The following is a 56,008-nucleotide window of genomic DNA, read 5'->3' on the forward strand; positions in this document are numbered from 1 at the left end:
CAGCAGCAGCCCGAAAACCTGGGGCTTGGTAGCCGCGTGCATCCGCGAGAGCAGGTCCGGAAACCGGAGCAGCCCGATAGCGGCGGCCAAGGACATCAGTGCCCCGAGGACCAGGCAGAGTCCGGCGACAATTTCCAGCACAAGATCAGTGTTCATGGGTCCGCCTGTCGATCACGAAACGCGCCACCGTGACTGAACCGATGAACCCGACCAACGAAATGATGATCACCAAGGTCAGATTGGCCTGATGCTTCCTGACGGCCATGTCCGCTATCAAGCCCGCGCAGACGATGGCCAGCAAAACATCGATAGCGATCACCCGGTCCAGGATGGAGGGGCCTTTGACAATCCGGGAGATTGCGACGGCGGCGGAGAAGGCCAGGACGACGGTGACGATCACCAGGACAACTTCCATGAATGGGCTGTTCAACTGGTTCCTCCGTTCCGTCGGTTTGCTGCCTCCGCTTTGACCATCGCGACTTCCTCTTTACTGCCGATCGCCCGGATCAGCCCGGCTTCGATCCTGCGGACCTGTTCGCGGAACCGGTCCGCCTTGTCCGGGTCCGGAATGTCCAGGACGTGCAGGTACAGCGTCGAAGTGGACCGGTCCACGTCCACCACGAGGCTTCCGGGAATCAGCGAGATTGTATGGCCGGTGGCGGTGACCAGCAGGTCCGAATGGCTGCGCAACTTCACGGCCAACACTCCGTTCTTGGTCCTTGGTCCCCGGGTGAGGGCGATCCAGAAGACCTCGAAACTAGCCTTCGCCACGTTCAGCAGGAACGCCGCCACGAACACGGCTGCCGCCCAAAGATTCAGGCGTCCGGCCAGTTCTACCGGCGGCAGATAAAAGATATTGACGACGGCGAGGGCGATGAGTAGTCCGAAAATCAGGTTGCCGGCGCTGAAGTCCTGCCAGAGGGCTCCCCAAAGGATGACCAGCCAGACCAGCAGCGGAACTTCGACGAGCAGCGGGATCCGGGAACGGGTCATTGCTCAACCCCCTGTACCGCGCCGGTACCAAGGACGGCCTCGATATAGGGGGTGCGCTCGAGCATCGCCCGGGCCCCCTGGTCGCTCAGCTGGAACAGCGGGCCGGCAAAGACGGTCAGTGCCACGCCGAGTGCCACCAGGCCCATGGTGGCTCCGACCATGCTCTTCGGCAGCAGGTGGATGGTCCCCCTGCCGGAGAACCGGCCGGTGGGCTTGTCCGTCACGTACTTGGAAGTGCGCAGGGTGGAACCATCCGGTTTGCTGGCCAGCAGCACCGGATCCGGGTGCTCGGCGTCCTCCGGAGTACGCCAGAAGGCCCTGTTCCAGACGCGGGCCATGGCCATCAGGGTCAGCAGGGAGGTGACGACGCTGCCGATAACCAGCGTGTACGACACCGGAGTGGCAAGATCGACGCCGCCTTGCAGCAGGCCGAGCTTGCCGAGGAAACCGGAGAAGGGCGGGATGCCTGCCAGGTTCATGGCCGGCACAAAGTACAGGATCGCCAGCAGCGGCGAGAGTTTCGCCATTCCGCCCAGCCGGTCCATGTTGGAGGTGCCGCCGCGGCGTTCGATCAGACCCGCCACCAGGAACAGGCTGGTCTGGACGGTAATGTGGTGCGCCACGTAGTACATCGTCGATCCCAGTCCGACCACGGAACTCATCGCCAGGCCGAAAACCATGTAGCCGATGTGGCTGACCAGCGTGAACGAGAGCATACGTTTGATGTCAATCTGGGCCAGCGCCCCAAGGATGCCGACCACCATGGTCAGCAACGCGATGATCATCAGGAAGGTGTTGATGCGGTCCCCGGGGAAGAGCAGCGTCTCGGTCCGGATCAGCGCGTAGACACCAACCTTGGTCAGCAGGCCGGCAAACACTGCGGTCACCGGAGCGGGCGCGGTGGGATACGAGTCGGGCAGCCAGAAGGACAGCGGGAACACCGCGGCCTTGATGCCGAACGCCACTACCAGCATCAGGTGCAGAATCATCTGCGTGGAATCATCCAGCTCGGCCAGCTTCACGGCCAGATCGGCCATGTTGATGGTGCCGGTCGCCGCATAGATCATCGCAATGGATAGCAGGAACAGCATCGAGGAAATAACGCTGACCACCACGTATGTCACGCCGGCCCGGACACGTGGCCCGGTTCCGCCCATGGTCATCAGGACATAGCTGGCGGTCAGCAGAATCTCGAAACCTACGTAGAGGTTGAACAGGTCCCCGGTGAGGAAAGCGTTGGACACTCCTGCCACGAGGATCAGGTAGGTGGGATGGAAAATCGAGATGGGACCGTCTTCGTCCCCATCGGCCATGCCTTGGCCGGACGCGTAGACCAGCACCGCCAGACTCACGGCCGAGGAGATCACCAGCATCAGGGATGAAAGCTCGTCCACCACCAGGGAAATTCCGAACGGCGGAACCCAGCCACCAAGGAACACGGCCTGCACGCCCTGGGTCCAGGCCGACCACAGCATGAGCAGTTCGACGGACAGTGTCAGGGCGAGCGTGGTGATGGCCACCGTCCGCTGCGCAACCGGCCGACGGATCAGGATGAAGGCAAAAGCAGCGCCCAGGAAAGGAAGGACAACGGCCAGCGGGGCCAGGCTTGCGGCGTTCATTCTTGTCCCCGAACTCTGGTCTTCGGTGCTGCCGGCCGTTCATCGGCGTCTTCGGGCGTGACGAATTCCGTGGTCTCTACCGGGATAGCGGTATCGTCCTCGGCGTCAAAGCTGGGCTGGTTGGCCACGCGGCGGTCTTCGATATCGTCCTGGACTTCGTCCTGGCGTCCCAGCACCCACGAACGGTAGATGATGCCGAGCATGAACGCGGTCACCGCGAAGGAAATCACAATGGAGGTCAGGATCAGGGCCTGCGGCAGTGGGTCATTGTATTCCCCGGCAGGAATATCCGCGTCATACAGCGGCGCGAGGCCAGCGGCCCCGCCGGTGGCCAGCAACAGGATGTTGGCGCCGTTGGCCAGCATCATCAGGCCGAGCATGACCCGGGTCAGGCTTCGTTCGAGAATCAGATAGACGCCCACCGCCACGAGAACTCCCATGACTACGAGCAGCGTGATGTTCACCGTCATCGGGCTACTCCTTCCTCGATGGCGTCCGGCGCCGGCTGCGGCACACCCTCATCCGGCTTCGGCGCCTTCTCCTGGCTGCGCTCATCTACTTCCGCACCGAAACTGCGCAGAACGTCGAGCACCAGGCCCACCACCACCAGATAAACGCCGATGTCGAAGAACGTTGACGTGACGAATTTATGGTCGCCGAATACCGGCAAGCTGAAATTGATGATGGCGCTTTGGAATACCTCGCCGCCGAAGAACAGCGGCGCCATGGCAGTCAAGGAAGCAATCCCCAGGCCGGCACCGAGCAGGAAGCCGGCGCTGACAGGGGTGGCTTCGGCGAGTTCCACGCGTCCGCCCGCCAGGTACCTGATCGCCAAGGCGATGCCTGCCAGCAGTCCGCCGGCGAAGCCGCCGCCGGGCAGGTTGTGTCCGGCCAGCAGCAGGTAGATCGAGAAGATCACCAATGAGTGGAACAGGAGTCTGGTGATGACCTCGAAGATGATGGAACGCCGTTCAGGGGCGAGGGTCCGTCCGGCAACCAGCCAGGCATCCCTGGCCGAGGTTGCGAAGCGCCGGGCAGTGACCAGCGCGGCGGCATCCCGGCCGGTGTGCTCGGGCAGTTCGGTGAGGCGGTCCACCGACCCGGAGGCGACGTTCGAGGCGCGCATGCGCTTGTCTCCGCGGCTGCGGACGAAGATCAGGCTGGCCACGCCCGTGGCGGCGACGGCCAGTACGGAGATTTCGCCGTAAGTGTCCCACGCACGGATATCCACCAAGGTGACGTTGACAATGTTGGCTCCGCCGCCGCCGTCGTACGCCAGCTGCGGGAATTCCAACGAGACCGGCAGCTGGGTGCGCGCTGCCATGGACGTCATGGCAATGACCACCATGGCCAGGCCGAAGGCCGCACCGATCGCAGCCCGCAGCCATTTGAAACTGCTGGGGGTGCGCAGCCAGAGCCGTGCCGGCAGGGAGCGCAGTGCCAGCACAATCGCGACCAGCACAATGGTCTCCACGAGCATCTGGGTCAACGCCAGGTCCGGCGCGCCCTGCAGCGCAAAGATCAGCGCGATGCCGTAACCGGTGACAGAGACCATCAGCACGGCCATGAACCTCTTGTTGGCCCTGATGGCAAGAATGGCCGCCACGATGATGCCCAGCCCCGCGAGCAGTTGCGCGGGAGAGTCGAAAGCGATCCAGCTGTCGGGCCAGGGCGTGTCCATCAGGAACACGGCGCTCAGCGGAGTGACGATCGAGACGCTGAGAATGACCACGAGGTAGAAAATCAGCGAGCCGCGCTGCGTGCGGCCCGTGACCCAGACGGCCACCTCATCCAGCACGCCGATGACGCCGCGGTAGGCGCGTTCACCAGTAAGCCCGCCGGAGAAGCGGTCCTGGAACGCGGTGACCCGGGTCCGGAACAGGAACAGCAGCGTGCCGACGGCCAGCGTCAGCACCGTCAGTCCGAGCGCCGGGGTCACGCCGTGCCACAGAGCCAAGTGCCCGTCGGGCTGGCCGTCCGAGGGGAACAGTGAAACATAGGGGGCGATAATCGAGTCCAGCGGGGCGGGCCAGAGGCCGAACGCCACAGTGGCTGCCGTCAGCAGCATCGGCGATGCGATAAACGCCCCGGGAATGCGTTTGAACGCGGTCTTCTTGACGTTGGGCTTGTAGGCAAACCCGCCCCAGACAAACCGTGCACTGTAGGCAAAGGTCAACATGGAACCGACGACGACGCCGGCCAGCAGGACCGCTCCGGTCCAGCCGCCTTCGGAAGCGTGGTGGACGAAGGTCTCGTAGACCGACTCTTTCGCCACGAAGCCCAGCAGCGGCGGTACCCCTGCCATGGAGGCGGCACCGATTAGCGACACGGTAAATAGGACCGGCGCCGCCCGGTAGATTCCCGAAAGCTTCCGGATGTCGCGGGTGCCGGACTGGTGGTCGATGATACCGACCACCAGGAAAAGTGTCGCCTTGAAGAAGCCGTGTGCCAGCAGCAGTCCCAGGCCTGCCAGCGCACCGTCGCGGCTGCCCAACCCCACCACCATGGTGAGGAAGCCCAATTGGCTGACCGTGCCGTAGGCCAGGATGAGCTTCAGGTCGAACTGTTTGAGTGCCAGCCACCCGCCGACCAGCATGGTCGCCAGGCCCAGGACCATCACGGTCCCCTCCCAGTACCGGGTATCCGAGAAACCCGGCGCGAACCGTGCCACCAGGTAAATGCCGGCCTTGACCATGGCCGCGGCATGGAGATAGGCGCTGACCGGCGTGGGCGCGGCCATGGCGGCAGGCAGCCAGAAATGGAACGGGACCAGGGCCGACTTGCTGATAGCGCCGACCAAGATCAGCAGGATGGCCACGTCGATCAACATGCCGTGCTGGATCAGTTCCGGGGCCGCGGCCATGATTTCCGAAATGCGGTAAGTACCCGCCGTCTGCCCGACCATGATCAGGCCGACGAGCATGGTCAGGCCGCCGAACGTCGTCACGATCAGGGCCTGCAGGGCCGAACGCCGCGCCGCCAGACGGTGCCGCGCGTACCCGATCAGCAGGTAGGACAGGACGGTGGTTAGTTCCCAGAAGACGTAGAGCATGAGCAGGTCATCAGTGATGACCAGGCCGAACATGGCTCCGGCAAAGGCAAGCAGCTGCGCTCCGAACGGTCCGATGTTGGGATCATCGGCCTTGAAGTAGCGTGCGCAGTAAAAGAGGACCAGGGCGCCGACCCCGAGAATAAGGATCGCCAGCACAGCGGACAAGGTATCCATCCGGAAGGCCAGCTCCAGCCTCAGCTCCGGAATCCACGGGATAATTACCGACGGCGGCGCATTGGGTCCGCCGGAGAGTGCAGTTTGGTCCGATCCTGTGTACCGGTCGAAAGTGGCCAGGAGCCAGATGAAGCAACCGGCTGGAACGGCGGCCAGGATGTAGAAGGTTGAACGACCGAGTTTCCTGAAGATCCAAGGCGCGATGAAGGCCACCACGAAGAGCAGGGTGAGCACAACAAGCACTATATTCTCCGGGGCTTCCTTCTGGGATTGGCGGTAAAAAGGCGCAAAAGCCTGATTCCATTCTACCGGTGGCATACGTCCGGTCCTGACGTTGCCCGTCACAATCGTCCTTACCCGCGCCCCTCCGATCGGCGTTTTACCGCGGATTCATCCACTGGTCAGCGGCTTAAGCTGTTCACGAAGGGCGAAGAAGCTAGCATTCGGTTATGAGCCACTCGTCAGGAAATCCGGCACCATCCACGAATGCCGGCTCTCCCTCGGAAGAGAGAATCAACAAGAAGCACGTGCTCGCATGGGCCTCCTGGGACTGGGGCTCGGCCGCCATCAACGCGATCATGACGACCTTCGTCTTCACGGTCTATCTGGTGAGCGACCCTTTCGGCGGCGAAGTCTATGCCTCGCAGATCCTCGGTTACGGCCTGGCTGTGTCCGGAGTTGCCATCGCCCTCCTGGCCCCGATCACCGGCCAGCGCTCGGACTCGGGCGGACGGCGGAGGTACTGGCTGGGCGTCAACACCATGGCCGTCGTCGCACTGACGGCGCTGTGCTTCTTTGTCTACCCCTCCCCCGGGTTCCTCTTCGTCGGCGTCGCGCTGATCGCGCTGGCCAACATTTTCTTCGAGTTCGCCAACGTCAACTACTACGCGATGCTCGGCCAGATCTCCACGCCGTCCACAGTCGGCAAGGTCAGTGGCTTCGGCTGGGCCATGGGCTATGTCGGCGGCATCGTTGCCCTGGCGCTGGTGCTCATCGGGTTCGTCCTCCCCGAGACCGGCTGGTTCGGAGCCACCGCCGAAAACGGGCTGAACATCCGGTTGGTCGCGGTGTTCTCAGCCGTCTGGTTCCTGATCTTTGCGCTGCCGGTACTTTTCACCGTGCCGGAAATTCCCCGCCAGCCGAAGACCGCCCGGCTGGGCTTCTTCGCCTCCTACGGGCTATTGTTCCGCCGGATCAAGGCCATCTACCGGACCAGTCCGCACACCATCTTCTTCCTGCTGGCCAGCGCGATCTTCCGGGACGGGTTGGCAGCCGTCTTCACCTTCGGCGGCGTGATCGCCGCCGGCACCTTCGGCTTCACCCTGACCGAAGTCATCTTCTTCGCCATCGCGGGGAACGTCGTCGCGGCCCTTGGCGCAGTGGCCGGCGGAATCCTCGATGACCGGATCGGGCCGAAGAAGATTATCGTCGGTTCCCTGATCGGGCTGATTGTCGCCGGCGCTGCTGTCCTTGTGCTCGGAGCCAACACGTACACCATCTTCGGCGCAACCCTGACCGGTGACACCACTTTCTGGATCTTCGGGCTGATGCTGTGCCTCTTCGTCGGCCCCGCCCAGTCCTCCAGCCGCGCCTACCTGGCGAGGCTGGCCCCCAGGGGCGAGGAGGGAGAGTTCTTCGGCCTCTACGCCACCACCGGCCGGGCCGTCAGTTTCCTGGCCCCCACGCTCTTTGGCCTGAGCATTACCATTTTCGGCGCGCAGCGCTTTGGCATCCTGGGCATCCTCATCGTGCTGCTGGCCGGCCTGCTGGCACTGCTGCCGGTCAAGGAGCCGCGCGAGGTTCCGACGGCCCAAACGCCGTCGGCCTGACTAGCGCTCGATCGTGGTGCGGTGGAAGTTGAGGTAACTGCGCGAAGCCGTCGGGCCCCGCTGGCCCTGGTACCGGTTGCCGTACTGGCCGGATCCATAGGCGTGTTCGGCCGGCGAGGTCAGGCGGAAGAAGCACAGCTGGCCGATCTTCGAGCCCGGCCAGAGCTTGATCGGCAGGGTGGCCATGTTGGACAGCTCCAGCGTCACGTGGCCGGAGAAACCAGGATCGATGAAGCCCGCCGTGGAGTGCGTGAGCAGACCCAGCCGGCCCAGCGAAGACTTGCCTTCCAGCCGGGCGGCGATGTCCTCCGGCAGGGTCACCGTTTCGTAAGTGGAACCCAGCACGAACTCGCCGGGGTGCAGGATGAACGGCTCATCGGGGTCCACCTCAACGAGGCGGGTCAGTTCGGGCTGCTCCAGCTGCGGGTCGATGTGGGCATATTTGTGGTTGTCGAACAGCCGGAAGAACCGGTCAATCCGCACGTCCACGCTGGAGGGCTGGATCATTTCGGGCAGAAACGGGTCCAGGACAATTCGCTCGGCATCGAGTTCGGCTCGGATATCGCGGTCTGAGATCAGCACCATCTAAAAATAACGCATGGCTTGCGGGAGTCTTCAATTCCGACGGCGGATCTACCGGCCGCCACTCTGTTGCCCAAGGCGCCGCAGTGGAAACATAGAGGGTACGGCCGCGCTGGCCGCCAGTTCGTTAACAGGGGAATCATGGAAACCGGAAGCACTTCGCAACGCCCACGGCCCGCACTGCTGGTGGTTATGGCTACCGCCGTGGCGCTGCTTTTCACGCTCGTAACCGCCGCTCCCGCCTCAGCCGCCGAACCTGTCCGGGACCCGGCCAACATCAAGGTTCTGGTCAACAAAGCCCATCCGTCGAGCCCGCTCACCTACACTCCAAAACTGGCGCGGTGGAAGAGCACGGGCTACCGGATGCGTCCGGATGTCAGCACCAAACTCTCCAGCCTTTTTGCCGGCGCCGACAGCGCAGGCCATGCGATCGCCGTCGTCAGTGCCTACCGTTCCTATGCGGAACAGCGTGACCTCTACAACTACTACGTGAGGATCTACGGAAAGACCTACGCGGACCGCATTTCCGCCCGCCCAGGTTATAGCGAACACCAGACCGGACTGGCGGTGGACGTTGGCTTGGCCAGTGGATCCTGCGGACTGGAAGCGTGTTTCGGCGATACCGCGGCGGGCAAGTGGGTGGCCGCCAACGCGTACAAATACGGATTCATCATCCGCTATCCGAAGGGCCACGAAGCCACCACCGGCTACACCTATGAACCTTGGCATCTGCGCTATGTCGGCGTCACCTTGGCCACCGAAATGCGGACCAAGAAGATCCCGACCATGGAGCACTACTACGTGCTGGGCAAGCCGAGCATCCGCAGCTACTCGGATGTGCTGGCTGCCGATTCCGCCGGTGACCTCTGGCGCTACCCGGGCAGCGGAGGCAGGATGCATCCCCGGGTGAAAATCGACCATGCCTATGGCGGCGTCAAGACCGGCACATCGGTTGACTGGAACCAGGACGGGACCATCGACCTGCTGCTCCAGATGAAGGACGGCCGGCTGCTGGTGAACCTGGGCAGGTCCGGCGGCGGCTTCCAGGCACCCCGCGAGGTTGGCCGCGGCTTCGCCAAGTACGACCTCACCATTGGACGGTGGGCCGCCGCGGACACCTACCCGGGCGTTGTAGCCAAGCGTTGGTCGGACGGCGCCCTGCTGTACTACCGCAACGGCTCCGCGGCCTACCTGTCCGCCGGCAGGACAATCAGCAGCGGCTGGGGGCGTTACCGTCCCACGATGCTGGACTGGAACCAGGACGGCAAGCAGGATCTGATCGCCATCCGGAACACCGGAGAGCTCTACTTCTACCCGGGAAACGGCTCCGGCGGCATCAGCACCTCCGCACGCCAGCTGGTTGGCAAGAGCGGCTGGCACAAGGTCTCGACCGTGACCCCGATCTACGGCTACACCGCGTCGGGATCCGCCGGCTTCATCGGGAAGTTCACGGACGGAACATTGAAGTACTACCCCTACAGCAAGGGCCGCTTTGGCACACGTACCCAGGAGGGGACAGGTTTCGCCTCCTACAACGTCTTCCGGTAGAGCTCGCCAGACGCTGCCGGTGGTCGAAACGAACGGCGACCGCCGGCAGCCCTTTCCCTCGGCCGCAGGGGTACAGTCTTACGGCTGGCCGATCTCCGTGCGGACGGCATAGAGCTCCGGGAAAAACGTCAGTTCCAGGGCCTTTTGCAGAAAACCGACGCCGGATGAACCGCCGGTGCCGCGTTTCATACCGATGGTGCGTTCCACCGTCTTCAGGTGGCGAAAACGCCAGAGCTGGAAATTGTCTTCCAGGTCCACCAGTTCTTCACAAGCCTCGTAGACATCCCAGTTTTCATGGGCGTTCTCGTACACATATTTAAAGGTCTGCACCAGTTCGGCATTGAACACGTGGGCTTCGCTAACGTCCCGTTCCAGGAGTTCCCGCGGCACCGCGTAGCCCCGGCGGGACAGGAACGCCAGGAACTCGTCGTAGATACTGCTCTTCCCCAGCAGGTCCCCCAGCAGGGCCTGGGCGCTCGGATCCGCCGAGAAGACGTCGAGCATGCTCCGGTTCTTGTTGCCCAGCAGGAACTCCACCGCCCGGTACTGGGAGGACTGGAAGCCCGACGACGAGCCCAGCTGGCCACGGAATTCTGCGTACTCGGATGGTGTGAGGGTGGCGAGCACGGACCATTGTTCCGTCAGCGAGCGCTGGATGTGTTTGATCCGGGCAATGCCCTTCATCGCAAACCGCAGGTCATCGGCCTGCAGTTTCTCCCGCACGGTGCGCAGCTCGTGCAGGACCAGCTTGAGCCACAGCTCCGAGGTCTGGTGCTGGATGATAAAGAGCAGCTCGTCGTGGTGTTCCGGCCTGCTCACCGGCCGCTGGGCGGAGAGCAGCTCGTCGAGCTGCAGGTAAGAGCCGTAGCTCATCTTGTCGGAGAAATCGGTCTCGATTCCGGTTTCGAATTTCCGGGTGTTCTTGTCCACCGTCATGGCACTCCATTGTGTTAGTTTTTCGTTACTTACTACCCTACGGCCAGCGCCTCACGACATGGGCTGAGGGGACTACTGTTGTGCCATGGACGTGGAAGAAACGCCGTTGCCGGGAATCGGCCTTCGCCGGGAGATAGTGCTGGACAACGGAAGGCGTGTGGGCATAGTCACCCATCGCGATGGCCAGACCGAGCTGATCATCTCGCGCCTGGACGATCCCGACGCCTGCCTCGCCTCAGTTCCTATGAGTGTGGAGGAGGCCGCTACCTTGGGCGGACTGCTCGGCGGTCCAAAGCTGGTGGCCCAGCTCTCCGAAGAACACAGCGAACTGCCGGGCGTGAGTACGCGGCAGTTTCCGGTGACCGAAGGTTCGCCTTTCTCCGGGCATGCCCTGGGCGAGGCCAGGATCCGCACACGCAGTGGCGCGTCCGTGGTCGCCATTATTCGCGAAGGCCAGGTGATGCCTTCCCCCGCCCCGAACGACACGATGAACCCAGGAGATCTCCTCATCGTGGTGGGCACCCCTGATGGACTGGATGCTGCCGCCAAGATCCTGCACGGGGGATAGCCGGGCGTGGGCGGCACGACTCTTGTACTGATCGAGCTCGGCCTGGTGTTTCTCGGGCTGGGCATCCTCGGTCGTCTTGCCGCCCGGATCGGCATGTCGCCGGTTCCCTTGTATCTGCTGGGTGGATTGGCTTTCGGCAACGGCGGATTGATCGAGTTTGCCAGCATCAACGAATTCAGCCACATCGCCAGTGAAATCGGCGTGGTCCTGCTCCTGCTCATGCTGGGGCTCGAATACACCGCCCGTGAACTCGCGACAGGCCTGCGGCAGTCCTGGCAGGCCGGTGTGGTGGACATGCTGCTGAATTTCCTCCCCGGTGCGCTGCTGGCGCTGATCCTCGGCTGGGGCGGGATCGGAGCACTGGTACTTGGCGGCGTGACCTATATATCCTCGTCGGGAATTGCGGCCAAAGTCCTCACGGACCTGGGCCGCCTGGGAAACCGGGAAACACCGGTGGTCCTCTCCATCCTGGTCCTGGAAGATCTCGCCATGGCCGCCTATCTGCCGGTGCTCACGACAGTCCTCGCCGGGGCTTCGTTCCTGGGCGGGCTGCAGGCCGTTGGAGCAGCGCTGCTGGCCGTGAGCGCAGTCCTGTTCCTGGCCATCCGGTACGGCCAACGGATCACCGGCTGGATCCACAGTCCGGAACAAGAAACGTTCCTGCTCAAGCTGATCGGCGTAGCGCTGCTGGTAGCCGGACTGGCTTCCGCCATGCAGGTTTCGGCCGCCGTCGGAGCCTTCCTGCTGGGCATCGCAATATCGGGCGCAACAGCAGAAAGCGCCGTCCGGGTCCTGGCACCCCTGCGCGACATCTTTGCCGCCATGTTCTTCGTGGTGTTCGGGCTCAACACGGATCCGGCCTCCATCCCACCGGTGCTGGTCTGGACCATCGTGTTGGGGGTACTGACCGCAGGCACCAAAATGGCTACCGGCTGGTGGGCAGCGCGCCAAGCGGGAATCGGCCGCTGGGGACGGCTTCGGGCAGGCGCTGCGCTGATTGCCAGAGGCGAATTTTCCATCGTCATTGCCGGCCTCGCGGTGGCCTCAGGTGCCATTGTTCCCGAACTGGCCGCGGTGGTGACGGCTTACGTGATGCTTATGGCAGTGACCGGGCCGATAGCCACCCGGTTTGCCGAGCCAGCTGTCCGCCGGATATCCCGACAACCCGAAGCAGAGCCGGCGAGCTGACTCAGCGTACAGATGAATCCCAGCGCCATGCCCGGCCTCGGGTTTCCGGGGTCCGGCCGCTGGCCTTCAGCAGGTCCTGCCACGGCTCGCTGGTCCTGGCTGCGAAGGGAAACAGCCGGTCGAGGACTCTGGCGATGGTCCCGCCGTCGGCCTCATAGCCAATGCCGTGGGCAGCCAGGATGTCGTAGGCATGCAGGGCCGCTTCGGTGATCCCCATCGAGGCGAAGCCGGAAGCATCCGAAATGCCGGCCGGGTGATAGCCGCGTTTGTCCGGCGGCGCCACAGCGACCACGGCACACAGCAGTCCGGCGGTGGCGTCAAGGCAACTAATGATGCCGGCTGTCCCGGTGGCCGGGTCCGGCCAGAACAAGATCTCCGGCGAGCCCTGCCGCCAAGGAGGCGGATCCTGCAGCACCACATAGCTGTCCTGCGGCGGGTTGCGCCCCGAAAGCTGCATGGCGTAGAAGCCGAAGTCGTCCATTAGGTGCGCCGCGGTGTCGCGGCATCTCCACTCCAGTTGGTGGGCAGGTTGCTCCCAGGCAGCGTCCTGCAGCCGGGCAAGGTGGTCGAGAACGTGATCAGCGACGGTACGCAGATCATCCGCGGTGGGCATCATGTCTCGATCCTGTACCTTTTCCGTCCAATTTGTCGCCCCTTTGTAGCGCAAGCCGCACTTTGGGGCTTATGGTCAAATCGAAAGGTTGCTTAGGACCGTCTCTTCCCCCGAGGATTCAGTCTGAGCGTCTACAAGGATGTGGAGGCGCAGTACCGATGCCACAGCACGAGAGGTTTGAGCCCCGGAACCGCAAGAAACCACGCGCCCTGGCCGGACTAACACTGGCTCTGGGCGCCATGCTTTTAAGCGGCTGCAGCGAAGCGGAAAGTGTGCCGACGCTGACCTGGTACATCAACCCCGACGACGGCGGCCAGGCCGCCATCGCCGAAAGATGCACCGCCGATTCCGGCGGCACTTACCGGATAGAAACCTCCCTGCTCCCCAATGACGCGGCCGCCCAGCGGGAACAGCTGGCCCGCCGCCTCGCCGCCGGAGACTCTTCCCTTGACATCATGAGCCTGGATCCGCCGTTCATCCCAGAACTCGCTGAGCCGGGCTTCCTGGCTCCGGTGCCCGACGACGTGGCACAGCGGACCACCCAGAACGTGGTCGAGGGCGCGTTGGCCGGTGCGCAGTGGAAGGACGAACTGGTCACCGTCCCCTTCTGGGCCAACACCCAGCTGCTGTGGTACCGCAAGTCGGTGGCAGAAGCAGCCGGACTGGACATGAGCCAGCCCGTGACGTGGCAGCAGATCATGGACGCCGCGGCCAGCCAGGATAAGTTCCTGGGCGTCCAGGGCCAGCGCGGGGAGTCAATGACCGTCTGGGTCAACGCGCTGATCGAGTCCGGCGGCGGGCAAATCATCCAAAACCCGGAGGCACCCGCCGCGGAAATCGAACTCGGCCTGGTCTCCGAGGCCGGCCGGGAAGCCGCGGAAATCGTTTCGACCATCGGCAAGGAAGGGCTCGGCGGTCCCGGCCTGGCCACCCAGGACGAGAACTTCTCGATGATCCTGTTCCAGGGCGACAAAGGTTCGTTCATGGTGAACTGGCCGTTCGTCTGGCCAGCCACCAACAGTGCCGTTGAGGCAGGTTCCCTGGATCCGGAACTGATCGAGGACATCGGCTGGACGCTGTACCCCAGGGTCAACGCAAACGAACCGACCGCGCCACCGCTGGGCGGGATCAACCTCGGCGTCGGCGCCGCGAGCGACCATCCAGACCTGGCCTACGAGGCAATCGAGTGCATCGTCTCCCCCGAGAACCAGGCCGAGTATTTCATAACCAACGGCAACCCGCCGTCGAACACCGAAGCCTACGAGGATCCCCGGATCGAAGAGGCATTCCCTATGGCCGACACCATTCGGGAATCCCTTGAACTTTCCGCGCCGCGGCCGCAGACCCCCTACTACAATGAGGTCTCCATCGGCCTGCAGCAGAACTGGGCACCGCCCAGATCCGTCGATCCGGCAACCACGCCGGAGCAGACTACCGAATTCATCCTTGCAGTACTCCGAGGGGAGAGCCTGCTGTGAGTACCACGGTCAAACCAAGCAGCACGGGCACCAAAGCCGGTAAGCGTGCAGCCCAGCCCTACAGCGAACGGGCCAAGGGCGAACGGCGGCTGGGCTGGCTGCTCGCCGGTCCGGCGTTCGTCGTCATGCTGGCCGTGACGGCCTACCCCATCGTCCAGGCCGGCTACGACTCGCTCTTCAACTACCGCCTGACCGCGCCGTCGGAGCGGGAGTTCATCGGCCTGGGCAACTACGGCGTCATCCTGACCGACTTTGTCTGGTGGCGGGATCTGGGCGTGACGCTCCTGATCACGGTCATCACCGTCATCGTTGAGCTGATCCTGGGCTTCGCGCTGGCGCTGGTCATGCACAAAGCGCTCAAGTCCGTCCGCGGACTGCTGCGCACCGCCATCCTGGTGCCCTACGGCATCATCACGGTGGTCTCCGCCTTCGCCTGGTTCTATGCCTTCGACATCAACTCCGGCTACGTCAACAACTGGTTCGACTGGGTGCCCGGCATCGATCCGGATCTTAACTGGTTTGCCGGTACGTGGACCTCGCTCTTCGTCATCATGGCCTCGGAAATCTGGAAGACCACGCCCTTCATTTCGCTGCTGCTGCTGGCCGGCCTGGCCCAGGTCCCGGATGAACTGACGGAGGCAGCGGAGGTCGACGGGGCCACCTGGTGGGAACGGATGAGCCGGGTGATCCTGCCGAACATGAAGGCGGCCATCATGGTCGCGGTGCTTTTCCGGGCACTTGATGCCTTCCGTATTTTCGACAACGTGTTCATCATGACCAACGGCGCGTTCGGTACCGAAGTGCTGTCCCTGCTTGCCTACCGCACGTCAATCAGCCGGCTGGAGATCGGCATGGGTTCGGCCGTCTCCGTCCTGCTGTTTATCTGTGTTCTGCTGATCTGCTTCATAGCCATCAAGCTGTTCAAGGTCGACCTTGCCGGCGCACGAGGGAGTAAGTAATGAAGAATTCATCGACCAAGGAAAAGGTGACGTGGGCGGTCATTTCCGTGCTCGTCCTGCTGTACGCGCTGTTCCCGGTGGCTTCCATCCTCGCGACCTCCTTCAAGCAGCCCAGCGACCTGACCACGGGCAAGTTCCTGCCCACCGAATGGAGCACGGTCAACTACGAGCAGATTCTGGTCGGCGACGCCCAGGGCCTGTTCCTCAGTTCGCTGCGCAACTCGATCGGCATCGCCCTCATCGCCACCTTCATCGCCGTCGTTCTGGCCACCTTGTGCGCCTATGCCATCGCCCGCCTGGACTTCCCCGGCAAGAAGATGATCCTCACTACCGCGCTGGCGGTCTCCATCTTCCCTGTCATCTCGATCGTGACCCCGCTGTTCAACCTTTGGCGGACCATCGGCCTCTATGACACCTGGCCCGGACTGATCATCCCCTACCTGTCGCTGACACTGCCGATCTCCATCTGGACGCTGGCGGCATTCTTCCGGCAGATCCCGTGGGAGCTGGAGCAGGCTGCACAAGTCGACGGCGCCACCACCTGGCAGGCCTTCCGCAAGGCGATCGTCCCCCTGGCGGCCCCGGGCGTATTTACGACGGCGATCATCGCCTTCTTCATCGCCTGGAACGATTTCGTCTACGGCATCTCCCTGACCTCGACGGAGGCTGCGCGGCCGGTACCGGCGGCACTGGCCTTCTTCACCGGCGCCTCCCAGTTCGAAGAACCCACCGGAGCCATCTCGGCGGCGGCCATCATAGTGACCATTCCGATTGTCCTGCTGGTGCTGCTCTTCCAGCGTCAGATTGTCTCAGGCCTGACCCAGGGCGCCGTCAAGGGCTGACCCGCTGCGCATAGAAAGGATTCGACCATGGCCTCGATTACTTTGAACAACCTCGTCAAGCAGTACGGGGACGGCTTTCCCGCCGTGAACGACGTCAGCATCGATATAGCCGACGGCGAATTCCTCATCCTGGTCGGCCCTTCCGGCTGCGGCAAGTCCACCCTGCTCAGGATGATCGTGGGTCTGGAGGACATTACCTCCGGGGACCTGCTGATCGATGGCAAGCGCGTGAACGAGAAGGCGCCGCGTGACCGCAATCTGGCCATGGTGTTCCAGAACTATGCCCTGTACCCGCATCTGACGGTGTTCGAAAACATCGCCTTTCCGCTCCGGCTGGCCAAGGGACGGCACAGCGAGGCCGAGGTCCAGCGGCTGGTAACCGAGGCCGCCAAGACACTGGAACTGACGGACCATCTGCAGCGCAAGCCGGGAAACCTCTCCGGCGGCCAGCGGCAACGGGTGGCCATGGGCCGGGCCATCGTGCGGCAGGCCGATGCCTTCCTGTTCGATGAGCCGCTCTCCAACCTGGACGCGAAACTCCGCGGCCAGATGCGTTCCGAAATCTCCCAGATGCAGCGCCGGCTCGGGGTTACCTCCGTCTACGTCACCCATGACCAGACCGAAGCCATGACCTTGGGCGACCGGGTTGCGGTGCTGAAGAAGGGCGAACTGCAGCAGATCGCCTCGCCGCGCGAGCTGTACGAGCAGCCGGTCAACCTGTTTGTCGCCGGCTTCATCGGCTCGCCGTCGATGAACTTCCTGCCCGCAACGCTGGAAGGCAACAAGCTCAAGACTCCCGTGGGGGACATCGAAGTCTCGGAGGAGAAAGTCCGGGTGGCAGAGGGCAAACGCGTGGTCCTGGTGGGCATCCGCCCGGAATACTTCGAAGACGCCAGCATGGTGGACGACAGCAAGCGCCAGCAAGGCTCCACCTTCACCGCGGAACTGACGCACACCGAATGGCTGGGCAACGAACAGTACGGCTACATCAAGTTCGATCCGGATCCCGAGGTCCGCGACCTCCTGGACAACCTCGCCAGGGAGATGGACGCCGATGAACTCAGGCCGCAGATCGTGGTCACCCTCGACGCTGCCAGCCGGATCCGCGGCGGCCGGCCGGCCGAATTGTGGCTGGACACCCGCAAGATCCACCTGTTCGATCCGGGAACCGGCGAAAACCTGACCCGGGACGCCGCGGCAGGAGCCGCACTGACCGAAGAAGCAAACGCTGCGCGCGCCGAGGAAATCGCCGACGCCCGGGAGCGGGACGCAGCGACAAAGCAACAGGCTTCCTGAACTGTTGGGCAGCCTGCATGTCGCAGTTCCGCAGTTGGCCAAGGCTGGGGTAAGCTGAATCTCGTTGTTTTCACCGGGATTATTGACCAGATTTTCGTCAAGTCCCCGTGCGGGCGTAGCTCAATGGTAGAGCGCTAGCTTCCCAAGCTTGATACGCGGGTTCGATTCCCGTCGCCCGCTCCAATTTCCCGATTCCGCCCCTTTGGACCATGGGCGGAATCGCGGCCGGGGCTCCGGTTATGGCCCCGGCGCGACCGGCTTGCTCAGTACTTGTTGTCAGGACCGAAGCCGGCGCGGTCCGCCTTGCGGTGGTAGCGCATTCCGGCCATCCCACCCAGCAAAGCCCCGCCCAACGTCAGCACCAGCACGATGCCCAAGGCGATCAGCCCCGGAACCGTCAGATCCTGGATCGCAGCAGACACGGCCGAGTTGCCGGTAAACGAATTGATCAGGTCCATGCCGCCGGTTGCCAGGCCGACGACGCTGGCCACAACGGCCATCACGATTCCCCAGAGCCACACAGCCAGTCCCTGACGGACCCCGTCAAAGCGCGCCATCCGCCCGGCAACGTAACCGCCGGCGAAATAGGACAGCAGCAGAATGACGCCCAGGACTACGGCTGCGGGGATGCCCGCGGCCCCGCCGCCGGAGGCAATCGCCTCCGGATTCTGGAGTTCCTTGAGGGCAGGGAGGCCAAAGGCAACCGCAATGCCCGTGGCGATGGAGAGCAGCAGGACGATCATGCCGGTGGCACTGAGCCATCCGAAGAACGCGGAGCCCAGCTTCACTCCGCCGAACGCGTCACGCTGCCGCACGAACACGGCCTCGCGGTCCAGCGGCGTCACGGGCCGGTAAGCGTCGGTATCCCGGGGCTGGTATTCACCGCCGGACTGTTCGTCGGTGCTTGCCTGGTCACCGGTATAGGCCCGTTCGGCGCTGATGCGCCGCCCTGCCGGGGCAGCAGCCGCCGCGCCGGAAGTGTTCAGGACGGTCGTGTCGTTGCTTCCGGAGCTACCGGGAGTACCAAGGACCGTCGTGTCGTTGCTTCCGGATGTGCCTGTGCTGCCGGAGCTGGCCGCCGGTCCGGCTGACCGGTCAAGCGGCCTGGTTTCCGTGCTTTCGGACTCGGCGGCCCCGGCAGGGGTCCGGTCACCTTCACCGGCGGTATTCAACACGGTGGTGTGTGCGGCCGTGTCCGCCTCGTCCACCGGCGGCCGGCCGGATTCCGCTACTTGCTCCTGCCACAGGGGGTTTTCGCTCCCCCTGCGAGTGCCGTCGTCGTTCTTTTCCCGGGCCTTGTCTTCGCTCATCTTGCGGGCCTCCTGCTTCGATGGCCACCATCGCCGCTTGGCTACGGCAGGCTTGTGCTCCTGTTGCGTCTACCCTAGTCCGGGCCCCGGACGCAGGCCAGCAAGTGGGGCCGGTGTGCCGGACCGGCCGCAACCCACCGTAGGTTTTCGATCCGCTGCCGCTAAACTTAAAGGCGATGAACCGAAAAATGTTTAAGTCCAAGATCCACCGCGCCACGGTCACGCATGCCGATCTGCACTATGTCGGCTCCGTCACCGTCGACCTCGACCTGCTCGATGCCGCTGACATCCTCCCGGGTGAGCTGGTCTCCATTGTGGACGTCACCAACGGCGCCCGGTTGGAGACCTACACCATCGCCGGCGAACGTGGCTCCGGGGTTATGGGCATCAATGGTCCTGCCGCACACCTGGTGCATGAGGGCGATACCGTCATCCTCATCACGTATGCGGACATGACGACCGATGAAGCCAAGGCCTATGTGCCCACCGTGGCCCATGTCGATGGCTCCAACAAGATCCTCGAGCTGGGCACGGATCCGGCCGAGGCTCTTACAGAAGGCCTGCTGCGCCCGCCGTTCGCCATTAAGTAAGGGCGCAGTACCGCTGCCGTGCTGGGAGTCATCGCCGGCTTTTCCGTTGTCTGGGTGGTGATCCTGACCGGCTTCGCGGTCGGGCGGGCCAACGTGCTCGGCCCCGAAGGCAGCCGCGCGCTGAGCCGGCTGGCCTTCTTTGTGGCCAGCCCGTGCCTGCTGCTGGAGACCCTGAGCCGCTCCGATCTGGCAGTCATTTTTTCCGACACCCTCATCGTCGCAGCCGTCAGCGCCGTCGTCACGGCCATCGTGTTCCTGCTGTTCGCCAGGCTATGGCTGAAACGGGACCTCTCCGATGCGCTGATCGGTTCCATGTCTTCTTCGCTGGTCAATTCGGCCAATCTGGGGCTGCCCGTGGCCGCCTATGTGCTCGGCGATGCAACTTTGGTGGCGCCGGTCCTGATCTTCCAGCTGGCCTTCTTCTCGCCGGTTTTCCTGATGCTGCTGGATTCGAATACCAGCCGGCACCGGACCACCGTCTTCAGCTTCTTGTTCCAGATTGTCCGCAACCCGATGATCATCGGCACAGGGATAGGCCTGCTGCTCGCGGTCACCGGTTGGCAGCCGCCTGAACTGGTCATGGAACCCTTCCGGTTGATCGGCGGAGCGGCGGTACCGGCGATGCTGATCGCCTTCGGCATTTCCCTTAACGGGTCCAAACCGCTGCAGGCCGGCGGCGGACGCCGGGTCGACGTGGTCCTCGGATCGGCTTTCAAACTAGTGCTGCAACCGGCCGTCGCGTATCTGGTTGCGCGTTTCGCCTTGGGCATGGAGGGGCACCTGCTGTTTTCCGCCGTCGTGCTTGCCGCTTTGCCCACTGCGCAGAACGTCTTTGTCACGGCGCAGCGCTATGAGCGCGGCATCGTCATTGCCAAGGACACCGTCCTGCTGACCACGATAGTCGCGGTGCCGGCGATGATGGGACTGGCGGCGCTGCTGGCCTGACCGGCAGCGCAGCCAAGGGTGCAACCGGACAGCAACGGGATGCCGTTGGAGTGCTCACGCTGTGTAGGCTGGCGTTCATGGTGATGACTCCCGCTGACGGGCATCTGGACAAGATCCGCAAGGGCTACTCCTTCGACGGCCCGGGCCTTCACCTGGGCGCCGCAATGCTCGACGGCGAAATCCATCCGGACGTGCCCGTGCGGCTGCCGGTCGCGATGATGAACCGGCATGGGCTGGTCTCGGGCGCCACGGGAACCGGCAAGACTGTCACCTTGCAAGTCATGGCCGAGCAGCTGTCAGCCCACGGCGTGCCGGTCTTCCTCGCCGATATCAAAGGGGATCTGACCGGCCTTTCCACCCCGGCAGCCAGCAGCGACAGACTGCGCACGCGCGCGCAAAGCGTCGGCCAGGACTGGAACGCCAAGTCCTTCCCGGTGGAATACTTCTCCCTGGGCGGCGACGGCAAGGGAGTGCCCGTGCGGGCCAGGATTTCCGATTTCGGGCCGCTGCTGCTGGCCCGGGTGACGGGCTTGAACGAAACGCAGGAGTCCAGCCTCCAACTGGTCTTCTATTACGCGGACAAGAACGATCTGGAGCTTTATAACTTGGCGGATCTGCGCGCCGTAATCTCCTTCCTCACTTCGGATGAGGGCAAGGACTCGCTGGAGGCCCTGGGCGGCCTGTCCAGGTCCACCGCCGGCGTCATCCTGCGCGAACTCGTCACGCTCGAAGCACAGGGCATGGACAAGTTCTTCGGCGAAACCGAGTTCGACTCTGCGGAGTTCCTGCGGCTGGCCGAGGACGGCCGCGGTGTCATCTCCTGCCTGGAACTGCCGACCCTGCTGGCGCGACCCGCGCTTTTCTCCACGTTCCTGATGTGGCTGATCGCGGACCTCTTCGCGGAACTGCCCGAGGTCGGGGACGCCGAGAAGCCCAAGCTGGTGTTCTTCCTCGATGAGGCGCACCTGCTCTTCCGCAACGCCTCGGATGCGTTCCTCGAATCCATCATGACCACCGTCCGGCTGATCCGATCCAAGGGCGTAGGCATCTTCTTCGTCACGCAGGCACCCAAGGATGTGCCGTCCGAGGTGCTTGGCCAGCTGGCAAACCGTATCCAGCATGCACTGCGCGCGTTTACGCCCGACGATGCCAAAGCGCTCAGGGCCACTGTGTCCACGTTCCCCACCAGTGCCTATGATCTGGAGGAAGTGCTGACCAATGCCGGCACCGGGGAGGCCGTGGTCACGGTGATGACTGAACGAGGTGCACCGTCGCCCGTTGCCTGGACCAGGATCTGTGCGCCGGAATCCACCATCGGCCCCTCGCCGGCGGCAACAGTAGACAGGATCGTGCAGGAATCGCCGCTGCTGCCCGTCTACGCGCCGACGGTGGACAGCCACTCCGCCTTCGAAAAGCTCAGCGGCTCGCCCGCTCCTACCCACGACGGCCTCCCCGGAAGCGCCGGGAGGGACTTCGGCATCGAGGCCGGGGCTACCGGCGCTGATGGCTCCAGCACTAACGTCGGCTCCGTCCCGCGGACACAAGCGGATATCGACGCCGAAGCGCGGCGGATTGAGGAGGCCATCCTCGGCCGGCCTTCCAGCCGCCCGGCAACCAGGACACCGGCCCCGCTGCCCGATTGGCGGCCCATGCCCGGAGCAGGACAGCAGCGGCAGCCTGAGCACCGCGAATCCCGTAGGCCCGGACCGGAGCAGTCCGCCCCTGAGCGGCGCAATCCGGAGCGTCGCAGCCCGGAGCGGCAAACTCCTGAACGCAGCACCGCGGAACGGCATAACCCGGGACAGTCCGGGAAGCCGGGCCAGAAGGACGATACGGCGGATCTGATCAAGGACGTGGCCGTCCAGGCGGCTACGGTTCTGGGACGCGAACTGGTCCGCGGGCTCTTCGGCACGCGTCGCCGTCGTCGTCGTTGGTAGTTGCCTTGCTTTGCCGGGGCGTAACGTAGCTAACAGCGGTCAGGGTTCATGCCCCGTCAACAGGTAACGTAAGAGCGTGGGAAATTCGACGGTGCTCAAGACGGTGGCTGCATGGCTGCTCTGTTTAATGCTTGCCATAGCCGCCGCCGTGCTGACCGTAGTGCTGGTTAACGCCAACGTCTACAGTCCTCAGCATCAGGTCCGCGCGTATATCGACGCCCTGAGGGACGGCGACGGGGCCAAGGCGCTGGGGCTGCTGCACGCCACCGTTCCGGATGCCAACGCGGCTTTGCTGGACGGCCCCGCGCTCAAGCAGTCCGTGGCTGAGCTGGAGGATCTCGAAATGGGCGAGCCCGTGGAGATCGACAGCAACCGGGTGGAACTGCCTGTGCGCTACACGATCGACGGGACCGAGCACACCACGTCCTTCGAGCTGGAAAAGTCCGGCACCAGCTGGCTGTTCTTCAACCAGTGGGCCTTTGTTCCCACCACGCTTCCCACGCTCGATATCAGCGTGGTCAACGAGGACGAGGCCTCGCTCAACGGCACCCGCGTTGCCCTGCCGGACGGCAAGGGCGAGTTTTCCGTGTTTGTGCCCGGCACCTTCGAAGCGCACTACACCAGCCAGTTCTTTGCCGCGCCCGCCGTGGAGTCCGTGGTAACCGAACCCGCCGAGACCGCTGAGGCGCGGCTGTCCTTGTCCACACAGGCGACGCCCAAGCTGGTGGAAGAAGTCACGGCGCAGGTCCGCGGCTTCCTTGACGGCTGCGCCGAGCAGAAGGTGCTGCAGCCGGCCGGCTGCCCCTTCAGCCAAGCCATGAACCGTGTCCAGGACGACAGCATCAACTGGGACATTGTGGACTACCCCGAGGTGACGATCGAGCCCAGCAACGGCACCTGGATCATGAAACCGCTGTCCGGGACTGCGAAGCTCAATGTGGTGGAGATCGACCTCTTCACCGGCCAGGCCGTCCCGCGCGAGCTGGAGCAGGACTTCACCTTCACCGGCAGCCTCGCCGTCAATGACGGCAACGTCACGCTCACCCCCGTTGTGGAGTACTGAGCCGCTCTACGCTGCCCGCCCGGCATCAGGTCGCCGGCCTGCCTTCATCTGCTAACGACGACGGCGCCCCGGTACCACCGTAGGCAGTCCCCGGGCGCCGCTCGGGCGCCGTTCTCTTTAGTCCAGTCCGCGCAGGTCCAGTGTCAGCTCGCCGCTTCCGCTGCCGAGCACTACGGGAATGCCCCAGTCCTGCTGGTACAGGTGGCAGGCCGCGTGGTCGGGAATCTCGCCCCCGGGCTCGCCGTCGCAGGCCGCCGCGCGGGCGGTGATGTGCAGGACGCCTTCGGGAACGTCCTCGGCCAGTACCAGTTCGCGGATCAGGCCTACCGATGTGCCACCGCCGGAAACCAGCAGGTTCTCCGGCGAGGAGGAGATCTTCAGCTGGGTGGGATCGCCCCAACGGTCATCGAGCTTCTGGCCCTTGGGCGCGGCAAACCGCACGGTCAGTGCCAGCGGACCAGCCGAAACCTCGGTCTTCGGGCGCTGCGTCTGCGAGGCGCCCTCGTCCACGGTCAGCGCTTCCTTGGGAAGCGGGATGCGGACAAGCTGGTGCTTGTTGGCTTCAACCACGATGAGCAGCGGCTCTCCCCCGTCCGCCACCGCGGAGGTGTCCATCAGCACGTCGGAGGGCTCGGCGAACCCGCGGGCCAGCGTGGAAACGGTCCCGGTGGCGGGATCGTAGCGGCGGACCGCGCCGTTGTAGGTGTCGGCCACGGCCACGGAGCCATCCGGAAGCACGGTCACGCCCAGCGGATGCTGCAGCCGTGCCTCGGCGGCGTCGCCGTCGCGGAAACCGAAGTCGAACAGGCCGGTACCGATGGCGGTCTGCACCTGCACCCGCTCGCTGCCGTTGACCTCGGGGAAGGAGATGACGCGCAGCGCGGAGGTCTCGGAGTCGGCGACCCAGATGCTGCCGTTGGCGTCCTGGGCCAGCCCGGAGGACTGTGCGAACCAGGCTGCGGTAGCCTCACCGTCCTGCAGTCCTTCCAGTCCGGTGCCGGCCAGCACGGCAACCTGCCCGTTGGCCGGATCGAAGGAGAAAATCTGGTGCACGCCGGCCATGGCCACCACCACCTTGTTCAGCGCGGTGGACCACAACACGTCCCAGGGCGAACTGAGCGAGACGGCCAGCGGGTCATCTCCCAGCGAGGAGGATGCCGTGGCCAGGACCTCCGCGAGTTCCTCGCCGAGGTCTTCGCCGGAGGCGGCCTCGTCCGCCACGGACCCCGGGCCCGCCTCGGCCTGGGATGCGGCGGCGCGCTGGTTTTCCGCATCCAGCAGGCGCTGGACGCCATTGCCGGCAAGGGTGGCCACGGCACCGGTCGCCAGGGTGAGTCCCCGCAAACGGTGGTTAACAGAGTCGGCGATAACGACGTCGTACCCGGCCTTTGCGCGTACGTCTTCGGGCAGCAGCGCCAGGCCTTGGGGCTCGTTGAAACGCGCAGCATCCGCCGAGCCGTCCTGCCAGCCCTTCTCCCCCGAGCCGTAGATGTTCAGCACGGTGTCCAGGTCCGCCGCCAGCTCCACCAACCGGTGGTGCCCGGTATCCGAAACCAGGAAGGTTTCGCCGGCGGAACCAACACCATCCGGCAGCGGGACAAGCTTGCCTGGGAAGCGCAGGACACCGGCGGTGGTTTCGGCCGGTACGTAGGGACCGTCGCCGCGGTGCAGGGTGCCCTTGGCCTCGTGTTCGGCGATCAGCTCTTCGACCAGGGACTCGAGCCCGCCGGCATGGCCTTCGCCGGACAGGTGGGCGACGATGTAGCCTTCCGGATCGACGACCACCAGCGTGGGCCAGGCGCGGGCGGAGTACGCCTGCCAGGTGTCCAGCTCGGGGTCATCCAGCACCGGGTGGTGGATTTCGTAGCGTTCGACGGCGGCGGCCAGGGCCACCGGGTCCGCCTCGTGTTCGAACTTGGGCGAGTGCACGCCCACGGTGACGAGCACGTCCCGGTACTTCTCCTCCAGCGGCCGCAGTTCATCCAGCACGTGCAGGCAGTTGATGCAGCAGAAAGTCCAGAAGTCGAGCAACACAATTTTGCCGCGCAGACCCTCCAGTCCCAGCTGTTTGCCGCCGGTATTGAGCCAGTTGCGGCCCACCAGTTCGGACGCCCGCACGCGGTAATTAGTGCGGATGGACGTCTCGGCTGCCTCAGTCATGGGATATCTCCTTGGTTCCGGCTGGAATCTGTGGGGGCCTGGGACGGGGTGTGTGCTACCTGCTCGTCCCGCTGTGCCAGTCTGGCAAACATATCGTTATAAGCGGCCAGCTCCGCATCCTTATTCCTGTCGGCTGCCCGATCTTTACGCTTTGTTTCCCGTGCGTCCGTTCGTGACCACATCAGGGCCACGCCGATGGCCACGCAGAGCGTCGGTATTTCGCCGACTCCCCACATGATGGCGCCGCCCAGCCGCTGGTCTTCCATAGCCGAAAGTCCCCAGTCCCGGCCCATGCTGCCGAACCAAGAGGCCTGCAGCAGCGACGTCGAGCTCGTCAGGGCAACACCGAAGAACGCGTGGAAGGCCATGGTCGCGAAGAGCAGGATCAGCCGCAGCGGGAACGGCGCACGGTACGGCACCGGGTCCTGGCCGATCATCGACAGGACAAACAGGTAGCCGGTCAGCAGGAAGTGGACGTTCATCAACTCGTGCCCCACATGCTCGTGCAGGGCGAAGCCGAAGGCCGGCGAGTAGTAGAAGATGATGATGGAGCCGGCGAAGTTGGCGGCCGCAAAAAGCGGGTGCGTGATGACCTTGGAGTAGGTCGAGTGGACCAGCCACAGGATCCATTCGCGCGGCCCCCGGCTGCCGTCCTGCCGTGGCGGCAGGGCCTTCAGCGCCAGCGTCACCGGCGCGCCCAGCACCAGGAACAGCGGCACCACCATGGTCAGCGCCATATGGTCCAGCATGTGGGCGCTGAACAGCACCATGCCGTAGACGGCCGGCGCACCGGAGGTAACGTAGGTCAGCGCCAGCAGACCCACAATCCAGCTGGCAGCACGGGCAATCGGCCAGGAGTCCCCGCGCCGGCGGACCCGCACCACGCCGATCAGGTAGGCGATGCCCACAATCAAGGTGAAGGCCACCCAGAGCCAGTCCCAGCGCCACGTGGTGATCCACGCGGAGCCGGCGAGCTCGGGCGGAAGATCGTAGCCTGTCAGGATGCGGGCCGGCGATGCGTCCGGCGGCAGTTCCTCCGGGGTCGGCGGCGCGGTCCGGGCCAACGCGACGGCCACGCCCGAGATGGCGCCCATGATCAGCAGTTCGACGGCGATCAGCTGCCACAGGACCCGGGCCGCTGATTTGGTGCCCAGCTGCGGCACGATCCATTGCCGCTGCATGAAGCCGATGGCACCCAGCAGCAGCGTTGCCAGCGTCTTGAAAACCACGAGGGCACCGTACTCGCTGGCGATCTGGTCCAGGGACGTGATCCGGATACCCGCGTTGATCAGGCCGGAGAAAAAGACCAGGAAGAAACTGATCAGCGCCAACGCCGAATAGCGTTTGAGTACGTGCTTGGTGATGTCCTTGGAGCCAAGCGTGCCGGACAGGAAGGCCAGGGCAATCAGCCCGCCCACCCACAGACAGACTCCCAGCAGGTGCAGGCCGATGGAGTTGACCGCGCCGTAGTGGTCGTCGCCGCCTGCAGAGTGTCCGGTCAGTGCCATGGGCAGCAGGCCGCCTACGGTGGCCAGCATCAGCGTGAATGCCAGCGCGGTCAGCGAGCGGACGCCGAAGATCAGGGTGGCCACGATGGCGGCGACGATCGTAATAGCGAGCCAGGCCTGCCCGGTTGCAATGTCCGTCATGTAACCGACTAGCGCCGAGGTGTACCCGGCATCTCCGCTCAACGGCAGCCCGGAGATGTCGGAAAAGGAAAGCACCAGAACAGCGACGGCTGCCAGCGTCCACACAATTGCCGCGCCTGCGGCAAGGGCCAGCACACGGGTGAACGCAGGGTGCTCGGGACTGTCGTCCTGCTGATCGGATTTACGCGAGCGGTGCAGGCGCTTGGGCACGATGGCCACGGCGAACACCAGCGAGCCGATCACGGCGGCCAATGCGAGGTTATGGACAGCCTTCGCCGCAGGCAGACCCCAGCGCGTGAGCGCCCCGGGGTCCGAGAGCTGGCGGGTAGCTGCGGCCCCGGAATAGATCAGGGCGGCGACGAGGGCAAGTACGACGACGGCGGCTGCGGCCAGGAGCCACAGCTTGCCGATGCCCTCGGCCGTAATCGCGGCAGGACGCAGCGGCTCCCCGGCTGCGGGCTGCTGGGAAGACTGCTTTGCTGATGGTGCTGACACGGTATCCATTCTCTACCCCCAGTAGAATTTCGGCCAATCTGCGCGCAGCAGCACCCTACCTTCCGACCCTTGGGTTTAAATGACAAGGCCGCCGCCGGGAACCGGCAGCGGCCTTGTCAGAAGTTGTTTGGTCTACTTCTTGTTGGAGACAGCAGCCTTCAGCTTGGAACCTGCAGTCAGCTTGACGCTGTGGCCTGCGGCGATCTGGATGGTTTCGCCGGTCTGCGGGTTGCGGCCGGTGCGGGCTGCACGGTCGGTGCGCTCAACTGCGAGCCAACCGGGGATGGTGATCTTCTCACCCTTGGCAACGGAGGTTGCGAAAATGTCGAAGACAGCGTCCAGAACGCCGTTCACTGCAGTCTGGCTGGTGCCAGCCTTCTCTGCTACTGCTGCGACCAGTTCACTACGGTTGATAGCCAATTTATGTCCTCCTGGACTACTTCGGATATTAGAGCTTTGCACGGTCGTGAAAAGCTTCTGTCCGAAAACTTACCAGTTACGCCGCCAAGTTCCGGCAAATTCCGCGTGATCTGGCGATTTTTCCCCGAAATTGTGGGGAATCTGCCAGTTTTGGGGACGTTTACCCCGTTCAGCCCGATAATCGCCGGTCCAAACCGGGCGGAAGGCATGAAAAAGGCGGCGGTCCTAAGACCGCCGCCTTTTTCATGAGGCTATCGTCTGCCGGTTTTTACCAGCTGGACTTCTTGATGCCCGGCAGTTCGCCGGCATGTGCCATGTTGCGGAAGCGAACACGGGAGATGCCGAACTTCTGGAGGGTGCCGCGGGGGCGACCGTCGATCTGGTCGCGGTTGCGCAGGCGGACGGGAGAAGCGTTGCGGGGCAGCTTCTGCAGGCCCAGGCGGGCTGCTTCGCGTGCCTCGTCGGATGCGTTTTCGTCAACCAGGGTCTTCTTCAGTTCGAGGCGCTTTTCAGCGTAGCGCTCGACGATGACCTTGCGCTGCTCGTTGCGAGCAATCTTGGACTTCTTTGCCATGTCTTAGCGCTCCTCTCGGAATTCGACGTGCTTGCGGATCTTCGGGTCGTACTTCTTCAGGACCAGACGGTCCGGGTCGTTACGACGGTTCTTACGCGTGACGTAAGTGAAGCCGGTGCCCGCGGTGGACTTCAGCTTGATGATGGGACGTACGTCCTTGTCCTTTGCCACTAGAGCTTCACACCCTTCGCGATCAGTTCGCCGACGACGGCGTCAATACCGCGGACGTCGATGGTCTTGATGCCGCGGGCAGAAAGCTGCAGCGTGACGTTGCGGCGCAGGGACGGAACCCAGTAGCGCTTCTTCTGGATATTCGGATCGAACCGGCGCTTGTTGCGGCGGTGCGAGTGCGAAATGCTGTGGCCAAAGCCGGGTACGGCTCCGGTCACCTGGCAATGAGCTGCCATGATCTCTCCTCCAAGTTTTAGTAAATATTGACGGACCTGCACAGATACAGCGGTGTAGCTGCCTCTGAATCTGCGTGTAAGAGCGCCCGTCACCAGTTTTGACACCGTTATTACTGCGACTTTCCGGAGGTGAACCAGGCGGGGTGAGATCCAGCCGAAGTGCCTCGCCGCGGGGAAGACGGTGAAGTCCAGGCGCTGCCTACCGCTGATCCCCGAAGGGACCGGCTCAGCAACAGCCTTAAATTCTAGGTTGACACGGGAATTCACGCAACTTACCGGCTGACCTGGACCAACCGCGCATTTCTGCCCAGCGGACACGGACAACCCGCAGGTTGCGTGACTTAACGCCTCTCCATCTTAGGGCCCGGCGGCGTTTCAGCCAAACCGGGACCGCTTCCGGTGATAAGTGTCCGGCACCTGAGGGCTCAGCTGTTGATGCGGGGCTCGCGCAGTACCCAGCTGCTCGGTTCCAGCCGCTGGACAATCTTCTTGCCCAACCGCTCCAGATCGGCAACATCCTTGTGGTCCAGCCCGTCAAAAACCGCGTCACGTACGGACTCGACGTGGGCCGGGGCAAGCTGCTCGATGGCGGAGTAGCCGTCTTCGGTCAGGGTGGCCATGGTCACCCGGGCATCCTCGGCGCAGGGGCTGCGCTTGACCCAGCCGCGCAGTTCCAGCTTCTTCACCACATGGGAGAGCCGGGACAAGGACGAGTAGGTGCGTGAAGCCAGTTCGCTCATCGGCAATGAACGGTCCTCCGCCTCGGAGAGCATGGCCAGGACGTTGTAGTCGAAGAGCGTGACTTTGGCCTCACGCTGCAAAGTGCCGTCCAGGTTGCCGGGCAGCAGGGTGGTTACAGCCAGCAAGGCAAGCCAAGCCTGGCGTTCTTCGGGATCAAGCCAACGTGCAGAAGTCATACCTCCATTCTGCCACATACTTGATGATTCAACTTTTCCTCCTGGCTCCGCCGTGGTCCGCGTCAGCGGTGTTAAACGATGCCGCTGGTGCCGAGCCACGAACCGATCAGGAACGTGGCCATTAGCGCCAGCGCTCCGCCAATGACAACCCGGGCCACGGCAGGCAGGATGCGTGCACCGCCGAGGTAGGCGCCCAGACCGCCGGTTCCGGCCAGGGCCAGCAGCGTCGCCGCGAAGGTCACAGGAATCCGCAGGCCTTCAGACGGAAGCAGGATGGCCAGCGCAGGCAGGGCGGCACCGGCGACGAAAGCGATGAAAGAGGCAAAGGCAGCGTGCCAGGGACTGATTACCTCGTCCGGATCAATGCCCAGTTCTGCCTCCAGATGCGCACCGAGGGCGTTGTAACGGGTGAGTTCCAGGGCGACCTGCCGGGCAGTGGCCTCGCTGACGCCCTTGGACTCGTAAATGCCCGCCAGTTCCGCAAGCTCTTCCTCGGGCATCTGCTCAAGTTCACGGGATTCTTTGGCAATGAGTGCTTTCTGGCTGTCACTGGAACTGGAGACCGAAACGTACTCCCCCAGGGCCATCGAGATGGCACCGCCGATGACCGCGGCGAGCGTGGCGGCCAGCAGGGCACCGACGTCCGAGGTGGCCCCGGCCACGCCGACCACGATGGCGGCGACCGAAACAATGCCGTCGTTCGCCCCAAGAACGCCTGCGCGCAGCCAGTTCAACCTCGTGGCTATGCCGTTGCCGTGCGGTTCGTCTGCATGCTGGCGGTTGATTCCTGTCGTAGGTTCAGGTCCGCTGCCCATGCCTCAAGCCAAGCACTTAAGCACCTGGGTATCCAGCGAGGAAAGCCAACCCTCAGCCGGCCAGGGCCTCAGGCCGGAGCAGTCCGGCTATGCCCGCACATCCAGCCTGGCCAGCTGCGGGTATTTCGGCGCCAGGGTGTCGCCGGAGGAAACACCGCGCAGCCGGCGGGCGATCCAGGGCCCAACGTGCTCCCGGGCCCAGCGGGCATTGGCCACCAGCGACTCACGCCGCGTCAGCGTGCTCAGGGCCGGCAGTTCCTGAAGCTCGATGAGATCATCGGCCTGCAACGTCTCCAGCACCCGCTTGGCCATGAGGGTGTGCCCGGCGGCGGACATATGGAGCCGGTCTTCGTCCCAATACCGCCAGTCCTGGAACTCCCGCATCCGCCAGTAGTCCACAATCCGCGCGCCGTGCTTGTCGGCAATTTCGCGCACCCACTCGTTGTAGATGGCAGTGCGGCCCCGGGTCTTGCCGAAAACGGCCGATCCCGCTGAATCAAACCCGGTAAACATCACGACGTCGGCGCCGGACTGCGTAAGTCTGGCGATGCCGCCGTCGTACGCTTTCATCATTTCGTCGATGTCCACACTGGGCCGCAGGATGTCATTGGCGCCGGCGTAGACGGTCACGAGCGTGGGCTCCAGCGCCAAGGCAGGTTCGATCTGTTCAGCGAGCACCTGCCGGATCTTCTTCCCGCGGATCGCCAGGTTGGCATAACCCCAGCCCTGGTCCGCCAGCATCAACTGCTCGGCCACCCTGTCCGCCCAGCCGCGCACGCCGTTAGGCAGTTGCGGGTCCTTATCGCCGACGCCTTCCGTGAAGGAGTCTCCGAGCGCTACAAATCGTTGAGTAAAAGTCACCCTGACAGATTAACAAACTCCGGCGTGACTACTGGTGCAGAGCCAGTGCCGGCGTTTGGTTTGTCAGTGGCTCAGCTGCATCCGTTGGAGGATCGTGGCGGAGATTTCCTCGACCGACATGGAGGCGGAGTTCATGGAGGGCACCCCGTTGGACCTGTACATCTCCTCGGCGTTACGCAGTTCGTAGCTGCATTGGGCCAGCGAGGCGTAGGTGGTGTCCGGGCGGCGTTCCTGGCGTATCTGGCTCAGCCTGACCGGCAGGGAGGTCAGCCCAAAACATTTGTGGATATAGGGCAGCAGCGGATCAGGGAGCGACTGCCGGGAAAAATCCTCCTCGATCAGGGGGAAGTTCGCAGCCAAAATCCCGTGCTGCAGCGCCAGATACATTGCTGTCGGAGTTTTACCGCACCGCGATGGGGCGATAAGGATCAGTGCCGCGCGCCCGAGGGCTCGGATGGACTGGCCGTCGTCATGTTCCATGGCGTACTCGACGGCGGTCATGCGGGACTGATAGCGGATGGCGTCGCCAACGCCGTGGGCCTTGCCCGGTTCTCCGCTCGCAGTTGCCTGCAGGGCACTCTCCAATTGTGCGATGTGGGCATCGTACAGGTCCACAAAGTGCCCCTTGCTCTGCGAGAGGATCGCGCGGATATCCCGAGTGACCGCCGTCGAGAAGACGATCGGCCGCCGCCCCGCGGCCGCGAGGCTGTCAATCGTGCCGACGACACGTCTTGCCTCCTCGGTGGTGGTGATAAAGGGGATGGTGCGGCGTTCGAACCGATGGCCGGGAAACTGGGTCAGCAAAGTGTTGCCCAGGGTCTCGGCGGTGATGCCAGTGCTGTTCGAGAGGAAGAAAACCACGGGAGCGGGGGCGCGCTCCGCCCCCGTGGTTTTGAGTTCGCTGGTGCTGGTCAACGGGTCTTGCCCGGATCTGCGCTTGAGACCGCGGAGCGGTTGCCGGTCCGGGCCAGGCGCAGCCAGGTATCCGTCACGGCGTCGGGGTTGAGCGAGATGGAGCTGATGCCCTGCTCCAGCAGCCACTCGGCAAAGTCCGGATGGTCGCTGGGGCCCTGGCCGCAGATGCCGACGTACTTCCCGCGGGCACGGCAGGCGGCGATCGCCATCTCCAGGAGCTTCTTCACCGCGGGGTTGCGTTCGTCGAAGCCGCCGGCGACGAGTGCGGAGTCCCGGTCCAGGCCGAGGGTGAGCTGGGTCAGGTCATTGGAGCCGATGGAAAAGCCGTCGAAGTAGTCCAGGAACTCATCGGCCAGCAGGGCGTTGGCCGGCAGTTCGCACATCATAACGATCTGCAGCCCGTCCTCGCCCCGGCGCAGGCCGTTGGCGGCGAGCAGTTCGGTCACCCCCTGCGCCTCCTCGAGGGTGCGCACGAACGGGACCATGAGCTTGATGTTGGACAGGCCCATCTCGTTGCGCGCGAACTTCAGGGCCTCGCACTCGAGCTCGAACGCCTTGCGGAATGACGGCGAGAGGTACCGGGAGGCACCGCGGTAGCCAATCATCGGGTTCTCTTCGACCGGCTCGAAGGCGGGGCCGCCGAGCAGGTTGGCGTACTCATTGGACTTGAAGTCCGAGAGCCGGATGATCACCGGTTCCGGCGCGAAGGCGGCGGCGATGGTGGCGATGCCCTCGGCCAGGCGGCGGACGTAGTAGTCCCGGGGCCCGTCGTAGGCGGCTGTCTTTTCCCGGATCTGCTGCACCGTGTAGTCGGACAGCGCTGCCGGGCGCTCGATCTCGCCTTCCAAGGCCAGCAGGGCGTTGGGGTGGATGCCGATCTGCCGGTTGATGATGAATTCCAGACGGGCCAGGCCGACGCCGCTGTGCGGGAGCCGGGAGAAGCTGAAGGCCTGTTCGGGGGTGCCTACGTTCATCATGATCTGAACCGGCGCCGGCGGCATTGTATCCACCGTGGTTTCGTGCAGCGTGTAATCGAGCAGCCCCTCGTAGACCAGTCCGGCCTCGCCCTCGGCGCAGGAGACGGTCACCGGTGCTCCGTCGGCCAGGATCCGGGACGCGTTTCCGGTCCCGACCACAGCCGGGATGCCCAGTTCCCGGGCAATGATCGCCGCGTGGCAGGTGCGACCGCCGCGGTCGGTCACGATCGCCGCGGCCTTCTTCATGATCGGTTCCCAGTCCGGGTCGGTCATGTTCGCCACCAGGACGTCGCCGGGCTGGAACGAGGCCATCTGGTCGATCGAGGACAGCACACGCACCTGGCCGGCGCCGATCCGCTGGCCAATGGCCCGGCCTTCGGCCAGGACCTTGGAGTGCTCGTTGAGCTTGTACCGGGAAATGGTGCCGCTGGCCTGGCGGGACTGGACGGTCTCTGGGCGGGCCTGCAGGATGTACAGTTCCCCGTCCACGCCGTCCTTGCCCCACTCAATGTCCATGGGGCGGCCATAATGGGCTTCGATCGCCACCGCGTGCCGGGCGAGCTGCTCAGCTTCGACATCGCTGAGGCTGAACCTGCCGCGCTGCTCGCGTGGCACGGGTACGAAATCGACCGTCCGGCCGACCTCCCGGGATTCGGTGTAGGTCATCTGGACGGCTTTTTCGCCGAGTCCGCGCTTCAGGATCGCCGGACGGCCCGCGGCCAGAGCGGGCTTGTACACGTAGAACTCGTCAGGATTCACGGCTCCCTGGACCACTGCTTCGCCTAGGCCGTAGGAGGAGGTGATGAACACGGCGTCGTTGAAGCCGGACTCGGTATCCATCGTGAACATCACGCCGGAGGTGCCGATGTCGGACCGGACCATGCGCTGGATACCGGCCGAGAGGGCAACCTCCGAATGGGTGAAACCGTGATGGACGCGGTAGGCAATGGCCCGGTCATTGTAGAGCGAGGCAAAAACGTCCTTGATCGCGTGGAGGACGTTCTCCACGCCCCGGATGTTCAGGAAGGTCTCCTGCTGGCCGGCAAAGGAAGCATCCGGCAGGTCCTCGGCTGTGGCGCTGGAGCGCACCGCCCAGGACACCTCCGCATCCCCGCCGTGGCTTTCAACCAGCTGGCCGTACGCGGCCCGGATCTGCTCCTCGAAACCGGCCGGGAACGAAGTGTGGCAGATCAGGTCCCGGATCTGCGTGCCGGCCTGGGCCAGTGCGGTCACGTTGTCGCTGTCCAGGTCGTGGAGGATCGCGGCGATCCGATCGTCAAGGCCGGACTCGCCTAGGAAACGCCGGTAGGCGTCCGCCGTCGTGGCGAAACCGTCGGGAACCCTGACCCCGGCCGTGGCCAGGCCGCGGATCATCTCCCCAAGGGAGGCGTTTTTGCCCCCGACCTTCTCAAGGTCGGACAGGCCAAGTTCGGAAAACCAAAGAACGTCGGTCATGGGGGTTGTGCTCCTATGCGTGAACGCGCTGATCAGCGCTGTGAACGAAATCGGTAATGCCCAGGGCTGTCCGGGCGGAGTCTGGCGGTATGGGTGGGTGCCTGACCTGGCAGGACTATCTGGCTTCCACCGTGGCGGAGTTCTCGCGGGCTTCGGTGTCGTGCCGGGCTTTGGCGTCTAGGTCGGCGCGGAACGCCGCGAAGCGGGCCAGATGCGCTGGCCTGCGGCGAAGTTGATGGCCCCGCCGATCGCGATCAGCTGGATATGGCGGTTGGAGAGCTGGTGCTCAAGGTGGGGGGCTTCACCCACCGCAGTGGAGCCAGGTGGAACGGTCATGAGGAACTCCATCGTTCAAGTGCCACTGCCGTGGCACTTTGATTCGGGCTCCTCCCCGCTCTGTCATGGACCTGAGAGATTCCGCGTCCCCTGCTCTCGCAGGCGCCGCTTGCACCGTCGGTGAGCCAGGCTGCTGCCTGACTGCTTTCCAGAGTTGCCTATCCGCGGCGGTACTTGGGCCTGAGAGATTCCCGGGGAGGGTTTGCTCCTACGGCGCCTGCTGAATGTACCGGCAGGACTCTCCCGCCGCAGATCATAAGCACTGCCCACCTCTAGGTGAGCAGGCTCACACCGTAGCGCGCAGGGGTGGAATCGTGCAAGCAAACTGCGTGAATCGCTTTATTTTTCGCAATGCAGGGGCAATTGTGACAGAACGGAAGCAATAACCGGCGCCAGGTACGAACTGCTATGCAGCGGAACCGGCTACGTCGCGGTCGGAAAGATGGCTTCGGCACGTTCTGTGCCCGTTCCCCGCGGAGGATGCGCGGCGTACGCTGGAGAATACTTCTGAAAGGTCCGGGCGGGGCGGGCCCGGACAGCTTCCTTCCGGGAACAGACATGGCGCATGCACAAGCCCGCGGCGGCCAGCGTCGGCTGGCCGGAATCGTCTGCGTGCTGTGCCTGTTTGTGCCGCAGCCGGTTTTGGAAGCCGGCAAGCTGCCCTCACACTCGGCAAGTCCCCCCACCGCTGTCGTGACCGCTGTGCCCGCCGTCGGGCTGGTGCCGCGGGACATCGAAATTGTCTCGCCGCCGGTGATTGCGGGCGAGCCCGTGGTGGGCGGGGAGCTGTCTTTGGAAGGCTTCGAATTCTCCGCGCCGGGCTCCGTCCTCACTTACCACTACAGCTGGCGGGACACACTGGACGGGCACCCCGACGGCTACCACCGCGTCTTGTCCCTGACTCCGGATTGGCGCGGCGTGACCCTCACCGGCAATGTCGAGGCTTCGGCGGACGACTATGAAACGACGCCCGCACCGGCCCGGCCGGTCCGGGTCTATTCGCGGACCTTCTCCCCGGACAACCGCAGCGAATTCTTTGCCCGCACGCGGGACGGATCCCTCTGGTTTATTCCGTCATCCCCGGCAGGCCGGCTGGGAACGGCAAGTTCCGGGGCCGGGAAGTGGCCCAAGGCCAGGGCAATGGACTCGGCAGGCGATTTCGACGGCGACGGCCGCCACGACCTCCTCACCCTGCACCGGAACGGCGTGCTGGTGCTGCATCCCGGCGACGGCTACGGCGGGACCAAACCGCTCCGGGTACTCGGCTCGGACTGGCCAGGCGTGCGCGATTTCTTCCTGCCCGGCGACTTCGACGGCGATTCCCGTCCCGACGTCATTACCCGCGACCACGAAGGGGCGCTGTGGCTGCATCGGGGACACGCTTCTGGCCTGCGGCCGCGGACGCTGATCCTGCACGGCATCCGCCCGCCGGCCCGTGTCTTCTCCCCCGGCGACTTCGACGGCGATGGAACGGCCGACATCATGTCGCTGGACGCCGTCGGAAGATTCTGGCTGCTGGCCGGGACCGGCAGCGGGCAGGTCGAGGACCCGGTGCAGGCAGGCGGCGTTAGGTTCAGGGTGATGTCCGTGGCCACGCCCGGCGACTTCAATGCGGACGGATTCCCCGACCTGATTGTCCTCAACGCGGCCGGGATGCTGCTGCTTCTGCCGGGCACGGGCGACGGCACAATAGGTTTGCCGGTGCCGCTGGGCATTGCCGGGCGGGGCGTGGTGGAGCTGTTCTGAGCAGGCTGCATTCGGCCTGTGTCAGGCACCGTCGCGCGGGGCGTACATGAGTACCGCCACCCCGGCCAGTGCAATCGCGGCCCCGATGTAGTCCCAGCGGTCCGGCCGGAAACCGTCCATCACCATGCCCCAGGCCAGCGAGCCGGCGATAAAGATCCCGCCGTAGCCGGCCAGGACCCGGCCGAAATTGGCATCCGGTTGGAAAGCCGCGATGAAGCCGTAGGCACCCAAGGCCATGACCCCCAGCCCGGCAAACCACCAGGCCCGGTCTTCGCGCACCGCCTGCCAGATCAGCCAGGCACCGCCGATCTCGGCGAGGGCGGCCAGGGCGAAGAGCAGGACGGACTTGGCGATGGTCATGCGTCAATTCTCGCCTACGCCGGGCAGCTCAAGTCCAACCCCTTGGACCTCAGGCTTCGGCCTTGCCCTGCCGCCAGTAACCCATGAAGGCCACCTGCTTGCGGTCGATGCCGACGTCCCGCACCAGGTAACGGCGCAGCTCACGGATCACCGCGGCCTCGCCGGCAATCCAGGCGTAGAACGGCCGCGTGGATTCCACCGTGGTTTCCCACAGGATGACGTTGTCGATGTCCACGTCCTCTGGCTCGTAGCCCTCGCCCTGCCGCAGGCCGGCACCGGGAACAAGGACGGCATTCCGCACCGCCGCATCGAGCAGCTCGCCGTGCGGACGGCCGCCGCGCGCCAGCCACTGCACTTCCATGTCGGCCACGGTCACCAGCTCCTGGAAGTCCGCGGCGTCAGGCACTTCGAGGATAGCGTTGCCGGTCATGTCCGCCGGCAGGGCGGCCAGGATGGCGGCGATCGCCGGGACAGCGGTCTCATCGCCGGCCAGCAGCACATGCGACGCCAGGCCGGGACGCCACTCGATGCCCCCGTAGTTCTTGGCCGTGGTGCAGTTGACGGCGCCGGCGTTGGGCCCGATGATCGTGACCCGGTCTCCGGCCACCGCACGGTCCGCCCACATCGAGGCGGGCCCGCCCTTGCCGTCGTCGTCGAAATGCATCACAAAGTCGACGTCGAGCTCCGGAGTCTTCCCGTAGCGGAAGTCGCGGACCGTGTAGGTGCGCATGGAGCCGCGCGTGCGCTCGTCGAGCGACAGCCAGTGCTGGTACCAGCCTCCGGTCAGCGCGGTGGCGCCCGGGCCGGATTCCGGCGCGCGGGGGTCACCGAAAGGCGGCAGCGGGATTTCGCGACCGTCCGTATCCAGGGCGGGAACCACCACCTTGATGCGCAGGTCCAGCGTGGGGCCGTCGACGCCGAAAAGCCTGAGCCCTTCTCCGGCGAAGGTGATCCGGCGGAAGTTCGGCGACAATTCCCGCACGGCTGCGACGGCGACGTCGAAAGCCAGGACGGGGGTGACTGCTGTTTCGGTGGCGAGTGCCGTCATCGTGATTCTCCGTTCGAAGGGGCGTGCTTGGCGGCGGTCATGCTGCGGACGGCATGCTGCCGCCGTTGCTGTGGTGGCGTCCTACCGGGACGACCATCGGCGTGCCGGACACCGGATCCGGAATGACGCGGGATTCGAGCCCGAAAACGTCGGACACCAGCTGCTCGGTCACGACGTCCGACGGCGGGCCCTCGGCCACCACCTCGCCGGCCTTCATGGCGATCAGATGGTCCGCGTAGCGCGCGGCCAGGTTCAGGTCGTGCAGCACAATGGCCACGGTGGTGCCCTTGCGCCGGTTCAGGTCCGTGACCAGGTCCAGCACTTCGATCTGGTGCGTGACATCCAGGAAGGTGGTGGGCTCGTCCAGCAGCAGGATGTCCGTTTCCTGGGCCAGGGCCATGGCGATCCAGACCCGCTGGCGCTGGCCGCCGGAGAGCTCGTCCACGTCCCGCCCGGCCAGCTCTTCCGTGTCCGTTGCCGCCATGGCCGCATTCACGGCGTCGTCGTCCTTGGCGGCCCACTGGCGGAACCAGCCCTGGTGCGGGTAGCGGCCGCGGCCCACCAGCTCGGCGACGCTGATCCCGTCCGGCGCCGTGGGCGTCTGCGGGAGCAGGCCGAGGACCCGGGCCACCTCGCGGGTGGAACGGGCGTGGATGTCCTTGCCGTCCAGCATCACCGTACCGGCGGTGGGCTTGAGCAGCCGGGCGAGCCCGCGCAGCAGGGTGGACTTCCCGCAGGCGTTGGCGCCCACAATGATGGACACCTGCCCCGCCGGCAGTTCCACGGTAAGATCCTGCACCACGGTGCGCTGGTCATAGCCCAGCGTGAGGTTCCGGGACTGGAGAGTGCGCATTTAGCCTCCTCGGCCGACGCGGTTGGTAGTGACCAGCAGCCAGAGCAGGAACGGCGCGCCGAGAGCACCGGTCACCACTCCAACCGGCAACGCCGTGCCGTTGGTCAGGAACATGGGAATCAGGTTGGCTGCGGCGAAATCCGCGGCGAGCACGATCACCGCGCCGACACCGGCCGCGGCCACCAGCGAACCGGCCCCGCCCAGCAGCCGGCGGGCAATCGGCCCGGCCAGGAACGCCACGAAAGCCACCGGTCCGGCTGCCGCAGTAGCGACGGCGGCCAGCAGCACTGCCGTGACCACCAGTCCCAGCCGGGCAGGGCCTACGCGAACGCCCAGGCCAGCGGCGGCGTCGTCGCCCAGTTCCAGACCGCGGAGGCTGCGCGAGAGCATCGCCACGGCCGGAAGCAGCAGCACCAGGCTGGCGGCGAGCACGGCCACGCGGTCCCAGTTGCTGGAGTTCAGCGAGCCGTTGAGCCAGACCAGCGCGCCCTGCGCCGTGCGGATATCCGTGCGCGTCATCAGGTAGCCGACCACCGCCTGCATGATCGCGGCGAACCCGATGCCGATCAGGATCAGCCGCGCGCTGGCTCCGCCGGAGACCCCGGAGCGGTGCGACACCAGGTAGATCAGCAAGGCGATCGCCAGCGCGCCGATCATCGCAGCGGCCGAGACGGCCACGCCGGTCAGCCCGAAAACCACCATGGCGGCCACGGCCGAAGCACTGGCGCCGTAGCTGATTCCGATGATGTCGGGACTGGCCAGCGGGTTGCGCAGCATAGTCTGGAAGATCGTGCCGGCCAAGCCGAACGCCACGCCGATCAACGTTCCGGTGACCGCCCGCGGCAGCTTGTTCTCCATCACGATGAAGCTCGCGCCCGGAATGTCCGCGCCGCCGAGCAGCCGGAAAAAGTCGGGAATCGTCACGGTGTAGCTGCCGAGCAGGACATTGACAAAGAAGAGAATAACGACGGCGGCGCCCAATGCCGCAACCACAACGCGGCGTCGGCGCTGGCGGGCGGAGTGGTGCTGGCGGCCGGCAGGGCGCTTTCCTATGGAACCGGTGCCGCTCCCACCTGCGCCAGCGGTGCCGCCCTCCCCTGCGCCAGATCGTCCCTGGCGGTCCGGCGTGCCTTGCGCGAGGGACGATGTCGTAGCTAAGGAACGATCTCGCGTCCCCGCCTTCACAGCATCGGCCGCATCCGCACCTTGCAGAACCTTGCTCACAGTCCGGCCGCCTTCCGACGGCGGACCAGCCAGATGAAGACGGGCGCACCGATGATGGCGGTCATGATGCCGGCCTGGACCTCGCCGGGCAGCGCGATCAGCCGGCCCACGATATCCGCTCCCAGCAGCAGCACCGGCGCCAGCACCAGCGAGAACGGCAGGATCCAGCGGTAGTCCGGTCCCGTGAATGCGCGGACCATATGCGGAATGACCAGCCCCACAAAGGCAATCGGCCCGGCCAGCGCCGTCGCCGCACCGCATAGGATGACCACTCCAAGGGCGGTGATGGCGCGGGAGAGGCCTACCTTCTGCCCAAGCCCGCGCGCCACATCGTCGCCCAGCGAGAGGTTGTTCAGGATCCGGCCGGTGAGCAGCGTGATCAGCAGGCCCACGGCAACAAACGGAATGACCGGCAGGATAACGTCCCAGCCGCGCCCGCTGACGTTGCCGACCTGCCAGAACCGGAAGGCATCCAGCGTGTCCTGGCTGCTGACCAGAATGGCGTTCATGAGCGAGCTGAGCCCGGCAGTGAGTGCTGCGCCGGCGAGCGCCAGTTTGATCGGCGTCGCGCCTTCGCGGCCCAGGCTGGCAATGCCATAAACAACGACGGCGGCAACCGCCGCGCCGACGAAGGCGAACCAGATGTAGCCGGTCAGGCTGCTGATGCCGAAGACGTAGATGCCGGTAACCACGGCCAGCGCCGCGCCGGCGTTCACCCCGAGGATGCCCGGGTCCGCCAGCGGGTTCCGGGCCACGCCCTGCATCGCGGCGCCGGCAACGCCCAGGGCCGCGCCGACCAGAAGGGCCGTCACGGTCCGCGGAATGCGCGAATGAACTACCGCATGGTCGCCGTTGGCCGGATCGAAATCGGTCAGGGCCGCGATGAGCGTTTCGAAGCTGATGGGCCGGGCCCCGAAGGCAAGCGAGGCGAAACAGACCACGGCCAGGATCGCCAGGACCACGGGGATGCCCGCGAGCGCGCGGCGGTTTCCGGACTTCGCCGGATGCCGGAGTGCTGCGGCGAGGTGTTCGGAACCAGCGGAAGCGCCCTCGGACACGGGGCCGCGGGGGCGCTGATCGATGCGGGTTGGCACGGACACCTCTGCTCCCACAGTCCACCTCCTGACCTACCGAAAAAGACTTAAGTAAGGCTAGCCTACTGTGGCGCAGATTAAGAAACGATTTACTGCCCTAATTGCCGGCCGCAGCCGGCTGACACCAAGCTCGGACATACTTCGAAGTATGTCGGGCATACTCGAAGCATGTCCGCACCGATCGTCCTGCTGCACGGTTGGGCCTGCCCCGCCAGCTACTGGAATCCGCTCGCCGGCTACCTCCGCGAGGCCGGGCACGAGGTACAGAACCTGGACTTACCGGGCTACCGCGGACCGCTGGAGCCGGATTTTGAGTGGACGGTGGAAAACGTCGCCGCCGACTTCGCGCTCAAATTCGCTGCCGCCGGACCGGTGCACTGGGTGGGCCACTCGCTCGGCGGCAGCATCGCGGCCACCATCGCCGCCCGTTTTCCGCGCACGACGGCGTCAATCACCTTGGCGGGGATGGTCCCGGTCAAGCCTTCGCAGGCAACCGTGGAGCGCCTCACCCGCCTGTTTGGCGGACCGGAGCAGCCCGGCGAGGAAGCCGCCGAAGAAATGATCGAGGCCTGGTTCCGCGGCGGAAACGCGCCGCAAGGTGCGGACCGCGAAAGGTTCCTGGCCCCCTTCAGGCTGCCGGCCGCCGTCGTACGTTCGAGCATGCTGGCAGGCCTGACCGGCGCGGCAGAGGATGTGCCGGATAAAGTTACGGCCCCGACCCTGGTGGTCACCGGAGTCCGGGATGCCACGCGCCCGCCGGACATCGTGCAGGATTTCCTTGCCGCCCACCCCACGTGGCGGCATGCGCTCATACCCGACGCCGGCCACCTGGTGCATTGGGAGCAGCCGGAGGCCTGCGCCGTGGCCGTCCTGGACCTGCTGGCTGCCGCAGAGGACTAAAGCGACGGCCCTGCCCACAGCCGCGTACCAGGCAGTAACAAAAACGCCTACCCGGGAGTAACATTGAAGGACAGCTAAAGGGTCTCCGGCCTGCGGCAGACCCTGGTCAAAGGGGACTGCCATGAGTACCGGAACTGAACAACACCTACCCACCAGCCAAAGCGCCGGCGTCACGGAGCGCGATGCACGCGCTGTGGCCGAGGCCGCCCGCGAGGCGGAATGGACGCGGCCGAGCTTTGCCAAGAGCCTCTACTTGGGCCGCTTCGAGATGGACCTCATCCACCCGCACCCGGTGCCCGCGCCCGAGGATGCGGCAGCCGGGGATGCCTTCCTGGCACAGCTGGAAATGTACGCGCGGACCATGGATGGCGCCCGGATCGAACGCGACGCGAAGATCCCGGACGAGTATCTGGCGGAGCTGGCGGAACTCGGCGCCTTCGGCATGAAAATCCCGGTGGAGTACGGCGGTCTGGGCCTGTCCCTGACTTACTACGGCCGCGCGCTGATGCTGCTGGGATCCGTGCATCCGAGTCTCGGCGCCCTGTTCTCGGCGCACCTGTCCATCGGCGTGCCGGAGCCCGTCAAGGTCTTCGGCAGCGAGGACCAGAAACAGCGTTTCCTGCCCCGGTGCGCTGCCGGTGCGGTCTCGGCGTTCCTGCTCACCGAGCCCGATGTCGGGTCGGATCCGGCCCGGCTCGGCACCACGGCAACCCCCACCGACGACGGCGAATCGTACGTCATCAACGGCAGCAAGCTCTGGACCACCAACGGGGTCATCGCCGAGCTCGTTGTGGTCATGGCCAAGGTTCCGGCGCACGACGGCGGACCGGGCGGCATTTCCGCCTTCGTCGTCGAGGCGGACGCGGCCGGCATCACGGTGGAAAACCGCAACGCCTTCATGGGGTTGCGGGGTATCGAAAACGGGCTGACCCGCTTCGACAATGTCAAGGTGCCGGCGGCCAACAGACTGGGCGGCGAAGGCAAGGGCCTGAAGATCGCGCTGACCACGCTGAACACCGGGCGGCTGGCCATGCCGGCCCTCTGCGCGGCGTCCGGGAAGTGGTCGCTGAAGATCGCCCGCGAGTGGTCCAACGCGAGGGTCCAGTGGGGCCGCCCGGTGGGCCGCCACGAGGCCGTGGGAAAGAAGATAGCCTTCATCGCCGCCACCGCGTTTGCCCTGGAGTCGGTCTTTGAACTGTCGGCGGCGCTGGCAGACGCCGGCATGAAGGACGTACGGATCGAGGCGGCGCTGGCCAAGCTCTGGTCCAGCGAAATGGCCTACAAGGTTGCAGACGAGCTGGTACAGATCCGCGGCGGACGCGGCTTCGAGACCGCTGCCTCCCTGGCCGCCCGCGGCGAGCGGGCCGTACCGGCCGAGCAGCAACTGCGGGACATGCGGATCAACCGCATCTTCGAGGGGTCCACCGAAATCATGCACCTGCTCATTGCCCGCGAGGCCGTGGACGCCCATCTCGCCGCTGCCGGTGACCTTGCCTCCGCGGACGCGGATCTGGCAGCCAAGGCCCGGGCTGCCATCGGAGCCAGTGGCTTCTACGCCCGCTGGCTGCCGCAACTGCTGGCCGGCCAGGGAATGAACCCCACTTCGTACGGCGGGTTCGGCCGGCTGGCCGGGCACTTGCGGTTCGTCGAGCGGTCCTCGCGGAAGCTCGCCCGCCACACCTTCGCCGGCATGGGCCGCTGGCAGGCCAAGCTGGAACACCGGCAAGTCTTCCTGGGCCGGATCGTGGATATCGGCGCGGAGCTCTTTGCCATGGCGGCCGTCTGCAGCAGGGCGGAACTGCTGCGCAGCCAGGACCCTGCCGAGGGAAAGAGCGCCTACGAGCTGGCGGATGCCTTCTGCCTGCAGTCCCGCGAGCGCGTCCGGCAGCTGTTCACCGAGCTATGGCGGAACTCGGACGCCGCGGACCGGCGTCTGGCCGGGAAGGTGTTGGACGGCGACTACGTCTGGCTGGAGCGCGGCGTCATTGATCCGTCCGAAGGAACCGGACCGTGGATCTCCGAGCCTTCCGATGGGCCCTCCACAAAGGAAGACCAGCACCGCAAGTACCGGTAGGCACCGGAGGACTTGGTAGGTTGTTCGTGGTGCAGCACCCTGCACTGCCGCACGCCCGAGGAGCCGATTATGGGAACGCATTGGGACCGGCTGGATGATGAGCTGCGTCCGGCCGTTGAAGCCAGCACTCGTCAGTTCGAACGGGTGCGCCCCGAGCTTGAGGCCGTCACGCGCGAGGTGCAGACGACCATCCGGGACATCTTCAAGGAGACGGAGCTGAAGCCGCTGTTCGTCACGGCACGGACCAAGACCGTCGACTCGTTCCGGGAAAAGGCTTCGCGCACGCTGCAACCAGCCGTCGCCGGGGATGCCCCGAGCCTCGAATATCCTGATCCGCTGCGAGATATGCATGACATGGTCGGTGTTCGGGTGATCGTCAGTCTGCCGCATGAGATCCGCGAAGCGGCCAGCCAGATCAAACGTCAGCGCAGCGAATTCGACATCCGCGCAGACCGGGAGAAGGACATCGGCTCGATCGAGTCCGGAACGTACGGCTATTCCAGCAGGCACCTGCTCATCCGCACCATCCAAAATCCTGCAGTGAAGCGCTTCCAGGAGGTGCTTGGCGAACCTGCCAGGCCCAACGGCAGCCATGTGTTCGAGGTCCAGATCCGCACCATCCTGGCCCATGCCTGGTCCGAAATTGAGCACGATATCCGTTTCAAAGCCTCCGACCCGCGGGCATGGAGTCCCTATTTGGACCGGCAGTTCACCGCCACGGCAGCGATGCTCGAGGCAGTGGAATCCACCTTCTCGGAGCTGTATGAGCGCTACGAGACGGTTACCGGCTATTGGGATGAAGAGGGTGAAGGTGCCGCGCCGCTGACACCTCGGCGGATCCGCGAGGTCTGGCAGACACTGCTGCCCCATGTGGACCGCAAGTCCGACGACGATTGGGGCTGGGCGGCCGAACTCCTGGCCGCACACGGGTTGAAGACCACCACTGATCTTGTCGACCTGCTCCAGGCTGCGGTGATTACTTCGGTCCGCGAGGCGCTGGAACACCGTTACTCCCCCGGTCCTGACCGGCTGCTCGACGACGTGCTGCTGTGGCGGTTCGGCAAGCGCCACATTGAACTGACCGCTGGCGACGACAACCACCGGCGGGAGAGCCTGCTGCGGCGGCACCGGCAGATGGAAACATTCCGTTCTACCAGCTAGCCGGCCAGGCACCTTGCCGGGGCCGCTCCGCTATCGGCGTGCCCGCCCTTTCCCTCGCCACGGCCGGGAGGCGATGACCAGCGCCAACGATGTCAGCACGATGCCGGCGATGGTTGCCGCGCCGACGAGGCTTCCGGCCGTGGGCCAGAAGATGTCCAGGACCAGCGAGCCCACCAACTGCCCGCCAATCATGGCCAGGCTGGTCAACAAAACACCGGTATTGGCGACGCTGAGCGTGGCAGCGCCCAGCACCAGCGTTCCCAGCGGCCCGCCCGTATACAGCCACCATTGCGGGGTCAGGAGTCCGGTTTGCCCGCTGATCAAGGCTTGGGTTGTCCAGACTGCCAGCAGTGCCACCGTGCCGGTGCCGAAATTGAACAAGGTGGAGATGACCGGGCTGCCATGCACGGTGGCGATCTGCCCCAGCATGCCCTGCTGCACGCTCTGCATCAGCCCGGCCGCCAGCGGCAGCAGCATGAGCAGTACCAGCAGCCCGGTGCTCAGGGAGTTTCCGAAATGCGGCAACGCCGCCGTCACCGCTGCCGCCAGTGCCAGCACCGCACCTGTAACTCGGACGCCGTTGACCGGAATCTTCTTGCCCGAGCCGAGTCCCAGCCGGTCGACTACCAGGCCCGAGGCCAGCTGCCCGGTGACCACGGCGATCGTGAACAGCGAGAGGCCGATGGGCCCCACAGCGACGGTCTGCGTGAAAACATAGAACGCCCCGATCAGTCCGGCCAGCAGGTACCACGGCGGGTACCGCCGTTGCCGGAACAGGCTGGGCACCCGGCGCAGGCGGACGCGCGCGGACGGCAGAACCGTAGCGAACACCAGCACGGCGATGAATCCGGTGCCGAAGCTGATCAGGGCGGCACCGATCCGGTCCTGCAACTGCACGCCCAGCTCGCTGTTGATCCGTCCCTGCACCGCCAGCCCAACGCCGCCGAACACAGCCAGGAGCAAAGCCAGCGCTGCCGGCACACGAATGTCCGAGTGGGCGGGCCCGGAACCATGAGGCGCCGCGGCCTCGGCTGCAGCACTGCTATCACGGCGTCTGGTCACGCTGTCGATCGTAGCCCCATGCGTCTCTGCCAGAGCCAGCGCGCGGGAAATTCGGGCTGAATTTTCCGGAAGGCGGCTGAGCTACCGGGGGCCTTGACCTTGACGTTGCGTCAACACGGATAGTGAAGGACATGAAAAAGGCAGAAGGGAGGCCGTCGCATGGAATGGTCCATTCAGGAGGTCGCCAGGGCCGCCGGCACCACCAGCAGGACGCTGCGCCACTATCAGGACATCGGCCTGCTGGAACCCAGCCGTATCGGCCACAACGGGTACCGCTATTACGACGACGGCTCCTTGCTGACGCTGCAGCGCATCCTGCTGCTGCGCCAGCTGGGTTTAGGCCTGCCGGAGATTGCCAAGGTAGTGCGCGGCCGTACCGAAACGACCACCGCCCTGCGCGGACACCTGGAAATCCTGGTTCAGGAACGGGACCGGATCGAACGCCAGATCGTGTCGGTCCAGTCAACAATCAACAAGACGGAGAGAGGCGAGCAGCTGATGGCTGACGAAATGTTCGATGGTTTCGACCACACGAAGTACAAAGAGGAGGTCGAAGAACGCTGGGGCGCAGAGGCCTATGCAAAGGGCGATCAGTGGTGGCGCGGCCTGAGTTCGGGCGAACGCACGACCTGGATAGACCGGACGAAGGACCTTATGGCGGCCTGGACCGCCGCCGCGGCATCAGGCATCCCGGCCGACAGCGATGAAGCCCAGGCCTTGGCCCAGCGGCAGCTCGATTGGCTTGCCAGTGCGAATGGCGGCCAGGAAATCTCCTACGGGTACTTCACCGGACTGGGCGAGATGTATGTGGCAGACCCCCGCTTCGGCGCGAACTACGGCGGCGAGACCGGTGCCGGATTCGTTCGGGACGCCATGAAAATCTACGCGGACCGCCACCTGGCCACATAGCCCGGTAGCTCAAGTGCTCAGCTCAGCCGGGTCCGGGTGGTTCTATCCGCTCCCGGCAGGCAGTGACGAAGGCTTCCAGCAAAGCCTCAAGCTGCCCTTCAGGGGTGCCTTCGGCCTCGGGATGCCACTGCACGGCAAGCAGCCAGCCCTCGTCACGGCGCGCCAATTCCACCGCTTCCACTACGCCGTCAGGGGCGGCCGCCACCACACGGAGCCGGTCGCCGAGCCGGCGCACTGCCTGGTGGTGCCCGGACCGGACCATCGTTTCGCCCGGGCCGAGCGCTCCGGCCAGCAAGGTTCCGCGGCCGACCGCCACCGGGTGGGTGGCCATCGGCGGCCGTTCCTGATGGATCTTGTGGAGGGACTCCGGTCCCAGGTCTTCGGTCAGGGAACCGGCGAAGGCCACGTTGACGAGCTGCAGCCCGCGGCAGATCCCGAGGACGGGCCGGCCGTTCTCCACGGCGCCGATGACCAGGTCGATCTCGGCTTCATCCGCCACCGTGTCGACACAATGCACCGTAGGCTCATCGGCATTGCCGCCATACCGCGCAGGATCTACGTCTCCCCCGCCGAGAATGAGCACGCCGTCGTAATCCTTGGCGGTGAACACGTGCCCGGAAGAGGCGTTGATAACGACGGCGTTGGCCCCGGTGGCATCCAGGCCGGCCACGGCGCGGCGGGCCAGATTCGCCAGCACCTCGGAGAACCACGCCGGATGGGAGGCCGCGTCCTGAGCGTAGCTGACCGCAATCCTCGGCCGCAGCTGCGTCTGGGCGGAGGCACCGCCGTCGTTGTTCATGCCGGGTAGAGGGGGTTGTGCCCGGCGCTCACCCGCTCCGCGTCGCGGACCGGTCCCGGGGCCGTGCCGTTGCCGAAGGGGCGGCCGCCGAGGGACTCCCGGCCGTGCTCGCTCAGCCAATTGGCGAGGTCCGGGCCCTGCGGGACGATCCGCGTGGGGTTAATGTCCTCGTGGACGATGTAGTAGTGCTGCTTGATCTGCTCAAAGTCGATCGTGTCGCCGAAACCGGGCGTCTGGAACAGATCGCGGGCATAGCCCCAGAGCGCGGGCATCTCCGTGAGCTTGTTCCGGTTGCACTTGAAGTGGCCGTGGTAGACCGGATCAAAACGCACCAGCGTGGTGAAGAGGCGCACGTCCGCTTCGGTAATGGTCTCCCCCATCAGGTAGCGGCGGGTGGTGAGGCGCTCCTCGAGCCAGTCCATCGCGGTCCAGAGCCGCTGGTAGGCCTTGTTATAAGCCTCCTGCGAACCGGCGAAACCGCAGCGGTAGACGCCGTTGTTGACCTCGGTGAACACCCGCTTGTTTACCTCGGCCATCTCCTCGCGCAGGTGCTCCGGGTAGAGGTCCGGGGCGCCCTCGCGGTGGAACTCCGTCCACTCGGTGGCGAAGTCCAGCGTGATCTGCGGGTAGTTGTTGGTCACCACAGCCCCGGAGGCAATATCGACGACGGCGGGAACCGTAATGCCACGCGGGTAGTCCGGGAAGCGCTTGAAGTAGGCCTGTTGCAGGCGCTCGATGCCCAGGACCGGGTCCTTGCCGCCGTCGTCCAGGTCGAAGGTCCAGCTGCGCGCATCATGGGTGGGGCCGGGCATGCCGATGGAAAGAACGTCCTCGAGCCCCAGCAGACGGCGGACAATGATGGTCCGGTTGGCCCAGGGGCAGGCGCGCGCGGCAACCAGGCGGTAGCGGCCGGGCTCCACCGGCCAGCGGCCCTCGTTGGGGTTGTCCCCGCCGCGGACAATCCGGTCCTCGATGTAATGGGTGTCCCGGGTGAACTCTTCGCCGGTGTGGACGTAGGCACCCTTGGTGCTGTACTCGCTGGCTGGGGCTGAGTTTTCGGTGCGCGCGCTCGTCTGGCTCATGGTTTCAGCCTATCCCGCTACCGGCACGAGCTTCCATGGCGACCGGAATTTGCCGCATCCGGATGGCCGTGTTGTATCCGGGATCCCCCCGAGATCCCGCGCAAATGTGACACTCGTCGCTATGGTAAGGGTCTAAGGCAACTAATTGGCGCCCTACGCGCCGACGACGACGTCACTACGCAGGAGGTTTCCATGTCATCCGTTAGCAGCAAGGGCAGAAATCCGGTCTCCGCTTTCATGCGTCCGGTCAATTCGCTGGTGGAGCGGTACATTCCCAGTGCCCTGGTCTTCGCGATCGTGCTGAGCGTGGTCGTGGCGATCATGGCCCTGATCCTCACCGACGCCGGGCCGGTCGAGGTCATCAAGGGCTGGGGCGACGGGTTGTCCGGCCTGCTGGCCTTCATGACGCAGATGGCGCTGATCCTGCTGCTGGGCCACACCTTGGCCAATACGCGGCCGGTCCGAAAACTGCTCTCGTTCCTGGGCGGCCTGCCGCGCAGCCCGGTCCAGGCCTATGTGTTCGTTTTTGTCATCGCGGCGATCGCCTCCCTGATCACCTGGGGACTCGGCCTGGTGGTAGGCGCGCTGCTAGCCAAGGAGGTTGCGGCCCAGCTGCGGGCCAAAGGCGTGCGGCTGCACTTCCCGATGCTGGTGGCGGCAGCTTTCTCCGGCTTTGTGGTCTGGCATATGGGCTACTCCGGTTCCGGCCCGCTGACCGCCGCCACCGAGGGATCCTTCCTGGCTGAGCAGATCGGCCGCACCATCCCGGTCAGCGAAACAACGTTCTCGCTCTGGAACATCCTCGCCGCGGTGGCCACCGTGATCGTGGTCGGCGGCGCGCTGGCCCTGGTAGCGCCGCGCGGCGATGACAAGATCGTGGAACTTGCCGTGGATGCCCGCGAGGGCGAGGCGGATCTGGGCGACGAGGTGGTCACGCCGGCCGACCGCGTGGACGCCAGCCGTATTCTGACCCTGGTGGTCGGAGTGGCGCTGGTGGCCTACCTGGTGATCCACTTCAGCCAGGGCGGTACGCTGACCCTGGATATTGTGAACTGGTCCTTCCTGACGCTGATCTTCCTGCTGGTGCGCAACCCGTTTGAGCTGATTGCGTTGATCAAGAACGCCGCGTCCAACGTGGGTGACATCCTGCTCCAGTTCCCGCTCTACGCCGGCATCATGGGCATCATGACCGCCACCGGGCTGATCACTGTGCTGTCCGACTTCTTCGTGAACGTTTCCACCCCGCAGACCTTCGGCTTCCTCGCCCTGCTCTCCGCCGGGCTGGTGAACTTTTTCGTTCCTTCCGGCGGCGGCCAGTTCGCGGTCCAGGGACCTATCATGCTCGACGCCGCTGCCCGGCTCGACGTGGATCCGGCGGTAGCCATCATGGCCGTGTCCTACGGCGACCAGTGGACCAACATGATCCAGCCGTTCTGGGCACTGCCGCTGCTGGCCATCGCCGGGCTGAAAATGCGGGACATCCTCGGCTACACCGTCATCACGCTGATCGCGTCCGGACTGGTGTTCTCCGCGACCCTGCTGATCGTCGGGGCCGGCTGAGCAGCCTGCGCCGGATCCCGGGAGCCTGTCCGGCTGCCGGGATCCGCTGCCGGGGTACGCAGCCCGGTGCCGCGGAGCCGGATTCAGCCGGTGAAGGCGAACCTGTCCCTGCCGGCGTACAGGCCGGTCACGGCCTGCGCCGCGGAAACCAGGCACAGCAGGATCAGCGAAGCTTCCCACTGGCCGGTGGCGGCGAACAGTCCGCCGAAGAGCGGCGGCCCGGCGGCTGCCAGCAGATAGCCGATGGACTGGGCCATGCCCGAAAGTGCGCTGGCTTCCCGGTGCGTGCGGGTGCGCAGTCCGAACAGCGCCAAGGCCGTCACCAACGAGCTGCCGCAGCCGAACCCGGCAACAAGAACCCACAGCAGCATGGCGCCGGGCAGGAGCAGGATTCCCAGCACGCCGGCAACAATCAGCAGCGGGGGCAACGCAGCCGGGAACCGCTGGTTTTTCCCCTTCAGGATCAGCGGGGTCAGGAGGCTGGAGACGATGCCGATCAGCTGGAACATCATCAGGTCCCAGCCGGAGGCCACATCCCCACGGCCGTGTGAACGTTCCAGCGTGGGCAGCCACGTGATCAGAATGTAGAACGCCATGGATTGCAGCCCCATATACAGGGTGACCTGCCAGGCGACCCCGGATCTCCACACGGATCCGCGGACAGGCGCGGGCACAGCGGCGTTGCGTTCGGCCTGGGCGGAGCTGGCGCGGACCCGAAGCCGGGGCAGCCAGACCAGCACGGCCGGAATGGTCAGCACCACGTAAATGACGAGGGCAAAGCGCCAACCGGCCGGTTCGCCGTCGTCAATTGGCAGCAGCGACAGCGGCACCGAGAGCCCTGCGCCGAGCGAAGCGATACCACCGAGCACTGCGGAATAGGCGCCGGTCAGCGTGGCCATCTTGTCCGGGAAGTCCCGCTTGAGGATCGCAGGCAGCAGCACATTGCCGACGGCGATGGCCGCACCGATAATGAACGTTCCCAGCCAGAGGTTGACGATGCTGCCGGGAGCCGGCCGCAGGAAGGTGCCTGCGATGAGCAGCAGGAGCGCGGTGAAAACGGTACGCTCCACCCCGAACTTCTCGCTCAGCCCGTGGGCCAGCGGTGAAATGACCCCGAAGGCCAGCAGCGGGACGGCAGCCAGCAGCCCCAGCGCCGCCGCGCCCAGGCCGGTGTCGGCCCCGATCTGATCCAGCAGCGGCCCGACGCTGGTGAGTACCGGCCGCAGATTGGCGGCAACCAGCAGCACTCCGGTGATGAGCATGCCGCTGGACAGCGCCCGACGCGCTCCGCTGACCGTATCCACCACTGCCCCACCCCGTTGGTCGTGCTTATGTCTTGCTGGCACCTCCGCCCGCATGCGGGCACAACAAGACTATGTGATGGGCAGCATAAGGGCGCCCGGTCAGACCGGGCGCCCTTATGCTGCTGCGTGTATCGGGGTTATTTGGTGTCCGCGGCTTCCGCCGCGTCGGCTGCTTCGCCGAGCATCGGCAGGAACTGATCCAGTGCCCACGGCAGGCTCAGCGGGGATGCGGCTGAGATGGACAGCGTCAGGGTGTTGTCCGAATCGGCAACCAACGCGTTATCTTCGACGGCGGGAATCTGGCTCAGCAACGGGTCCTCGATGACCTGCTGCTTGGTCTTGGCATCGGGCACCCAGGTGACGAAGATGTCGGATTCGAGCTCGTTGGCCTTCTCGGCGGACCACGGGATAAAGAACTCGCCGGAGTCGCTGGTGGCATTGGTGACGACGTCGGCCTGCTTCATGCCGATGCTGGTGAGGAACTTCGGACGGTTGTCGTTCATCGTGTAAACGTTGACGCCGTCACCCTTGGCGGGCTCCAGATTGCCGTAGATAAACGACTTGCCCGCCAGCTGCGGGTACTCGGAGGCCTCGGAATCGATGGTCTGCTCGGTCTCGGCGACCAGCTTCTTGGCTTCCTCGGTCTTGCCCAGCGCCTCGCCGATCATCATCGTCGAGTCCTGCCAGTCCGTGCCGTAAGCCAGTTCCGGATAAGCCACCACCGGAGCGATCTTGCTCAAGGTGTCGTAGTCTTCCTGGGTCAGTCCGGAGTAGGCGGCCAGAATGACATCCGGGGTCAGCGCGGCAATCTCATCAAAGGCGATGCCATCGGCTTCGGAGTACTGCTCCGGGGCCTTCTCGGAACCAATGGGAGCTCCGAGTTCCTCAAGCTTGGCATCCTTCCACGGCGTGGACTTATTCTCGTTTCCACCCCACTCGACTGCCGGCATTCCGACCGGCACGACGCCTAGCGACAGCGCTACGTCGTCGTTCACCCAGGAAACCGTGGCCACGCGTTCGGGCTGCTCTTCGATGACGGTCTCGCCAAAGGCATGCTCAATGGTCACCGGGAAGGCGTCCGAAGACCCTGCGGCGGTTTCACCCCCTGTGGAACCATCGGCGGGACCGGTGGAACAGGCGGATACGGACAGAAGAACAACGGCGGCTGCGGCAAGCATGCCGCGGACACGGGAAAGGGCCACGATGGGACTCCTCGGCTCAGAGGTAACGAACAAAAGTAAGGGTAGCCTATGCTTCGATTGAATAAGAAACAATCGCGTTACGTATTTATTGCGGGCCGCTCCTGGATCTCACACAACCGTCGGCTAGCACGTTTGCCTATCGGAGATAATGGTCTCGTGGAAGGAGCGCCCCCATGCCTGCAGTGCACTCTGTACTCGACACGCCCCTCGGCGAGCTCACCCTCGTGGCAGTCGCCGGGTCCCTGACCGGCGCGTATTTTCCTGCCCATAAACGGATGCCGGATACCGAGGCCTTTGGTCCCCGCGAGGACGCGGAGTTTATCGAAGCCAAACGCCAGCTGTCCGAGTATTTTGCCGGCGAGCGCACCGGGTTCGACCTGCCTCTGAATCCCAAGGGCGACGCTTTCCAGCTGAAAGTGTGGGATTTGCTGCAGAGGATTCCGTACGGCCAGACCCGCTCCTATGGACAGCTCGCCCGGGAGCTCGGTGACACGCATCTTGCCCAGGCCGTCGGCAATGCCAATGGCCGTAATCCGATCTCGATTATTGTGCCGTGCCACCGGGTTGTCGGAGCAGACGGCCGGCTGGTGGGTTATGCCGGCGGACTCGAGCGCAAAAGGTTCCTGCTTGAGCTGGAGGAGCCTGTGGAGATCAAAGCCGCAAAACTTTTCTAGGACGTAACCTCACATCATGAACTCCGGCAGCGTCTACACAGCATGAAACCCTTCGAGCAGCTCGTCACCGAGCATGGCGCGATGGTCCTGCGGGTCTGCCGCGCCGTACTGGGACCGGATGAGGCCGAGGATGCCTGGTCCGAAACGTTCCTGTCCGCCCTCAAGGCCTACCCCGAGCTGCCCGAAGATGCCAATACCGAGGCGTGGCTGGTGACCATCGCGCACCGCAAAGCCATTGACGTCACCAGGAAACGGTCGCGCAATCCACTGCCCATGGAAGAGCTGCCCGAACGTCCGTCCGCAGATCCGCCGGAAGAGGACCAGGATTTGTGGGATGCAGTGAAGGCGCTTCCGGACCGGCAGCGCGAGGCCATCGCATACCACTATCTGGCCGGCCTGCCCCACCGCGAGGTTGCCGCTATCACCGGTTCAACACCGGAAGCAGTCCGGCGGGCCGCCTCGGACGGCATCAAGAACCTCCGGCGGACCTATCTGGCCCCGGCTGCAGCGTCCGTGGCTCCAGTTCCCCTTCCGGTCGGCTCCGTGCCGGCTCCCGCCAGCATTTCCGTTTCGAAAGGAGAGACCCGATGAACACCGTTGAACCGGGATCCTCCGCCTTGCCGGCCCCGCTGCGGGCCGTTGATCCTGCCGCGCTCCGCGCACTTCAGACCCGGCTGGCGGCCGCTGCCGCCGAAGCCGGCTTGCTGGACTTGTCCTACACAACCATGGACACTCCTATCGGCAAACTGCTGCTGGCCGCAACCGACCAGGGCCTGGTCCGTGTCGCCTTCGACCGGGAAAACCATGACGCCGTGCTGGAGCAGCTGGCGGGCAAAATCAGCCCCCGGATCCTGCACTCCCCCGCCCGGCTCGCGGCCGCGGTGCGCCAACTGGACGAGTATTTCGCCGGGCGCCGCCGGGTGTTCGAGCTGCCGCTGGACTGGCGGCTGGCCAAAGGTTTCCGCCGCGAGGTGCTCGCCCACCTGCCGCAGATCGCCTATGGCCAGACCGAAAGCTACGCCCAGGTCGCCGCGGCCGCCGGCAGTCCCAAGGCCGTCCGCGCGGTCGGCACCGCCTGTGGCACCAACCCCTTGCCGGTCGTCGTTCCGTGCCATCGCGTGGTGCGCTCCGACGGCAGCTTCGGCGGTTATCTGGGCGGCACCGCTGCCAAGCAGCTCCTGCTCACGCTGGAGGCAGCGGCGTGAACGCACTCTTCGATCCTGTCCCGGCGGAACCCGTGGAGGTCGCTCCCGGCGCCGTCCATGTGCCCGGCTGGCTCAGCGTGGAACAACAGGCCGAGCTGGTGGAAGCCTGCCGCACGTGGGGACGCGGGCCGGTACCCTTCCGCGCGGCCAAGCTGCCAGGCGGGCATGAGATGAGCGTTCAAACCGTGTGCCTGGGGTGGCACTGGCAGCCCTACAAGTATTCCCGCGTGGCAGAGGACGCCGGCGGC

53 protein-coding genes, 1 tRNA gene, 1 pseudogene and 1 riboswitch (2 of these 56 cut by a window edge) are annotated in these 56,008 nt (G+C 65.1%); of the genes and pseudogenes, 23 read left to right on the plus strand and 32 right to left on the minus strand.

What is annotated here, in order from left to right:
- From mnhG to B0G38_RS15015, 6 genes and pseudogenes are all read right to left on the minus strand, one after another.
- Window positions 1-156: pseudogene (gene mnhG / locus B0G38_RS14990) on the minus strand (monovalent cation/H(+) antiporter subunit G) (its annotated part extends 222 nt beyond the left edge of the window); the annotation flags it as partial.
- Entirely contained in the window at window positions 146-415 is a 270-nt protein-coding gene (locus B0G38_RS14995; RefSeq protein WP_264670210.1) for a monovalent cation/H+ antiporter complex subunit F, read from the minus strand. The gene B0G38_RS14995 and the pseudogene mnhG, both read right to left, overlap by 11 nt.
- A gap of 11 nt (window positions 416-426) precedes the next feature.
- Window positions 427-993 carry a Na+/H+ antiporter subunit E gene (locus tag B0G38_RS15000; protein ID WP_169993657.1) on the minus strand — a complete coding sequence of 189 codons (567 nt, stop codon included), beginning with the start codon at window positions 991-993 and terminating at the stop codon, window positions 427-429.
- Window positions 990-2,612 (minus strand): Na+/H+ antiporter subunit D, encoded by a 1,623-nt coding sequence (locus B0G38_RS15005; RefSeq protein ID WP_264670151.1) that lies wholly within the window; start codon window positions 2,610-2,612, stop codon window positions 990-992. Before B0G38_RS15005 ends, B0G38_RS15000 begins: the two co-directional genes overlap by 4 nt.
- Window positions 2,609-3,082, minus strand: coding sequence for a Na(+)/H(+) antiporter subunit C (locus tag B0G38_RS15010; RefSeq protein WP_264670152.1), 474 nt, complete (start codon window positions 3,080-3,082; stop codon window positions 2,609-2,611). The genes B0G38_RS15005 and B0G38_RS15010 overlap by 4 nt, the downstream gene beginning before the upstream one ends.
- The gene (locus B0G38_RS15015) at window positions 3,079-6,081 is read right to left on the minus strand and encodes a Na+/H+ antiporter subunit A (RefSeq protein ID WP_264670153.1); all 3,003 of its coding nucleotides are present in this window, start codon (window positions 6,079-6,081) and stop codon (window positions 3,079-3,081) included. Before B0G38_RS15015 ends, B0G38_RS15010 begins: the two co-directional genes overlap by 4 nt.
- A gap of 206 nt (window positions 6,082-6,287) precedes the next feature.
- Between B0G38_RS15015 and B0G38_RS15020 the strand changes: the two genes are divergently transcribed.
- Window positions 6,288-7,667 (plus strand): MFS transporter, encoded by a 1,380-nt coding sequence (locus tag B0G38_RS15020; RefSeq protein WP_264670154.1) that lies wholly within the window; start codon window positions 6,288-6,290, stop codon window positions 7,665-7,667.
- Here B0G38_RS15020 and dcd read toward each other — a convergent pair whose 3' ends face one another.
- Window positions 7,668-8,249, minus strand: a complete 582-nt coding sequence (gene dcd / locus B0G38_RS15025) for a dCTP deaminase (protein WP_139004498.1) — start codon at window positions 8,247-8,249, stop codon at window positions 7,668-7,670.
- A 141-nt stretch (window positions 8,250-8,390) separates the two neighbouring features.
- Here dcd and B0G38_RS15030 point away from each other — a divergent pair, with 141 nt between their 5' ends.
- Window positions 8,391-9,797, plus strand: coding sequence for a M15 family metallopeptidase (locus B0G38_RS15030; protein ID WP_264670155.1), 1,407 nt, complete (start codon window positions 8,391-8,393; stop codon window positions 9,795-9,797).
- Between the two features lie 78 nt (window positions 9,798-9,875).
- Here the strand turns inward: B0G38_RS15030 and B0G38_RS15035 are convergent, their stop codons facing one another.
- Window positions 9,876-10,733, minus strand: a complete 858-nt coding sequence (locus B0G38_RS15035; RefSeq protein ID WP_264670156.1) for a tryptophan 2,3-dioxygenase — start codon at window positions 10,731-10,733, stop codon at window positions 9,876-9,878.
- Between the two features lie 85 nt (window positions 10,734-10,818).
- On the opposite strand from B0G38_RS15035, the gene B0G38_RS15040 reads away from it, so the two are divergent.
- Both B0G38_RS15040 and B0G38_RS15045 read left to right on the plus strand, forming a co-directional pair.
- On the plus strand, window positions 10,819-11,301 hold the full coding sequence (locus tag B0G38_RS15040; RefSeq protein WP_264670157.1) for a cation:proton antiporter regulatory subunit: 483 nt from the start codon (window positions 10,819-10,821) through the stop codon (window positions 11,299-11,301).
- A 6-nt stretch (window positions 11,302-11,307) separates the two neighbouring features.
- Complete coding sequence (locus B0G38_RS15045) at window positions 11,308-12,489, plus strand: cation:proton antiporter (RefSeq protein WP_264670158.1); 1,182 nt, start codon at window positions 11,308-11,310, stop codon at window positions 12,487-12,489.
- Window position 12,490: 1 nt separating this feature from the next.
- Here B0G38_RS15045 and B0G38_RS15050 read toward each other — a convergent pair whose 3' ends face one another.
- Entirely contained in the window at window positions 12,491-13,105 is a 615-nt protein-coding gene (locus tag B0G38_RS15050) for a maleylpyruvate isomerase N-terminal domain-containing protein (protein WP_264670159.1), read from the minus strand.
- 155 nt (window positions 13,106-13,260) lie between these two features.
- Between B0G38_RS15050 and B0G38_RS15055 the strand changes: the two genes are divergently transcribed.
- From B0G38_RS15055 to B0G38_RS15075, 5 genes are all read left to right on the plus strand, one after another.
- Window positions 13,261-14,580, plus strand: a complete 1,320-nt coding sequence (locus tag B0G38_RS15055) for a sugar ABC transporter substrate-binding protein (protein ID WP_264670160.1) — start codon at window positions 13,261-13,263, stop codon at window positions 14,578-14,580.
- Window positions 14,577-15,539: a carbohydrate ABC transporter permease gene (locus B0G38_RS15060; protein WP_264670161.1), complete on the plus strand. Its 963-nt coding sequence runs from the start codon at window positions 14,577-14,579 to the stop codon at window positions 15,537-15,539. The genes B0G38_RS15055 and B0G38_RS15060 overlap by 4 nt, the downstream gene beginning before the upstream one ends.
- Entirely contained in the window at window positions 15,539-16,381 is an 843-nt protein-coding gene (locus tag B0G38_RS15065; RefSeq protein ID WP_169995668.1) for a carbohydrate ABC transporter permease, read from the plus strand. Before B0G38_RS15060 ends, B0G38_RS15065 begins: the two co-directional genes overlap by 1 nt.
- 27 nt (window positions 16,382-16,408) lie before the next feature.
- On the plus strand, window positions 16,409-17,677 hold the full coding sequence (locus B0G38_RS15070; RefSeq protein WP_264670162.1) for an ABC transporter ATP-binding protein: 1,269 nt from the start codon (window positions 16,409-16,411) through the stop codon (window positions 17,675-17,677).
- Between the two features lie 109 nt (window positions 17,678-17,786).
- Window positions 17,787-17,860 (plus strand) — tRNA-Gly (locus B0G38_RS15075).
- Window positions 17,861-17,940: 80 nt separating this feature from the next.
- Here B0G38_RS15075 and B0G38_RS15080 read toward each other — a convergent pair.
- Window positions 17,941-18,987: a YrzE family protein gene (locus B0G38_RS15080; RefSeq protein ID WP_264670163.1), complete on the minus strand. Its 1,047-nt coding sequence runs from the start codon at window positions 18,985-18,987 to the stop codon at window positions 17,941-17,943.
- 176 nt (window positions 18,988-19,163) lie between these two features.
- On the opposite strand from B0G38_RS15080, the gene panD reads away from it, so the two are divergent.
- The 4 genes from panD to B0G38_RS15100 all read left to right on the plus strand — a co-directional run bounded on the left by panD (window position 19,164) and on the right by B0G38_RS15100 (window position 23,522).
- Window positions 19,164-19,577 carry an aspartate 1-decarboxylase gene (gene panD / locus B0G38_RS15085; RefSeq protein ID WP_264670164.1) on the plus strand — a complete coding sequence of 138 codons (414 nt, stop codon included), beginning with the start codon at window positions 19,164-19,166 and terminating at the stop codon, window positions 19,575-19,577.
- Between the two features lie 18 nt (window positions 19,578-19,595).
- Window positions 19,596-20,522, plus strand: a complete 927-nt coding sequence (locus B0G38_RS15090) for an AEC family transporter (protein ID WP_264670165.1) — start codon at window positions 19,596-19,598, stop codon at window positions 20,520-20,522.
- A gap of 77 nt (window positions 20,523-20,599) precedes the next feature.
- Window positions 20,600-22,459 carry a DUF853 domain-containing protein gene (locus B0G38_RS15095; RefSeq protein ID WP_264670166.1) on the plus strand — a complete coding sequence of 620 codons (1,860 nt, stop codon included), beginning with the start codon at window positions 20,600-20,602 and terminating at the stop codon, window positions 22,457-22,459.
- Window positions 22,460-22,586: 127 nt separating this feature from the next.
- The gene (locus tag B0G38_RS15100) at window positions 22,587-23,522 is read left to right on the plus strand and encodes a zinc ribbon domain-containing protein (RefSeq protein ID WP_264670167.1); all 936 of its coding nucleotides are present in this window, start codon (window positions 22,587-22,589) and stop codon (window positions 23,520-23,522) included.
- A 117-nt stretch (window positions 23,523-23,639) separates the two neighbouring features.
- On the opposite strand, the gene B0G38_RS15105 is transcribed toward B0G38_RS15100, so the two are convergent.
- The 12 genes from B0G38_RS15105 to B0G38_RS15160 all read right to left on the minus strand — a co-directional run bounded on the left by B0G38_RS15105 (window position 23,640) and on the right by B0G38_RS15160 (window position 35,503).
- Window positions 23,640-25,682, minus strand: coding sequence for an NHL domain-containing thioredoxin family protein (locus B0G38_RS15105; protein WP_264670168.1), 2,043 nt, complete (start codon window positions 25,680-25,682; stop codon window positions 23,640-23,642).
- Window positions 25,679-27,835, minus strand: coding sequence for a cytochrome c oxidase assembly protein (locus B0G38_RS15110; RefSeq protein ID WP_413542075.1), 2,157 nt, complete (start codon window positions 27,833-27,835; stop codon window positions 25,679-25,681). The genes B0G38_RS15105 and B0G38_RS15110 overlap by 4 nt, the downstream gene beginning before the upstream one ends.
- Before the next feature lie 123 nt (window positions 27,836-27,958).
- On the minus strand, window positions 27,959-28,246 hold the full coding sequence (locus tag B0G38_RS15115; protein ID WP_074701034.1) for an HU family DNA-binding protein: 288 nt from the start codon (window positions 28,244-28,246) through the stop codon (window positions 27,959-27,961).
- A 268-nt stretch (window positions 28,247-28,514) separates the two neighbouring features.
- Window positions 28,515-28,820, minus strand: coding sequence for a 30S ribosomal protein S14 (gene rpsN, locus B0G38_RS15120; protein WP_169995680.1), 306 nt, complete (start codon window positions 28,818-28,820; stop codon window positions 28,515-28,517).
- Window positions 28,821-28,823: 3 nt separating this feature from the next.
- The gene (gene rpmG, locus B0G38_RS15125) at window positions 28,824-28,991 is read right to left on the minus strand and encodes a 50S ribosomal protein L33 (protein WP_005266311.1); all 168 of its coding nucleotides are present in this window, start codon (window positions 28,989-28,991) and stop codon (window positions 28,824-28,826) included.
- Window positions 28,991-29,227, minus strand: a complete 237-nt coding sequence (rpmB, locus tag B0G38_RS15130) for a 50S ribosomal protein L28 (RefSeq protein WP_074701032.1) — start codon at window positions 29,225-29,227, stop codon at window positions 28,991-28,993. The genes rpmG and rpmB overlap by 1 nt, the downstream gene beginning before the upstream one ends.
- Before the next feature lie 425 nt (window positions 29,228-29,652).
- Window positions 29,653-30,144, minus strand: a complete 492-nt coding sequence (locus B0G38_RS15135; protein ID WP_264670169.1) for a MarR family winged helix-turn-helix transcriptional regulator — start codon at window positions 30,142-30,144, stop codon at window positions 29,653-29,655.
- A gap of 71 nt (window positions 30,145-30,215) precedes the next feature.
- Entirely contained in the window at window positions 30,216-30,959 is a 744-nt protein-coding gene (locus B0G38_RS15140) for a VIT1/CCC1 transporter family protein (RefSeq protein WP_264670170.1), read from the minus strand.
- A gap of 87 nt (window positions 30,960-31,046) precedes the next feature.
- Window positions 31,047-31,820: an SGNH/GDSL hydrolase family protein gene (locus B0G38_RS15145; RefSeq protein WP_264670171.1), complete on the minus strand. Its 774-nt coding sequence runs from the start codon at window positions 31,818-31,820 to the stop codon at window positions 31,047-31,049.
- A gap of 63 nt (window positions 31,821-31,883) precedes the next feature.
- Window positions 31,884-32,735 (minus strand): pyruvate, water dikinase regulatory protein, encoded by an 852-nt coding sequence (locus tag B0G38_RS15150; RefSeq protein WP_264670172.1) that lies wholly within the window; start codon window positions 32,733-32,735, stop codon window positions 31,884-31,886.
- Window positions 32,732-35,167 (minus strand): phosphoenolpyruvate synthase, encoded by a 2,436-nt coding sequence (gene ppsA, locus B0G38_RS15155; RefSeq protein WP_264670173.1) that lies wholly within the window; start codon window positions 35,165-35,167, stop codon window positions 32,732-32,734. The genes B0G38_RS15150 and ppsA overlap by 4 nt, the downstream gene beginning before the upstream one ends.
- A 177-nt stretch (window positions 35,168-35,344) precedes the next feature.
- Window positions 35,345-35,503 (minus strand): hypothetical protein, encoded by a 159-nt coding sequence (locus B0G38_RS15160; protein ID WP_264670174.1) that lies wholly within the window; start codon window positions 35,501-35,503, stop codon window positions 35,345-35,347.
- Window positions 35,504-35,661: 158 nt separating this feature from the next.
- A riboswitch (glycine riboswitch) is annotated at window positions 35,662-35,759 on the minus strand.
- 302 nt (window positions 35,760-36,061) lie between these two features.
- Between B0G38_RS15160 and B0G38_RS15165 the strand changes: the two genes are divergently transcribed.
- The gene (locus B0G38_RS15165) at window positions 36,062-37,249 is read left to right on the plus strand and encodes an FG-GAP repeat domain-containing protein (protein ID WP_264670175.1); all 1,188 of its coding nucleotides are present in this window, start codon (window positions 36,062-36,064) and stop codon (window positions 37,247-37,249) included.
- A gap of 21 nt (window positions 37,250-37,270) precedes the next feature.
- Here B0G38_RS15165 and B0G38_RS15170 read toward each other — a convergent pair whose 3' ends face one another.
- The 5 genes from B0G38_RS15170 to B0G38_RS15190 form a co-directional block, all read right to left on the minus strand.
- Complete coding sequence (locus tag B0G38_RS15170; protein ID WP_139004478.1) at window positions 37,271-37,609, minus strand: YnfA family protein; 339 nt, start codon at window positions 37,607-37,609, stop codon at window positions 37,271-37,273.
- 49 nt (window positions 37,610-37,658) lie between these two features.
- Window positions 37,659-38,657, minus strand: a complete 999-nt coding sequence (locus B0G38_RS15175; RefSeq protein WP_264670176.1) for a siderophore-interacting protein — start codon at window positions 38,655-38,657, stop codon at window positions 37,659-37,661.
- Window positions 38,658-38,694: 37 nt separating this feature from the next.
- A complete protein-coding gene (locus B0G38_RS15180) occupies window positions 38,695-39,510 on the minus strand; it encodes an ABC transporter ATP-binding protein (protein ID WP_264670177.1) in 816 nt (271 codons plus the stop codon).
- Window positions 39,511-40,563, minus strand: coding sequence for a FecCD family ABC transporter permease (locus tag B0G38_RS15185; RefSeq protein ID WP_413542078.1), 1,053 nt, complete (start codon window positions 40,561-40,563; stop codon window positions 39,511-39,513).
- A 167-nt stretch (window positions 40,564-40,730) separates the two neighbouring features.
- Window positions 40,731-41,846, minus strand: coding sequence for a FecCD family ABC transporter permease (locus tag B0G38_RS15190; protein WP_264670178.1), 1,116 nt, complete (start codon window positions 41,844-41,846; stop codon window positions 40,731-40,733).
- 150 nt (window positions 41,847-41,996) lie between these two features.
- On the opposite strand from B0G38_RS15190, the gene B0G38_RS15195 reads away from it, so the two are divergent.
- The 3 genes from B0G38_RS15195 to B0G38_RS15205 all read left to right on the plus strand — a co-directional run bounded on the left by B0G38_RS15195 (window position 41,997) and on the right by B0G38_RS15205 (window position 45,963).
- Window positions 41,997-42,728 carry an alpha/beta fold hydrolase gene (locus B0G38_RS15195; protein ID WP_264670179.1) on the plus strand — a complete coding sequence of 244 codons (732 nt, stop codon included), beginning with the start codon at window positions 41,997-41,999 and terminating at the stop codon, window positions 42,726-42,728.
- A gap of 121 nt (window positions 42,729-42,849) precedes the next feature.
- Window positions 42,850-44,802: an acyl-CoA dehydrogenase family protein gene (locus B0G38_RS15200; RefSeq protein ID WP_264670180.1), complete on the plus strand. Its 1,953-nt coding sequence runs from the start codon at window positions 42,850-42,852 to the stop codon at window positions 44,800-44,802.
- 69 nt (window positions 44,803-44,871) lie between these two features.
- Complete coding sequence (locus B0G38_RS15205; RefSeq protein WP_264670181.1) at window positions 44,872-45,963, plus strand: GTP pyrophosphokinase; 1,092 nt, start codon at window positions 44,872-44,874, stop codon at window positions 45,961-45,963.
- Between the two features lie 30 nt (window positions 45,964-45,993).
- On the opposite strand, the gene B0G38_RS15210 is transcribed toward B0G38_RS15205, so the two are convergent.
- Complete coding sequence (locus B0G38_RS15210; protein ID WP_264670182.1) at window positions 45,994-47,025, minus strand: DMT family transporter; 1,032 nt, start codon at window positions 47,023-47,025, stop codon at window positions 45,994-45,996.
- A gap of 159 nt (window positions 47,026-47,184) precedes the next feature.
- On the opposite strand from B0G38_RS15210, the gene B0G38_RS15215 reads away from it, so the two are divergent.
- Complete coding sequence (locus tag B0G38_RS15215) at window positions 47,185-47,934, plus strand: MerR family transcriptional regulator (RefSeq protein ID WP_264670183.1); 750 nt, start codon at window positions 47,185-47,187, stop codon at window positions 47,932-47,934.
- Between the two features lie 22 nt (window positions 47,935-47,956).
- Here the strand turns inward: B0G38_RS15215 and B0G38_RS15220 are convergent, their stop codons facing one another.
- Window positions 47,957-48,733, minus strand: a complete 777-nt coding sequence (locus tag B0G38_RS15220) for a gamma-glutamyl-gamma-aminobutyrate hydrolase family protein (protein WP_264670184.1) — start codon at window positions 48,731-48,733, stop codon at window positions 47,957-47,959.
- The gene (locus B0G38_RS15225; protein WP_264670185.1) at window positions 48,730-49,815 is read right to left on the minus strand and encodes a glutathione S-transferase family protein; all 1,086 of its coding nucleotides are present in this window, start codon (window positions 49,813-49,815) and stop codon (window positions 48,730-48,732) included. The genes B0G38_RS15220 and B0G38_RS15225 overlap by 4 nt, the downstream gene beginning before the upstream one ends.
- Before the next feature lie 192 nt (window positions 49,816-50,007).
- Here B0G38_RS15225 and B0G38_RS15230 point away from each other — a divergent pair, with 192 nt between their 5' ends.
- Window positions 50,008-51,375, plus strand: a complete 1,368-nt coding sequence (locus B0G38_RS15230; protein WP_264670186.1) for a short-chain fatty acid transporter — start codon at window positions 50,008-50,010, stop codon at window positions 51,373-51,375.
- A gap of 83 nt (window positions 51,376-51,458) precedes the next feature.
- Here B0G38_RS15230 and B0G38_RS15235 read toward each other — a convergent pair whose 3' ends face one another.
- The gene (locus tag B0G38_RS15235; protein WP_264670187.1) at window positions 51,459-52,682 is read right to left on the minus strand and encodes a CynX/NimT family MFS transporter; all 1,224 of its coding nucleotides are present in this window, start codon (window positions 52,680-52,682) and stop codon (window positions 51,459-51,461) included.
- A gap of 134 nt (window positions 52,683-52,816) precedes the next feature.
- Entirely contained in the window at window positions 52,817-53,857 is a 1,041-nt protein-coding gene (locus B0G38_RS15240) for an iron-siderophore ABC transporter substrate-binding protein (protein WP_264670213.1), read from the minus strand.
- A 197-nt stretch (window positions 53,858-54,054) separates the two neighbouring features.
- Between B0G38_RS15240 and B0G38_RS15245 the strand changes: the two genes are divergently transcribed.
- The 4 genes in view from B0G38_RS15245 to B0G38_RS15260 are tightly spaced (at most 42 nt apart) and all read left to right on the plus strand, a layout consistent with a single transcriptional unit that may run on beyond the window.
- Window positions 54,055-54,555, plus strand: a complete 501-nt coding sequence (locus B0G38_RS15245) for a methylated-DNA--[protein]-cysteine S-methyltransferase (RefSeq protein ID WP_264670188.1) — start codon at window positions 54,055-54,057, stop codon at window positions 54,553-54,555.
- A 42-nt stretch (window positions 54,556-54,597) separates the two neighbouring features.
- Window positions 54,598-55,146: an RNA polymerase sigma factor gene (locus tag B0G38_RS15250; protein ID WP_264670189.1), complete on the plus strand. Its 549-nt coding sequence runs from the start codon at window positions 54,598-54,600 to the stop codon at window positions 55,144-55,146.
- The gene (locus B0G38_RS15255) at window positions 55,143-55,760 is read left to right on the plus strand and encodes a methylated-DNA--[protein]-cysteine S-methyltransferase (protein WP_264670190.1); all 618 of its coding nucleotides are present in this window, start codon (window positions 55,143-55,145) and stop codon (window positions 55,758-55,760) included. Before B0G38_RS15250 ends, B0G38_RS15255 begins: the two co-directional genes overlap by 4 nt.
- Window positions 55,757-56,008, plus strand: the beginning of a protein-coding gene (locus B0G38_RS15260; RefSeq protein ID WP_264670191.1) for an alpha-ketoglutarate-dependent dioxygenase AlkB family protein. 423 nt of this gene lie beyond the right edge of the window; the window shows 252 of its 675 coding nt (coding positions 1-252); it begins with the start codon at window positions 55,757-55,759; its stop codon lies off the right edge, out of view. Before B0G38_RS15255 ends, B0G38_RS15260 begins: the two co-directional genes overlap by 4 nt.

Origin of the sequence: Crystallibacter permensis (assembly GCF_025960875.1) — a bacterium.
Lineage (GTDB): Bacteria > Actinomycetota > Actinomycetes > Actinomycetales > Micrococcaceae > Crystallibacter > Crystallibacter permensis.

Excerpts from the sequence above, each read along its gene's own strand:
- B0G38_RS14995 (WP_264670210.1), bottom strand. The coding sequence starts at position 415 with ATGGAAGTTGTCCTGGTGATCGTCACCGTCGTCCTGGCCTTCTCCGCC.
- B0G38_RS15000 (WP_169993657.1), bottom strand. The coding sequence starts at position 993 with ATGACCCGTTCCCGGATCCCGCTGCTCGTCGAAGTTCCGCTGCTGGTC.
- B0G38_RS15005 (WP_264670151.1), bottom strand. The coding sequence starts at position 2,612 with ATGAACGCCGCAAGCCTGGCCCCGCTGGCCGTTGTCCTTCCTTTCCTG.
- B0G38_RS15010 (WP_264670152.1), bottom strand. The coding sequence starts at position 3,082 with ATGACGGTGAACATCACGCTGCTCGTAGTCATGGGAGTTCTCGTGGCG.
- B0G38_RS15020 (WP_264670154.1), top strand. The coding sequence starts at position 6,288 with ATGAGCCACTCGTCAGGAAATCCGGCACCATCCACGAATGCCGGCTCT.
- B0G38_RS15030 (WP_264670155.1), top strand. The coding sequence starts at position 8,391 with ATGGAAACCGGAAGCACTTCGCAACGCCCACGGCCCGCACTGCTGGTG.
- B0G38_RS15035 (WP_264670156.1), bottom strand. The coding sequence starts at position 10,733 with ATGACGGTGGACAAGAACACCCGGAAATTCGAAACCGGAATCGAGACC.
- B0G38_RS15040 (WP_264670157.1), top strand. The coding sequence starts at position 10,819 with ATGGACGTGGAAGAAACGCCGTTGCCGGGAATCGGCCTTCGCCGGGAG.
- B0G38_RS15050 (WP_264670159.1), bottom strand. The coding sequence starts at position 13,105 with ATGATGCCCACCGCGGATGATCTGCGTACCGTCGCTGATCACGTTCTC.
- B0G38_RS15055 (WP_264670160.1), top strand. The coding sequence starts at position 13,261 with ATGCCACAGCACGAGAGGTTTGAGCCCCGGAACCGCAAGAAACCACGC.
- B0G38_RS15065 (WP_169995668.1), top strand. The coding sequence starts at position 15,539 with ATGAAGAATTCATCGACCAAGGAAAAGGTGACGTGGGCGGTCATTTCC.
- B0G38_RS15070 (WP_264670162.1), top strand. The coding sequence starts at position 16,409 with ATGGCCTCGATTACTTTGAACAACCTCGTCAAGCAGTACGGGGACGGC.
- B0G38_RS15080 (WP_264670163.1), bottom strand. The coding sequence starts at position 18,987 with ATGAGCGAAGACAAGGCCCGGGAAAAGAACGACGACGGCACTCGCAGG.
- panD (WP_264670164.1), top strand. The coding sequence starts at position 19,164 with ATGAACCGAAAAATGTTTAAGTCCAAGATCCACCGCGCCACGGTCACG.
- B0G38_RS15095 (WP_264670166.1), top strand. The coding sequence starts at position 20,600 with ATGGTGATGACTCCCGCTGACGGGCATCTGGACAAGATCCGCAAGGGC.
- B0G38_RS15100 (WP_264670167.1), top strand. The coding sequence starts at position 22,587 with ATGCTTGCCATAGCCGCCGCCGTGCTGACCGTAGTGCTGGTTAACGCC.
- B0G38_RS15105 (WP_264670168.1), bottom strand. The coding sequence starts at position 25,682 with ATGACTGAGGCAGCCGAGACGTCCATCCGCACTAATTACCGCGTGCGG.
- B0G38_RS15110 (WP_413542075.1), bottom strand. The coding sequence starts at position 27,835 with ATGGATACCGTGTCAGCACCATCAGCAAAGCAGTCTTCCCAGCAGCCC.
- rpsN (WP_169995680.1), bottom strand. The coding sequence starts at position 28,820 with ATGGCAAAGAAGTCCAAGATTGCTCGCAACGAGCAGCGCAAGGTCATC.
- rpmB (WP_074701032.1), bottom strand. The coding sequence starts at position 29,227 with ATGGCAGCTCATTGCCAGGTGACCGGAGCCGTACCCGGCTTTGGCCAC.
- B0G38_RS15135 (WP_264670169.1), bottom strand. The coding sequence starts at position 30,144 with ATGACTTCTGCACGTTGGCTTGATCCCGAAGAACGCCAGGCTTGGCTT.
- B0G38_RS15140 (WP_264670170.1), bottom strand. The coding sequence starts at position 30,959 with ATGGGCAGCGGACCTGAACCTACGACAGGAATCAACCGCCAGCATGCA.
- ppsA (WP_264670173.1), bottom strand. The coding sequence starts at position 35,167 with ATGACCGACGTTCTTTGGTTTTCCGAACTTGGCCTGTCCGACCTTGAG.
- B0G38_RS15160 (WP_264670174.1), bottom strand. The coding sequence starts at position 35,503 with ATGACCGTTCCACCTGGCTCCACTGCGGTGGGTGAAGCCCCCCACCTT.
- B0G38_RS15165 (WP_264670175.1), top strand. The coding sequence starts at position 36,062 with ATGGCGCATGCACAAGCCCGCGGCGGCCAGCGTCGGCTGGCCGGAATC.
- B0G38_RS15170 (WP_139004478.1), bottom strand. The coding sequence starts at position 37,609 with ATGACCATCGCCAAGTCCGTCCTGCTCTTCGCCCTGGCCGCCCTCGCC.
- B0G38_RS15175 (WP_264670176.1), bottom strand. The coding sequence starts at position 38,657 with ATGACGGCACTCGCCACCGAAACAGCAGTCACCCCCGTCCTGGCTTTC.
- B0G38_RS15180 (WP_264670177.1), bottom strand. The coding sequence starts at position 39,510 with ATGCGCACTCTCCAGTCCCGGAACCTCACGCTGGGCTATGACCAGCGC.
- B0G38_RS15195 (WP_264670179.1), top strand. The coding sequence starts at position 41,997 with ATGTCCGCACCGATCGTCCTGCTGCACGGTTGGGCCTGCCCCGCCAGC.
- B0G38_RS15200 (WP_264670180.1), top strand. The coding sequence starts at position 42,850 with ATGAGTACCGGAACTGAACAACACCTACCCACCAGCCAAAGCGCCGGC.
- B0G38_RS15205 (WP_264670181.1), top strand. The coding sequence starts at position 44,872 with ATGGGAACGCATTGGGACCGGCTGGATGATGAGCTGCGTCCGGCCGTT.
- B0G38_RS15215 (WP_264670183.1), top strand. The coding sequence starts at position 47,185 with ATGGAATGGTCCATTCAGGAGGTCGCCAGGGCCGCCGGCACCACCAGC.
- B0G38_RS15220 (WP_264670184.1), bottom strand. The coding sequence starts at position 48,733 with ATGAACAACGACGGCGGTGCCTCCGCCCAGACGCAGCTGCGGCCGAGG.
- B0G38_RS15225 (WP_264670185.1), bottom strand. The coding sequence starts at position 49,815 with ATGAGCCAGACGAGCGCGCGCACCGAAAACTCAGCCCCAGCCAGCGAG.
- B0G38_RS15230 (WP_264670186.1), top strand. The coding sequence starts at position 50,008 with ATGTCATCCGTTAGCAGCAAGGGCAGAAATCCGGTCTCCGCTTTCATG.
- B0G38_RS15240 (WP_264670213.1), bottom strand. The coding sequence starts at position 53,857 with ATGCTTGCCGCAGCCGCCGTTGTTCTTCTGTCCGTATCCGCCTGTTCC.
- B0G38_RS15245 (WP_264670188.1), top strand. The coding sequence starts at position 54,055 with ATGCCTGCAGTGCACTCTGTACTCGACACGCCCCTCGGCGAGCTCACC.
- B0G38_RS15250 (WP_264670189.1), top strand. The coding sequence starts at position 54,598 with ATGAAACCCTTCGAGCAGCTCGTCACCGAGCATGGCGCGATGGTCCTG.
- B0G38_RS15255 (WP_264670190.1), top strand. The coding sequence starts at position 55,143 with ATGAACACCGTTGAACCGGGATCCTCCGCCTTGCCGGCCCCGCTGCGG.